Origin of the sequence: Streptomyces sp. Alt3 (genome assembly GCF_030719215.1) — a bacterium.
Classification (GTDB): domain Bacteria; phylum Actinomycetota; class Actinomycetes; order Streptomycetales; family Streptomycetaceae; genus Streptomyces; species Streptomyces glycanivorans.
This window is the reverse complement of record NZ_CP120983.1, coordinates 2,175,999-2,233,669: the sequence shown is the minus strand read 5'-3', so window position 1 is coordinate 2,233,669 and position 57,671 is coordinate 2,175,999. Positions and strand designations below refer to the sequence as shown.

Sequence of the window (57,671 nt, the reverse complement as noted above, 5' to 3'; positions counted from 1 at the left end):
CGATGATCGCCAACCTGCGCGACACGACGCTGGCCAACAAGGAGCAGGACTGGCTCAAGGGCAACCTCGCCAGGATCTCCGGCCTCATGCAGGGCCGCCGCGACCTGGACGACGTCGCCTCGCTGATCATGAGCGAGCTGACGCCGGTCGTCTCCGCGCAGCACGGCGCGTTCTTCCTGGCCATGGCCACGGGTGACACCGAGGAGGTCGGCGAGGGCGGCAAGGACAGCTCGTACGAGCTGCGCATGCGCGGCAGTTACGGCTACTCGGCGGGCTCCATGCCGACCTCGTTCCGGCCGGGTGAGACGCTCATCGGCACGGCTGCCGAGGAGAAGCGGACGATCCAGGTGGACAACGTACCGGCGGGGTACCTGAAGATCTCCTCCGGCCTCGGCGAGGCGCCGCCCGCGCACGTGATCGTGCTCCCGGTGCTCTTCGAGGGCCAGGTGCTCGGTGTGATCGAGCTGGCGTCGTTCCAGCCGTTCACGCACATCCAGCGGGACTTCCTCAACCAGCTGGCCGAGATGATCGCCACGAGCGTCAACACCATCAGCGTCAACACGAAGACCGAGAAACTCCTCGAACAGTCCCAGGAGCTCACCGAGCAGCTTCGCGACCGTTCGCAGGAGCTCGAGAACCGGCAGAAGGCGCTGCAGGCATCCAACGCCGAGCTCGAGGAGAAGGCCGAACTGCTGGCCCAGCAGAACCGCGACATCGAGGTGAAGAACACCGAGATCGAGGAGGCGCGGCAGGTCCTGGAGGAGCGCGCCGAGCAGCTCGCCGTCTCGATGCGATACAAGTCCGAGTTCCTCGCGAACATGTCGCACGAGCTGCGTACGCCGCTCAACTCGCTGCTCATCCTGGCCAAGCTGCTCGCGGACAACGCCGAGGGCAATCTCTCGCCGAAGCAGGTGGAGTTCGCCGAGACGATCCACGGGGCGGGCTCCGACCTGCTCCAGCTGATCAACGACATCCTCGACCTGTCCAAGGTCGAGGCGGGCAAGATGGACGTCAGTCCGACGCGGATCGCCCTGGTGCAGTTGGTGGACTACGTGGAGGCGACCTTCCGGCCGCTCACCGCGGAGAAGGGGCTCGACTTCTCCGTGCGGGTCTCCCCGGAGCTCCCCGCCACGCTGCACACGGACGAGCAGAGGCTGCTGCAGGTCCTGCGCAACCTCCTGTCCAACGCGGTCAAGTTCACCGACAGCGGCGCGGTGGAACTGGTCATCAGGCCGGCGGGCGCCGACGTGCCGAACGCCATCAGGGAGCACCTGCTGGAAGCCGGTTCGCTGCGTGACGCCGACGGAGACCTGATCGCCTTCTCGGTCACAGACACCGGTATCGGCATCGCGTCGAGCAAGATGCTGGTGATCTTCGAGGCGTTCAAGCAGGCGGACGGTACGACCAGCCGCAAGTACGGGGGGACGGGTCTGGGTCTCTCCATCAGCCGGGAGATCGCCCGTCTGCTGGGCGGCGAGATCCACGCGGCGAGTGAGCCCGGACGTGGTTCGACCTTCACCCTGTATCTGCCGCTGCACCCGAGCGAGCTGCCTCCGCAGGGTTACCCGCAGTTGGGGGCCGGGCCGGTCGAGGCCCACGAGGGCCCGGCCGAGGGCGCCCTGCACCTGGAGGCGTCACAGAGCACCGAACCGCCGCTGGGGGATCCGGCCAACTCGGCCGGGGTGTTCCGGCGCCGCCGCAAGGCCCTGGGTGGAGCGGCGCAGCGGCCCGCCCTGGCGAACGGCAGTTCCCGGGCGGAGGCCGCCGCGGCCCCGGAGGAGTGGGTGCAGAGCGATCAGGAACAGCCGGAGAACCGCCGGACGTTCCGTTTCCGCGGGGAGAAGGTGCTGATCGTCGACGACGACATCCGAAACGTCTTCGCCCTCACCAGCGTGCTGGAGCAGCACGGGTTGTCGGTGCTGTACGCGGAGAACGGGCGGGAAGGTATCGAAGTCCTTGAGCAGCACGATGATGTGACGATCGTTCTGATGGACATCATGATGCCCGAGATGGATGGCTATGCGACGACGACGGCGATCCGCAGGATGCCGCAGTTCGCGGGGCTGCCGATCGTCGCGCTGACCGCCAAGGCGATGAAGGGCGACCGCGAGAAGGCGATCGACTGCGGAGCTTCCGACTACGTGACGAAGCCGGTCGATTCCGATCATCTGCTGTCGGTGATGGAGAATTGGATGCGCGGAGAGTGACCGTGCGGGGAGCTGCTCGCCGGAATCCGCCGGCGGGCTGTGCCCTGGAGGGTGTGAGTGGGCGGATTCCGGGGAACCTTCTGGTCTTCGACCGCGTTTTCGCTATGTGCACAGTGACATCGCGGTGACAGGGTGTGGTGACGGGCGGGGTGCAGCTACCATGACCGGCACAAGGACGGACGGCGTAAGGGAGTCGTCCCCTGGGGCGGCACCCGGTGCGATTCCGGGGCGAGGAGGGCGGGCCATGGTGCAGAAGGCCAAGATCCTCCTGGTCGATGACCGGCCGGAGAATCTGCTGGCGCTGGAGGCCATCCTCTCTGCGCTCGATCAGACACTGGTCCGGGCATCGTCAGGGGAGGAGGCGCTCAAGGCGCTGCTCACAGACGATTTCGCGGTCATCCTGCTGGATGTCCAGATGCCCGGTATGGATGGGTTCGAGACGGCTGCGCACATCAAGCGGCGGGAGCGGACCCGGGACATCCCGATCATCTTCCTGACCGCGATCAACCACGGCCCGCATCACACCTTCCGGGGTTACGCGGCGGGAGCGGTGGACTACATCTCGAAGCCCTTCGATCCCTGGGTGCTGCGCGCCAAGGTCTCGGTCTTCGTCGAGCTGTACATGAAGAACTGCCAGCTGCGGGAACAGGCGGCGCTCCTGAGGCTTCAGCTCGAGGGCGGCCCTCATCAGGGCGTCGACGAGAAGGAGCCGGCCGGTCTGCTCGCCGAGCTCTCGGCGCGGCTCGCCGCGGTCGAGGAGCAGGCGGAGGCCCTCTCCAAGCAGTTGGACGACGAGTCCGCGGACGCGGCAGCCGTGGCCACCGCGGCGCATCTCGAGCGCAAGCTCACCGGACTGCGTCGAGCCCTCGACGCGCTGGAACCGGGCGCGGGCGGTTCCGCGGCCACGCTTCCCTCGCAGAGCTGACCTGCCCCGACTGAAGGGGCGTCAGTTCGGCGCCCGCACAAGGGCGACACGGACGGGTGAAGCAGTGGGCACACGTGTCCACCGGCGTAAGCACCGGTAACCTCAGTCACATGGCCTCACGTACGTCCGGCAAGGGTTCCCTGGGCACGGCGGGCACCGCGAAGGGTGCCGGCCGTACGCAAGGACCGGCGAAGAAAGCCGCGCCCGCCAAGAAGGCGGCTGCGAAGAAGGCAGCGCCCGGCAGGAAGGCGCCCGCGAGGAAGGCCGCGGCGAAGAAGCCCGCGCCGAAGCCCGCGCCGTCCCCCACTGGAGGCGTGTACAGGCTCGTGCGCGCGCTGTGGCTCGGCACCGCGCACGGAGTCGGGGCGGTGTTCCGCTCCATAGGGCGCGGTGCGAAGGGACTTGACCCGGCCCACCGCAAGGACGGACTCGCCCTGCTCCTCCTCGGCCTCGCACTCGTCGTGGCGGCGGGCACGTGGTCGCACCTCAAGGGCCCCGTCGGCGACCTCGTCGAGATGCTCGTGACCGGCGCGTTCGGCCGGCTCGATCTGCTGGTGCCGATACTGCTGGGCGCCGTGGCCGTGCGGCTGATCCTCTACCCGGAGAAGCCCGAGGCCAACGGCCGTATCGTCATCGGGCTCTCCGCGCTCGTCGTCGGAGTGCTCGGCCAGGTCCACATCGCCTGCGGGTCGCCGGGCCGCGAGGACGGCACCGGTGCCATGCACGACGCGGGCGGGCTCATCGGCTGGGGCGCCTCGCAGCCCCTCGTCTTCATGATGGGCGAGGTCCTCGCCGTACCGCTGCTCCTGCTGCTGACCGTGTTCGGACTCCTCGTCGTCACCGCGACCCCGGTCAACGCCATCCCCCGCCGGCTGCGGCAGCTGGGCGTCAGGCTCGGCATCCTCGACCCGGTGGAGGTACCGGGCGAGGAGGACGGGAGCGACGACGAGCGGTACGAGGAGCAGTGGCGTGAAGCGCTGCCCGAGCGTTCACGGCGTTCCCCGGGGCGCCGCTCGGAGGCGGACGGCGTACACGACCCCGATCAGGCCGAGGGAGAGGCGCTGGCCAAGCGCCGCCGCCCTCGCAGGCCGTCCGCACAGCCCGCGATGAACCGCTCCATGGACGCCGTCGACGTCGCGGCAGCCGCCGCTGCCGCACTCGACGGGGCCGTGCTCAACGGGATGCCCCCGTCGCCGGTCGTCGCGGATCTGACCCAGGGTGTCTCCACGGACCGGGACCGGGAACGGACCGGGACCCCGGTCCCCGGTGCGCGCTCGGCCGGGAAGGCGGTGTCCGGCGGCGGGGGAGCGGAGAAGGGCGCCTCGTCCTCCGGTGGCGTCCCCGATCTGACGAAGCCGGCACCCGAGCGGTCCGAGTCGCTCCCCACCCGTGCCGAGCAGCTCCAGCTCTCCGGCGACATCACCTACTCGCTCCCCTCGCTGGACCTGCTGGAGCGCGGTGGTCCCGGCAAGACGCGCAGTGCCGCCAACGACGCGGTCGTCGCCTCACTGACCACGGTCTTCACCGAGTTCAAGGTCGACGCGGCCGTCACCGGTTTCACCCGTGGCCCGACCGTCACCCGGTACGAGGTGGAGCTCGGGCCCGCCGTCAAGGTCGAGCGGATCACCGCCCTCACCAAGAACATCGCCTACGCGGTCGCCAGCCCGGACGTCCGGATCATCTCCCCGATCCCCGGCAAGTCCGCCGTCGGTATCGAGATCCCCAACTCCGACCGGGAGATGGTCAATCTCGGTGACGTCCTGCGCCTGGCCGACGCGGCCGAGGACGATCACCCCATGCTCGTCGCGCTCGGCAAGAACGTCGAGGGCGGCTACGAGATGGCCAACCTGGCGAACATGCCGCACGTCCTGGTCGCCGGTGCGACCGGCTCCGGCAAGTCCTCCTGCATCAACTGCCTGATCACCTCGGTCATGGTGCGGGCGACGCCGGAGGACGTGCGCATGGTGCTGGTCGACCCGAAGCGGGTCGAGCTCACCGCGTACGAGGGCATCCCGCACCTCATCACTCCCATCATCACCAACCCGAAGAAGGCCGCCGAGGCGCTCCAGTGGGTCGTGCGGGAGATGGACCTGCGCTACGACGACCTCGCGGCCTACGGCTTCCGGCACATCGACGACTTCAATCACGCGGTACGCACCGGCAAGGCCAAGGCCCCGGAGGGGAGCGAGCGGGAGCTGTCGCCCTACCCGTACCTCCTGGTGATCGTCGACGAGCTGGCGGACCTCATGATGGTGGCCCCGCGGGACGTCGAGGACTCCATCGTCCGGATCACCCAGCTGGCGCGCGCCGCCGGCATCCACCTGGTGCTAGCCACGCAGCGGCCCTCGGTCGACGTCGTCACGGGCCTGATCAAGGCCAATGTGCCGTCCCGGCTCGCCTTCGCCACCTCGTCGCTCGCCGACAGCCGGGTCATCCTCGACCAGCCAGGAGCCGAAAAGCTCATCGGAAAGGGTGACGGTCTGTTCCTGCCGATGGGGGCGAACAAGCCGACCCGCATGCAGGGGGCCTTCGTCACCGAGGACGAGGTCGCGGCCGTCGTCCAGCACTGCAAGGATCAGATGGCGCCGGTCTTCCGCGAGGACGTGGTCGTCGGCACCAAGCAGAAGAAGGAGATCGACGAGGACATCGGCGACGACCTCGATCTGCTCTGCCAGGCGGCCGAACTGGTCGTGTCCACGCAGTTCGGCTCGACGTCGATGCTGCAGCGCAAGCTGCGGGTCGGCTTCGCCAAGGCCGGTCGGCTGATGGACCTGATGGAGTCACGCAACATCGTGGGTCCCAGCGAGGGTTCCAAGGCCCGCGATGTCATGGTGAAGCCGGACGAACTCGACGGAGTGCTGGCCGTCATCCGTGGGGAAACCGCTTCGTAAGAGTTTTGTGGGCAACCGTTTCGCCCGGCCGTACGTCAAGTTGAAGAAAGGAGCAGCGGGATGATCCGTCCGGTGCTCCGTCCACCGTCCTGCCCGAGGGGCTGACCGGCGATCCCGATGGCGTACAAAGTCGTCGCTCCCGGTTGCCCCACCCTTTCGTACCACCCCTAGACTGAACATCCAGCAGGTGGCTCACGCTCGAAAGGCGCCCCCCGTGTCCATCGGCAACTCCCCCGAAGACGACCGGCCTTCGATCGGTCGCGCGCTTCAGCAGGCCCGCATCGCCGCGGGTCTGACGGTCGAGGAAGTCAGCAGCTCAACCCGGGTGCGCATCCCCATCGTGCACGCGATCGAGGAGGACGACTTCTCCCGCTCCGGCGGCGACGTCTACGCCCGCGGCCACATCCGCATGTTCGCCCGCGCCGTCCGGCTCGACCCCGATCCGCTGATCGCGGAGTTCGACGCCGAGCACGGTGGCCGTCCCGCTCCCACACCGGCGGCACCGCTGTTCGAGGCGGAGCGGATCCGCTCCGAACCCCGTCGGCCCAACTGGACCGCGGCCATGGTCGCCGCGATCGTCGCCGTGGTCGGATTCGTCGGCTTCACGCTCTTCAACGGTGAGGACGAGGGTTCTGGCTCGGCACAGGTGGCCGAAGGCTCGACCCCCGACAAGACCACGACCAAGCCCGCCACGACCAAGCCCGCCGACCCCAAGCCGGCGCCCTCCGAGAGCGTCATCGCCGCAGCTCCGCGGGACAAGGTGACGGTCAGGCTCAGCGCCACCGAGGGCAGGAGCTGGATCTCCGCCAAGGACCACAACGGGCGGCTGCTCTTCGACGGCCTGCTGAACAAGGGCGACTCCAAGACCTTCCAGGACAAGGAGCGGGTCGACCTCGTGCTCGGCGACGCCGGAGCGATCGATCTCTTCGTGAACGGCAAGAAGGTCGACGACGAGTTCGAATCCGGTCAGGTCGAACGGCTCTCGTACACCAAGGGTGACCCCGAGGTCGGCTGACCTCTCCGCCCATGCCTTCCCGACGGTGTGTGCCCGGCAGAAGCGCCGGACACGCACCGTTGTCGTTGTCCTGCCGTTTTCCCCGCTGCACCCGCCGTTCGGTCACTCCCCGTAGCGGTGAACCCTGCTAGGTAGGGCGAGTGCCGGGACAAAGTAGTCTTGAGCCCATGCCCGAACGCCGTACCGTCGCCCTTGTCACTCTTGGCTGCGCCCGTAACGAGGTGGACTCGGAGGAGCTCGCAGGCCGCTTGGCAGCGGACGGCTGGGACCTCGTCGAGAACGCCACGGACGCTGATGTCGCCGTAGTCAACACCTGTGGGTTCGTCGAAGCCGCCAAGAAGGACTCGGTCGACGCCCTGCTCGAAGCCAACGATCTGAAGGATCACGGCAGAACCCAGGCCGTCGTGGCCGTCGGCTGCATGGCCGAGCGCTACGGCAAGGATCTCGCCGAGGCGCTGCCGGAAGCGGACGGTGTCCTCGGATTCGACGACTACGCCGACATCTCCGACCGCCTGCAGACCATCCTCAACGGGGGCATCCACGCCTCCCACACCCCGCGCGACCGGCGCAAGCTGCTCCCGATCAGCCCGGCCGAGCGGCAGAACGCCGCAGTCGCGCTGCCGGGGCACGCCCAGGAGATCACGCCGGCCCCCGCGGACCTTCCGGAAGGGATCGCGCCGGTCTCCGGGCCGCGCGCGCCGCTGCGCCGCAGGCTGGGGACCAGCCCGGTCGCCTCGGTGAAGCTCGCCTCCGGCTGCGACCGTCGCTGCTCCTTCTGCGCCATCCCCTCCTTCCGTGGTTCCTTCGTCTCCCGCCGCCCCTCGGACGTCCTGGGGGAGACGCGCTGGCTCGCCGAGCAGGGCGTCAAGGAGGTCATGCTCGTCTCCGAGAACAACACCTCGTACGGCAAGGACCTCGGGGACATCAGGCTCCTGGAGACCCTGCTGCCCGAGCTCGCCGACGTCGACGGGATCGAGCGGATCCGCGTCAGCTACCTCCAGCCCGCCGAGATGCGGCCCGGGCTGATCGACGTCCTCACCTCGACGCCCAAGGTCGCCCCCTACTTCGACCTCTCCTTCCAGCACTCCGCTCCCAAGGTGCTGCGGTCGATGCGCAGGTTCGGGGACACGGACCGCTTCCTCGAGCTCCTGGACACCATTCGGTCGAAGGCTCCGCAGGCCGGTGCGCGGTCGAACTTCATCGTGGGATTCCCCGGTGAGACGGAAGCCGACGTGGCGGAGCTGGAACGCTTCCTCACCGGCGCGCGCCTGGACGCCATCGGGGTCTTCGGTTACTCCGACGAGGACGGCACGGAGGCGGTCGGTTACGAGAACAAGCTGGACGCCGACGTCATCGCGGAGCGCCTCGCGCACATCTCCCAGCTGGCCGAGGAACTGACCTCGCAGCGCGCGGAGGAGCGGGTCGGCGAGACCCTCCAGGTCCTCGTCGAGTCCGTCGAGGACGAGGAGGACGGACCCGTGGCGGTGGGCCGAGCCGCCCATCAGGCTCCCGAAACGGACGGCCAGGTCGTCTTCACCACACGCGAAGGGCTCGTGCCGGGCCTTATGGTCGAAGCGAAGGCAGTGGGCACCGAGGGAGTGGACCTCGTGGCCGAACACCACGAGCTTGCGGAGGCAGCCAGATGACGGGAGCCCCGGCATCCGCGGCGGGCGGCTCCGGCGCGACGCCGGCGCACCGCGGCGGCAAGCTGGGCGCGGCGGCCGTCAACCAGGCCGGCCTGTGGAACATCGCGAACATCCTCACGATGGTGCGACTGCTGCTCGTCCCGGGCTTCGTCATGCTGCTCCTGCACGACGGCGGCTACGACCCGGTATGGCGGTCGTTCGCCTGGGCGGCCTTCGCCGTCGCGATGATCACCGATGTGTTCGACGGCCATCTGGCACGTACGTACAACCTGGTCACCGATTTCGGGAAGATCGCGGACCCGATAGCGGACAAGGCGATCATGGGCGCGGCCCTGATCTGTCTCTCCTCGCTGGGGGATCTGCCCTGGTGGATCACCGGCGTGATCCTCTTCCGTGAGCTCGGCATCACGCTCATGCGCTTCTGGGTCATCCGGCACTCGGTGATCCCGGCCAGCCGCGGCGGCAAGGTCAAGACACTGGCCCAGGGCATCGCCGTGGGCATGTACGTCCTGGCGCTGACGGGCCCCCTGGCAACCTTGCGCTTCTGGGTGATGATGGCCGCGGTCGTGCTGACGGTCGTCACCGGTCTCGACTACGTACGCCAGGCCGTCGTCCTGCGCCGGCGCGGTCTTGCGGCGGAGCGGGCCGCGGCCATGGAAGCCGTCGCGATGGCCGCGGACGTGGAGGGCGCCACCGGTGGGCAGTGCGCCACGGACGAGGTACACGGTGCGGCCGAGGGCGTCGTGGAGCCGGTCGTCGAGCCGGCCGCGGAGTCTCTCGGGGAACAGCTCGGGGAACCCGTCGGGGAGCGCGTGGCGGGTGGCCGGGGCACCACGGAGGCGGAGCGGTGACGTCCGCGGCGGCCCGGGTGCTGCGGCAGCTCCAGGAGCGAGGTGAGACGCTCGCGGTCGCCGAGTCCCTCACCGGTGGCCTGGTGGCCGCCGAGCTCACCGACGTACCAGGGGCCTCGCAGTGTTTCCGCGGGTCGGTCACGGCCTATGCCACACCCCTGAAGCGGGACGTGCTGGGCGTCGACGGCGCACTTCTGGACGAGCGCGGAGCGGTGGACCCCTCCGTCGCCGAGGCGATGGCCTCGGGCGTGCGCCGGGTCCTCGACGCGGACTGGGGCGTCTCGACCACCGGAGTCGCGGGCCCGGAGCCCCAGGACGGCAAGGCCGTCGGAACCGTCTTCGTCGCCGTTTCCGGGCCGCGTGGGGTACGGAAAGTCGCCGAGCTGAGGTTGAACGGCGGGCGGGCGGACATCCGTAAGGAGAGCGTACGGAGCCTGCTCGAGCTGCTCTCCGGCGAACTCGGCGAATATGCGAGGGCACAGGATACGGAACAGAACGGGGGGAATTGATGTTTGCAGCCCTGAGTGAACACGACATCGCTCCCCGCACGGCCGCAGCGCAAGGCGGTACGGTGGGGCGTGAAGGATGCGGCTACGCGGTCCGAGGAGGGAGCCACCGATGATTCTGCTCCGTCGCCTGCTTGGTGACGTGCTGCGTCGGCAGCGCCAGCGCCAAGGCCGTACTCTGCGCGAAGTCTCCTCGTCCGCCCGAGTCTCGCTCGGCTATCTCTCCGAGGTGGAGCGGGGGCAGAAGGAGGCATCCTCCGAACTGCTCTCCGCCATTTGCGACGCGCTGGACGTACGGATGTCCGAGCTCATGCGTGAAGTGAGCGATGAACTGTCGCTGGCAGAGCTGGCCGAGTCGGCAGCAGCCAGTGATGCGGTGCCTGTACCAGTACGCCCGATGCTCAACTCCGTCTCCGTTGCGTCGGTCGCCGGCGTACCGACCGGACGGGTGACCATCAAGGCGCCCGCGGAAGCGGTGGATGTCGTCGCCGCCTGACCGCACGGTTCGTGGTGAACGAAAGCCCCGGCCGGCCCTCGTGGGCCGGCCGGGGCTTTCGCGTGCCGGGTGAATGCCTGCCGATTCGCGGGGCAGGCGCCTGGTGAGGCCGGAGGTCAGCTCTCCGGAACAGCCACTCGAATGACTGTTTTGTCCCATGTGTGACATTGTGGACAGGTGGTCAATCGAACAGCTATCTGAACGGAGAAGTGCATGTCTGTCGTGAAGAGCGCCCTGTCCGACGGCGACCGCAAGGTCGTGGGAGACGCGCTGCAAGGCGCGCTGGTCGACCTGGTCGACCTTTCCCTGGTGGCCAAGCAGGTCCACTGGAACGTGGTCGGCCCGCGCTTCCGCTCCGTGCACCTCCAGCTCGACGAGGTCGTCGACACGGCGCGTCAGCATTCGGACACCGTCGCCGAGAGGGCTTCCGCAGTCGGCGTCAACCCGGACGGCCGGTCCCGCACGCTCGCGAAGACCACGGCCATCGATTCCGTGCCCGACGGCTGGATCAAGGACGTCGACGCGGTGCGTGTACTCGTCGACGCCCTCCGCGTGGTCATCGACCGCATGCGGGAACGGATCGAGGCGACCGACGAACCGGATCCCGTCAGCCAGGACATCCTGATCACGATCACCGCGGATCTCGAGAAGCACGCCTGGATGTTCCAGGCCGAGAGTGCCTGAAACCGTAGTCGAGAGGAAGGAATCGCCGTGACGGACAAGAAGGCCATGGACAAGCTCAAGGGCAAGGCCAAGGAAGCGACCGGGAAGGTCACCGGCGACCGCCGCAAGGAGGCCGAGGGCAAGACCGATCAGGCCAAGGCCAAGGCGGAGGGCGCCATGGGAGCCACCGGCGACCGTGCCAAGGGCATGAAGGACTCGCTCACCGACGACGACAGGTGAAGAGACCCCCACCTGATGGTGCTCGGTGTGCCCCCGCGGACTTCGTTCCCGGGGGCACCGGCATGTCCGGGGGCGGACAGGTCGGGGGGATGTGGTGGCGGAGGGCGCTGAGGACGGACTGCGGGCCGGGACCGCGCCGTGGGATGCAGTCGGCGCCGACCCGGGGGAAACTGCGGAAGAGGTCCGGGGCTTGCCTACGCCTTGCGGCAGCCCCAGGACAGGGAGAGGGCGCACTGGCGCCCGGCTCGCGCCGAGGGCGCACCGATGCGCCCTCCCGGCAGGAGATCGTGCCGTACTAGCGTCAGCCGGAGGAGGCAGCCATGGTGCGGCGATGGGTACCGGCGCTCGTCCTCGGAGGCGTGTGGTGGTGGGCCGTCCTGCGGCTGCTGCTGAAGCCGGAACACGCGGGACTTGTCGAGGGCGCGGTGGCGGCCGGGGGGTGGGGGCTGAGCCTTCTGCCGGTGCATGTGGCGGCTGCTGTACGGCCGGAGCGGCCCGCCGAGGAGCCCGGGGCGGAGCGGACCGACATATCCACCTAGCTCCTCGACGTGAAGCGGCCGGTGCCGACGGAGGCCCGCACGGATACCGGTCAGGTGCTGACGGGGACGCGTGCGGATGCCGACGGCCGATGTGCGGATGCGCAAGGGGTGCGTACGCGCACTCAGTCTGTGGGGCCGGTCTGACAGTGCGGGCACCAGTAGGTGGGGCGGTCGTCGCGAACGGTCTTGCGGATGGGGGTACGGCACCTCAGACAGGGGCGGCCGGCCCTTCCGTAGACGAAGAGACGCTCCTGAGGGAGCCTGCGGGACATGACGGGGGTGGCCCCGGTCGTGGTCCGCACGGGACGGTCACGATTGGCTTCCAGGAGCTGCTTCGCCGTGCTGACCAGACGGGTGGCGATGGGGAGGGGGAGCTCGCCCACCGGGAGCCAGGGCGTCGCGCGCGCCATGAAGCAGAGCTCGCACATGTAGACGTTGCCGACACCTGCCAGATTCCGCTGGTCCAGAAGGGCGTCCCCGACGCGGCGGCCCGGGTCGGCCAGCAGATTGCGCAGAGCGGTGTCGGGATCCCAGTCAGGTCCCAGCAGATCGGGGCCCAGGTGGCCCACCACCTGCTCTTCGTCCTCCGTGCGCAGGAGTTCCAGGACGGGTAGCCGATAGCCGACGGCGGTGTGCTCCGCGGTGGCGAGCACGGCGCGGATCTGGTGGGAGGGGCCGCCTCGCCAGCGCTCGCCGTGGTCGAACACCCGCCAGGCGCCTTCCATACGCAGATGGCTGTGGAGCGTGAGACCGCCTTCGAACCGGGTCAGCAGATGCTTGCCGCGTGCCGTGACGTCCAGCACCGTCCGGCCGGTCAGGTCGGCTGTCGCGAACCGTGGGACCCGTAGGTCGGAGACGGTCAGCACCCCGCCCGCGAGCGCGGAGTCGAGACGCTTGGCGGTCTGGAGGACCGTGTCACCTTCGGGCATGCATCCATCATGCGCGGTCATGGCAGCCGTGCGCGGTCTCGGCGGTCACGGCGGTCTCGGCGGTCACAAGGGTGACGGCGGTGACGGCGGTCGTGGCGGTCTCGGAAGCCTGGGCGGCGCGCCGGCTCCGTCTCCGTGCCGGAGCCGTCCTCATGCGCGCAGCCGCAGACCTCGCGGCGTGGCCAGGAAGCCGGCGGCCTCCAGGGTCCTGCCCAGCGGGGACGTGAGGGAGGAGGCGCCGTTGGTGCGCTCCACCGTGACCGTGCCGAGCGTTCCCGTGCGCGCTGCCGACGCGAGTGCCTCGGCGGCCGCGTGGAGTGCGGGGTCGGCCGGATCGGTCGGCCAGGCGAGAAGGGATTTGCCGCCGCGCTCCATGTAGAGCGTCAGCTCGCCGTCCACCAGGACCACCAGGGCTCCCGCCTTGCGGCCGGGCTTGTGTCCCGCGCCGTCCGGCGATTCGGGCCAGGGCAGAGCCGCACCGTACGCGTTGGCGGGATCGGCCGCCGCGAGGACCAGGGCGCGTGGAGCCGAACCGGGGTCGGCCCGGTCACGGGCGGTGGAGGCTGCCCTGAGACGGTCCACGGCGCCGTCCATGGCGAACTGCGCGGCGCCCAGCCCCTCGACGACGTATCCACGGCGGGCCTGTCCGCTGTCCTCGAAAGCCGCGAGGACGCGGTAGATCGCCGAGAACCCGCCCTCGACGCCCTCGGCCTGTACCGCGCCCCGGGTCACCACGCCGTGGCGGTCGAGGAGCGTGCGGGCCAGGGCGTGCGCGCGATGGGTGGGCTCGGGCTCGGCGGGGGGAAGCAGCGACCACCGTCCCGACACGGTCGGCGGGCCGGTGCGGGATGCCGGACGGGCAGCCGCGGTCAGCGAGCCGTAACGGCCGCGCGGGACGTTGCGTCTCGCGCGGTGCGCCGTGGATCCGGCGGTACGTCCGGAGCCCAGGAGTGAACGCAGGGGGGCGAGCGTGTCGTTGGTGAGGCGGCCGGACCAGACAAGGTCCCAGAGGGCGTCGGCCAGCTGGGGTTCGGTGCAGTCCGGATGGGTGGTGGCCCGGACCTGGTCGGCGATCTGACGGAAGAAGAGCCCGTACCCGCCGGAGAGTGCGGTCAGGACCGACTCGTGCAGCGCGGTCTCCTCCAGCGGGTGGGGCGGCGGGAGCAGCAGCGGCGCGCTGTCCGCCAGGTAGACGGAGAGCCACCCGTCCTTTCCCGGGAGGGCCCCCGCCCCGGCCCAGACGACCTCACCTGTGGTCGTGAGCTCGTCGAGCATGGCGGGGGTGTATCCCGCGACACGGCTCGGCAGGATCAGCTTCTCCAGGGCGGACGCGGGAACAGGAGCGCCCTGCAACTGCTCCACGGCGCGCGCCAGTCCGTCGATCCCGCGCAGGCTGTTGTCGCCGAGGTGCTGCCACTGGGGGAGGAAGCCGGCCAGCGCGGCGGGCGGAACGGGCTCCAGCTCCTGACGCAGCGCGGCGAGCGAACGGCGGCGCAGCCGTCGCAGGACCGTGGCGTCGCACCACTCCTGGCCGATGCCCGCAGGATGGAACTCCCCCTGGACCACGCGGCCCGACGCGGCGAGCCGCTGAAGTGCCCCGTCGGTGACGGCGGTGCCGAGGCCGAAGCGGTTCGCGGCCTGCGTGCTGGTGAAAGGGCCGTGTGTACGGGCGTAACGGGCGAGGAGATCGCCGAGGGGGTCCTTCACCGGCTCGGTGAACGCTTCGGGGACGCCCACCGGAAGCGCGGTGCCGAGTGCGTCCCGCAGCCGGCCCGCGTCCTCCACGGCTGCCCAGTGGGCGGCTCCTGCGATGCGGACCTGGACGGCGCGCCGGGAGGTCTCCAGCTCCGGGGCCCAGGTGCCGTCGGCTCCGCGCTCCGCCAGCTCTTCGCCGGTCAGGGGGCCGAGCACGCGCAGCAGATCGGCGACGCCCTCGACGTCCTTGATCTTCCTGTCGTCGGTCAGCCACTGGAGCTCGCGCTCCAGCTCGCCGAGTACATCGGCGTCGAGCAGCTCGCGCAGCTCCGCCTGGCCGAGCAGCTCCGCCAGGAGATGGGAGTCGAGCGAGAGAGCTGCCGCCCGTCTCTCCGCGAGAGGCGAGTCGCCCTCGTACAGGAACTGCGCGACGTACCCGAAAAGGAGTGAGCGGGCGAAAGGTGACGGCTCCTGCGTCGTCACCTCGACCAGGCGGACCCGGCGGGCCTCCAGGTCGCCCATCAGCTCCGTGAGGCCGGGCACGTCGAAGACGTCCTGGAGGCATTCGCGGACCGCTTCGAGGACGATCGGGAACGAGCCGAACTCGGATGCCACCTGGAGCAGCTGGGAGGCGCGCTGACGCTGCTGCCACAACGGGGTCCGCTTCCCCGGGCTCCTCCGGGGCAACAACAGGGCGCGTGCGGCGCACTCGCGGAAGCGGGAGGCGAACAGGGCTGATCCGCCGACCTGTTCGGTGACGACCTGACTGATCTCTCCCTTGTCGAACACGACATCGGTGGCCGCGACGGGAGGCTGATCGCTGTCGTACCCCGCTGCGGGGAACCCCGGGCCGGTGGCGCCCCGTCCCGGTTCCCCGCCGGCACCGGACGCGTCGGCCTGGACCGGGTCGAAGTCGAGGAGGTCGAGCCCCATCAGATCGGCGTCGGGCAGCCGCAGCACGATGCCGTCGTCGGCGTGCATGACCTGGGCGTCCATCCCGTACCGCTCTCCGAGGCGGGCGGACAGGGCGAGTGCCCACGGGGCGTGCACCTGGGCCCCGAACGGTGAATGAACGACGATCCGCCAGTCGCCCAGCTCGTCCCGGAACCTCTCGACCAGTACGGTCCGGTCGTCCGGGACGTGGCCGCAGGCCCGGCGCTGCTCGTCGAGGTAGGAAAGGATGTTGTCCGCGGCCCAGGCGTCGAGCCCTGCAGTGAGCAGCCGAAGCCTGGCGTCCTCGGGGGACAGCCCACCGAGCTCGCGGAGGAACGCCCCCAGCGCGCGGCCCAGCTCCAGGGGCCGGCCCAGCTGGTCGCCCTTCCAGAACGGCAGGCGGCCCGGGACTCCGGGGGCGGGCGAGACGAGGACCCGGTCCCTCGTGATGTCCTCGATCCGCCAGGACGTGGTGCCCAGGGTGAAGACGTCGCCGACCCTGGACTCGTAGACCATCTCCTCGTCCAGCTCACCGACGCGTCCCCCTCCCTTCTTCGGGTCCGCGCCTGCCAGGAAGACGCCGAAGAGCCCTCGGTCGGGGATGGTGCCGCCCGAGGTGACGGCGAGCCGCTGAGCACCGGGGCGGCCCGTGACCGTACCGGTGACGCGGTCCCACACCACACGGGGCCGCAACTCCGCGAAGGCGTCGGACGGATAGCGCCCGGCGAGCATGTCGAGCACCGCCGTGAACGCGGACTCCGGGAGCGAGGCGAAGGGAGCCGCCCGGCGGGCCAGGGCCAGCAGGTCGTCGGCCTGCCAGCTGTCCAGAGCGACCGTGGCGACGATCTGCTGGGCGAGAACGTCCAAGGGGTTGGACGGAATCCGCAGGGCCTCGATGGCGCCCTCACGCATTCGCTCGGTGACTACGGCCGCCTGCACCAGGTCGCCCCGGTACTTGGGGAAGACCACGCCGGTGGAGACGGCGCCGACCTGGTGTCCGGCACGCCCCACCCGCTGCAGGCCGGATGCCACGGACGGCGGCGACTCGACCTGGATCACCAGGTCGACCGCGCCCATGTCGATCCCCAGTTCCAGACTGGACGTGGCGACCACGGCGGGCAGCCGGCCCGCCTTGAGGTCCTCCTCGACCTGGGAGCGCTGTTCCTTGGACACCGAACCGTGATGCGCGCGGGCGAGGACGGGCGGCGCCCCTTTCGCCGCCCCGGACTGCGCCATGATCTCGGCGGGGGAGTGGGCCTCGGGCAGTGCCCCGCCGGCCCCTGACTCCTCATCGAGAGCGGAGCCGGTAGCCCGCTCGTAGGCGATCTCGTTCAGTCGGTTGCACAGCCGCTCCGCCAGCCGCCGGGAGTTGGCGAAGACGATCGTGGAGCGGTGGGACTGGACGAGATCGGCGATCCGCTCCTCGACGTGCGGCCAGATCGACGGCTTCTCCGCCTGACCGCCCTCGTCACCCGTGGCGGGGGAGCCGCCCAGCTCGCCGAGATCCTCCACCGGAACCACTACGGAGAGGTCGAACTCCTTGGCGGACGGAGGCTGGACGATCTCCACCCGGCGCTGCGGCGACAGGAACCGCGCGACCTCGTCGACCGGGCGGACCGTGGCCGACAGTCCGATACGGCGCGCGGGGCGCGGCAACAACTCGTCCAGACGCTCCAGCGACACGGCGAGGTGGGCGCCGCGCTTGGTGCCCGCGACGGCGTGCACCTCGTCCACGATCACCGTCTCCACCCCGGCCAGCGCGTCCCGGGCCGAGGAGGTGAGCATCAGGAACAGCGACTCGGGCGTGGTGATCAGGATGTCCGGAGGCTTCGTCGCCATCGAACGCCGCTCGGCCGGAGGGGTGTCGCCGGAACGGATGCCCACCCGGACCTCGGGCTCCGGCAGGCCCAGGCGTGCCGATTCCTGACGGATACCGGTCAGCGGCGACCGCAGATTGCGCTCCACGTCGACCGCGAGGGCCTTCATCGGTGACACGTACAGCACGCGGCAGCGCTTCTTCGCCTCTGCGGGGGGCGGGACGGCGGCCAGCCGGTCGAGGGAGGCCAGGAACGCGGCCAGCGTCTTGCCCGATCCGGTCGGTGCCACGACCAGCACGTCCGAACCCTCGCCGATGGCCCGCCAGGCTCCCTCCTGCGCAGGGGTGGGCGCGTCGAAGGCGCCCGCGAACCAGCTGCGGGTCGCGGGCGAGAACGAATCGAGTGCGGAACCGGCCATGCCCCCCATCGTGCACCCCACCACCGACAACGGCCGGTGGACAGGCCTGCCGCGCACCTCTCCGGGCTTCGGCCACCTGCCCGGAACTGCGAGAATGCACATATGGCGGAGGTGGACACGACACAGGAGTGGGCGAGGCACTGGCAGTACACGGAGCTGCCCCAGCTCGATCTGCTGCGCGCCCGCTATGTCCGCCACACCTTCCCGCGCCACAGCCACGAGGGCTACGTGTTCGGCTCGGTCTCCAGCGGTGTCGAGGACGTCGGCCTTCCGGGCGGCACCGTGCACGCAGGCCCCGGCACCGTGGTCATGATCAATCCGGAGGTGCCGCACACCGCCCGTGCCGGAGTTCCCGAGGGCTGGGTGTACGCCACGCTCTACCCGTCCGCCCAGGTGATCGACGGCATAGCCGCCGAGCTTAAGAACCCGCGCGGCACGGTCGGCTTCGCCGAGACCTGCGTCAGGGACCCGTACGCCGCCCGGCTGATCACCGACGTCCACCGCGCGGCCGAGGAGGGCAACGCCCTGGCCGCCGACAGCGTCCTTCGCGTTCTGGTCGCCCGGCTGCTGAACCACCACGGCGGCGTGCTGACGACCAGGGTCTCGCACAGTGCCGGTGCCCGTGACGCCGCCCGGGCGCGGGCGGTGCTGGAGGAGCGGATGCAGCGCCCGCCCACCCTGGGAGCACTCGCCGCAGAGCTGGGGACCAGCCCGTTCGCCCTGCTGCGCGCCTTCAGGAAGGAGTACGGGATGCCTCCGCACACCTGGCTCACCGACGCCCGGGTGCGCCGTGCGAGGCGCATGCTCGACGCGGGGACCGCGCCCGCCGCCGCGGCCGCCGTCGTCGGCTTCACCGACCAGCCCCACCTCAACCGTCACTTCACCCGGATCGTCGGGGTGCCTCCGGGCGCCTACCAGCGCGAGCGTGCAAGAACGTACAAGACCGGCGGGGTCACCTCCCCGTAGCGTTCCGGGCGTGGCAGAACAGACAGCACCCCCTCAGCGCAACGGCGGCCCTGATACGCCGGGCGCCGGTACCGAGAAGCCGGACGCCGCCGTCGTCCGGGACGCACTCGGCGTGGGCGTAGCCGTGGGCCTCTCAGGGTTCGCCTTCGGCGTGACCTCGGCAGGTTCCGGACTCACCCTGCTCCAGACCTGCGCGCTGAGCCTCCTCGTCTTCACCGGCGCCTCCCAGTTCGCCCTCGTGGGCGCCCTCGCAGCCGGCGGCAACCCCTACACCGCAGCGGCCGGAGCGTTCTTCCTGGGCATCCGCAACGCCTTCTACGGGCTCAGGCTGTCGCAGCTCCTCGCCCTGCCACGCGCACTGCGCCCGCTCGCAGCCCAGTGGGTCATCGACGAGACGACCGCCGTCACCCTGCCCCAGCCCACCAGGCGCGCCGCGCGCATCGGGTTCACCGTCACCGGTCTCACCCTCTACGCCCTGTGGAACCTCACCACGCTCGTCGGCGCGCTCGGGGCCGAGGCGCTCGGCGACACCGACGCCTGGGGGCTGGACGCGGCCAGCCCCGCCGTGTTCCTCGCCCTGCTCGCGCCGATGCTGAAGAGCACCACGGAGCGCGTCACGGCGGGGCTCGCGGTCCTGCTGGTGCTCGGCCTCCTGCCGGTGCTCCCGGCGGGCGCGCCCGTGCTCGTGTCCGCGCTGGCGGCGCCTGTCGTCCTCGTCCTCAAGGGCCGCCGAGGGAGCGGCACGGAGAAAACAGTCACCGAAGGCACGACACACACGAAGGGCAGCCGATGAACATCTGGATCGCCATCGGGCTGACCGCCGTCGGGTGCTACCTCGCCAAGCTCCTGGGGCTCCTGGTACCCGCCGGAGTCCTGGAACGCCCCCTTGTGCAACGGCTGGCGGCGCTCCTGCCGGTGGCCCTGCTCGCGGCCCTCACCGCCCAGCAGACCTTCGGCGACGGTCAGCACCTGGCACTGGACGCCAGAGCGGCAGGCCTCGCCGCGGCCGCGCTCGCCCTCGTCCTGCGGGCTCCCTTCCTGGTCGTCGTGGGGGCCGCGGTGGTGGTCACCGCCGTCGTGCGCGCCCTGGTCTGAAGCGGGACGTCTCAGACCAGGGCGCGACCGTGGTCCCGGAGGGTCCGCAGGGCTTTGAGCGTCACGATCGGGCGGCCCTCCAGGGCCGTACCGGGCGCCCACCGGCGCCAGTTGACCGGCCAGCCACCGTCCTCCTGCTGTTCGGACTCCAGGTGGTCCAGGGACCTCTTCAGCTCGGCGTCACTGAACCAGCGCCGGGCGAGCGACCCGGGTGTGCGGGCGTAGTCGTAGGGGAAATGGTGTTCCCTCGGGGCGTAACCGGGTGCCACCGGATACTCCGCGCGGCGCTGCGGGTCGAGCACCACCAGCCGCTGCTCCCGCACCAGCTGCCCCAGTCGGTCGGCGGCCGCCTCGGCACGCGGGCGGTCGGGGACGCCGTCGAGGAAGGCGACGGCCGCCTCGATCTCGTACGGATGAGAGTGCTGCAGGGCGTCGACGGCGGCCCAGCAGAAGTCTGTGGCCCGGAAGAGCCAGGCATGCCACACCTGATTGCGGTGCAGGAACCCGACCACGGGCCCTGTCGCGAGGAGTTCGGCGGGCGGGTGGTCGACGACGGGGATGAAGGGCGCCGCGGGATACCCACGCTGGGAGGGAAGCAGCGCGGGCAGCGCGCCCTCCTTGGTCGACACGTCCGTCAGATAGCGGCAGATCCGCTCCACCCGCAGACCGCCGCAGCGGTCGATCGAGTCCAGGACGCTCAGCGCGTGAGCGGTGTGCAGCGGCTGGCTCACAGGTCCGCGAAGATCGGGTTCGAGCGCGTGACCGTAGCCGCCGTCCTCGTTCCGATAGGCGGTGAGCGCGGTCTCGACGACGTCCGCGCCCCCTCCCAGGAAGAGATGGGCGAACCGCCGCTGCTCGAGGACGCGTGCGGTGAGCCAGATGAACTGCTCGGCTCGGGCGAGGGGATGTGCTCCGGTTCCAGCCATGGACCGACCGTAGAGGGGAAAGCGCCGCCGGCAGGGGCTCCCGGCCCGGCTGCACTCTCAGGAGCGGGATACTGGGGGCATGCGGTTGACGATTTTCTGGGAACGGATGGCGGATCACTTCGGCGAGACGTACGCCGACTCCTTCGCGCGTGATCACGTCATGGCGGAGCTCGGCGGCCGTACGGTGCACGAGGCCCTCGCCGCAGGCTGGGAGGCCAAGGACGTCTGGCGCGGGGTCTGCTCGGCGGTCGGCGTGCCTCCCGACAAGCGCTGAGCGGCGGGATACAGCACACACCGGTACGCCCGTCTCGCCTGTTCGTCCCGGCCGAGGAGGTCACCGGCGACGGGCATTCCGGGCCGGGCGGCCGGCTGTCACCGCGGTGAGCGAGACTTGTCCCGTGGCACCGACAGACGAGACCGCCCAGAGCCAGCCGCCCGCTTCGCCGCCCGTCCCGCCGGCCGCACCACCCAATCCGCCGCCCGGCACCGATCCCGTCCGCATGCCCGGCTGGCTGCCGCGCGCGATGGTCCTCGCCCTGACGCTCTACGGGTGCTTCCAGCTGGGCAGCTGGGCCTTCTACCAGCTCATCGGGCTGCTGACCAACATCCTCATCGCCTTCTTCCTCGCGCTGGCCATGGAGCCTGCCGTCAGCCGCATGGCAGAACGCGGGATACGCCGGGGGTTCGCGACCTTCCTGGTCTTCATCGCCGTGCTGATCGCCGGCGTCGGTTTCGTCGTCCTGCTCGGTTCGATGCTCGCCGGGCAGATCGTCGACATGGTCGAGGAGTTCCCCAAGTACCTCGACTCGGTGATCAACTGGGTCAACCAGACCTTCCACACGGAGCTCTCCCGGGTCGAGGTGCAGGACAGCCTGCTGCACTCCGACTGGCTCCAGAGATATGTGCAGAACAGCGCGACCGGCGTGCTCGACGTGTCCACCACAGTGCTGGGCGGGCTGTTCCGTCTGCTGATGATCTTCCTGTTCTCCTTCTACTTCGCCGCCGACGGGCCGCGGCTGCGGCGCGCGCTGTGCTCAGTGCTGCCGCCTTCCCGGCAGGCCGAGGTGCTGCGCGCCTGGGAGATCGCGGTCGACAAGACCGGCGGTTACATCTACTCGCGTGGGCTGATGGCACTGATCTCCGGCGTGGCGCACTACGTCCTGCTGGTGGTCCTCGGTGTGCCCTACGCGCCCGCGCTCGCGGTGTGGGTCGGCCTCGTCTCGCAGTTCATCCCCACGATCGGCACGTATCTGGCCGGCGCTCTCCCCATGCTGATCGCCTTCACCGTCGATCCCTGGTACGCGCTGTGGGTGCTCGGTTTCGTCGTGGTCTACCAGCAGTTCGAGAACTACGCGCTGCAGCCGAAACTCACGTCCAAGACGGTCGACATCCACCCCGCGGTCGCCTTCGGCTCGGTGGTCGCGGGCACCGCGCTGATGGGCGCCGTCGGTGCCCTGATCGCCATCCCGGCCGTCGCGACGCTCCAGGCGTTCCTGGGCGCGTACGTGAAGCGGTACGACGTCACGGACGACCCGAGGGTGCAGGGCGGCCATCGCTGGCGCCGTGGCGAGCCGGTGCTGTCCAGGATCCGACACGCGGTACGGGGCCATGGGCCGGGGGATGACTCGCGATAGCGGGGGCAGGGGGCCGGGAGTGCTTCGCGGTAGCGGGGGCAGGGGCGTGTCCACGGCATCACCTCCGCTTCCGCGCCGTGCATTCCTTTGATATGTCCGTAAATCGCATGAAACTAGAATGAACTCCGACGTGGTTCGTCGGCTTCATCGGCCGTGACCGTTGCGACCGCCGTGGTGGCGGCCCCGGCCCGCACGGGCCCGGCGTGGTGCGCTTGACACTGAAATCGAACATCCATTCTCATGGAAATCCGGCCGGGTTTTGCCGGGCCCGACCGTGGAGTTGTCCACAGGCCGGGAGGACGTCGAGGCCCATTGTCAGTGGCAGGGGTTAGCGTCTGTGACGTGAAGCGATCGACTCAAGCAAATCGGGTGGAACCCATGGCAGGAACCGACCGCGAGAAGGCGCTGGACGCCGCACTCGCACAGATTGAACGGCAATTCGGCAAGGGTGCGGTGATGCGCCTCGGTGAGCGGCCGAACGAGCCCATCGAGGTGATCCCCACCGGCTCCACCGCGCTCGACGTCGCGCTCGGCGTCGGCGGTCTGCCGCGCGGCCGCGTGGTGGAGGTGTACGGCCCGGAGTCCTCCGGTAAGACGACGCTGACGCTGCACGCCGTGGCGAACGCGCAGCGACTCGGCGGTTCCGTGGCGTTCATCGACGCGGAGCACGCTCTGGACCCGGAGTACGCGAAGAAGCTCGGCGTCGACATCGACAGCCTCATCCTCTCGCAGCCCGACAACGGCGAGCAGGCGCTGGAGATCGTGGACATGCTGGTCCGCTCCGGTGCGCTGGACCTGATCGTCATCGACTCCGTGGCGGCCCTGGTGCCCCGTGCTGAGATCGAGGGCGAGATGGGTGACTCGCACGTGGGTCTGCAGGCCCGCCTGATGAGTCAGGCGCTCCGTAAGATCACCAGCGCGCTCAACCAGTCCAAGACCACCGCGATCTTCATCAACCAGCTGCGCGAGAAGATCGGTGTGATGTTCGGCTCCCCGGAGACCACGACCGGTGGCCGGGCTCTGAAGTTCTACGCCTCGGTGCGTCTCGACATCCGTCGGATCGAGACGCTGAAGGACGGCACGGACGCCGTGGGTAACCGCACCCGCGTCAAGGTCGTCAAGAACAAGGTGGCGCCCCCGTTCAAGCAGGCCGAATTCGACATCCTCTACGGCCAGGGCATCAGCCGTGAGGGCGGTCTGATCGACATGGGCGTGGAGCACGGCTTCGTCCGCAAGGCCGGCGCCTGGTACACGTACGAGGGCGACCAGCTCGGCCAGGGCAAGGAGAACGCCCGCAACTTCCTCAAGGACAACCCCGACCTCGCCAACGAGATCGAGAAGAAGATCCTGGAGAAGCTCGGAGTCGGCGTTCGTCCCGAGGAGCCGGCGGCGGAGCCCGCAGCCGACGCCGCGGTCACGGCGGGTGCTCCGGCCGATGCCGCTGCCAAGTCGGTGCCGGCTCCCGCGACCAAGGCCAAGACCGCCAAGACCGCAGCGGCCAAGAGCTAGTCCGTGACGCGTCGCACGGAGTGGCCGGGCACCGACGCCGGTGCGGCACCCGGCCCCGAGTACGCCGCAGAACCGTCCGGGGAGTTCCCGGAGCCCGGCCGGGGGGCCGGGTTCGGCGAGGGGGCGGGCCGTCGTTCCCGCTCCCGCTCCAGAGGCAGCGGTTCCCCTTCCTCGTCGAGGGCCGAGAAGGGGGAACCGCGGGACCCGGTCGAGCAGGCGCGCAACATCTGTCTCCGGCTGCTGACCGGGACCCCGCGAACCCGTAAGCAACTGGCCGATGCACTGCGTAAGAAGGAGATCCCCGACGAGGCCGCGGAGGAGGTGCTCTCGCGGTTCGAGGACGTGGGACTGATCGACGACGCCGCGTTCGCGGACGCCTGGGTCGAGTCCCGGCACCACGGCAGGGGACTGGCCCGCCGCGCCCTCGTACGGGAACTGCGGACCAAGGGGGTCGACCCGACGGTGATCGACGAAGCGGTCGGGCAACTCGACCCCGAGCAGGAGGAGGAGACCGCCCGGGAGCTCGTCGCGCGAAAGCTCCGCTCCACCCGGGGGCTGGACCGCGACAAGCGGCTGCGTCGGCTCGCGGGCATGCTCGCGCGGAAGGGGTACAACGAGGGGATGGCCCTGCGTGTGGTGCGGCAGGCGATCGAGGCGGAGGGGGAGGACACGGAAGGGCTGGACGAGCCCTTCTGACGGGTGACCGAGGGGGAACCGGGGGAAGGGCGGGGCATCAGGCGGTGGGGACACCGTTCGGTGCTCGGTGCTCGGTGCTCGGTGCTCGGCGTGACGGGGCCGGGGCCTGGAGGGGCGGGACACGCACCGGGACGGCGGTCGGGCGCCCGACCGTATGCAGGGCGCTGCGGCGGTGACGGAGGGGGCCACCGCCGACAGGGTGCGCAGGCTGCCGAAGGGGGCGTGAGGCATCGGCGGATCCGATCTGATCGGTCTCCGGATCGGACGGTCCTGCTTGGGTCCCGGCCTCAGTGGCCTGCCGAGGAAGCCCGGCGGATCGTGGCGTCGATCAGGGCCAGTGCGTCCCCGGCGGTGCGGCCGGGGTGGCGGTTCCAGGGGCCGATCAGGCCCGTCCAGCCCTGTGCGCGCAGCTCGGTGATGAGCCAGGCACCGGCCCTGTCGACGGTGTCGAGCGACCCGTACCCGAGGCGATGCGCGGTCAGCATGGCTCCGCAGACACAACGCGCCCCTCGGGCGTTGCGCAGACGGTAGGGGGTGTTCTGCCAGCCCCACTCGGTGAGGACGCGCCGCGCGTAGCCGAGGTGTGTCGACGGACGTACATCGGACTGCCCGATGCGCCGCCAGGCGTGCAGACGCTCGGGCACCACGGCGCCCAGGCGTCCGGGGAGCGGGCGCTCGTGGGGCTGCCTTGCCGGCAGGGCTCGCAGAGAGTCCTCGATGAGCCGGTCGACGGGCACGGACAGCAGCTCCCGCCAGTCGTCCGGGTGCATGGGCGGCACGGTGGGCAGTGCCTCACCGGCGGGTACGGGCGGCGGGGGAGCGGGTTCGTGGGCGGTGCGTTCCCAGCCGGTGACGATGCGTTGCCACGCGTCCGTGTCATGGAGACGGGAGGACTGCGCGTCGAGCTGTTCCGGGGTGAGCTGAGCGGTTTCCATCGGCGCGGCATCTCCGTACATTCCGGTCCTCGGGGATGAGGTGAATGTCCGTCGCGCGCGGCGATCGCTCCACCGGAGTGGAGCGATCGGGTGGTGGGTCGGAGAGCCGTTCGGCCCTGTCCGCTGCCGGTCCCGTGCCGGAGATGCCGTGCAGGCCGGAGACAGGCCGAAGGGCTCGAAGAAGGCGAAGAGCTGATTCGCAGCCGGTCGGTACCGCTGCGCGGGGCCGGTCTGCCGGCACGGGGCCGACTACGGGAGCCCACGAGGCGATGCGTCCTGGCCGGAGTGGCCTCGTGTGCGCCAGAACCGCGTCATGCGCACCCGAGGCCGACGGCACGGTATCCGTCGAGTCAGGTGTCGTCGGTCAGAGAGAGACCGGAAGCCCTGCCGCGCGCCACGCCTGGAAGCCGCCGGTCAGGTCCGTGGCCCGGTGCAGCCCCAGTCGGTGCAGGGAGACGACCGCGAGGCTCGACGCGTAGCCCTCGTTGCAGATCACAACGACCCGTAGATCGTGGCCGGTCGCCTGTGGGGCTCGGTGGCTGCCCTGCGGATCGAGCCGCCATTCCAGCTCGTTGCGCTCGACGACCAGTGCGCCGGGGATCAGCCCGTCCTTCTCCCGCAGCGCCGCGTAGCGGATGTCGACCAGCAGCGCGCCTTCGGCCGCTGCGGTCGCGGCCTCCTCGGGGCCGATCCGCTCGTAACCGGACCGCACCTGTTCGAGGAGCTCGTCGATCCCCACCGGGGCCTGCCCTGCCTCGCTTCCGTCGCTCACTGCCAGTCCTCCGGGCGTTCCGTCTGCTCCAGGCGCAGCACCGCGCCCGAGCGGCTGTAGCGGCGGATCTGCGGAAGGGGCGGGTAGTAGGCATGCACGGACACGGCGTGTTCGTGTCCGGACTCGTTGAGCACCTCGTGGACGTGGTGCCGGCCGAAGGCCCTGCCCTGGCCGGTCGCCAGAAGCCGGGTCCGGTCGACTCCCTCGCTCAGTTCGAGGGTCTTCCAGCCGTCGGTGGGCAGCCGTGCGGCGAGCGAGTGCTCCCTGAGGGCGCCCGCGGCGATGGTGAACGCTCCCGTCGACTCGGCGTGGTCGTGCCAGCCGGTGCCCGTGCCGGGCGGCCAGCTGATCAGCCACGCCTCGCTGCCGCCGGGGCCGTCGAGCCTCAGCCAGGTCCGCCCCTCGGGGTCGAGGGGGAGCGAGGCGACGAGCGCGGCATCCTCCGCGGTGCGGCGGACGAAGTCGAGCAGCTCCGCGACGGTCGGGGCAGGGGCCTCCGTGCCGGCAGTGCCCCGGACGGACACGTCCGCGTCGACGGCGGGCGGTGAGTCGGCGGGCGGTGAGTCGACCACCGGCGCAGGCGCGGAAGCGGACGTGGGAAGGGAGGAAGAGGATGCAGACACAGGGGCCGTCCTGAGAAGTTCGCGCGGAAGCACGGCCGGGCGCGGAACAGCACGGCGTGCCGGAGAGAGGCGATTCAGCAGGACGGGCGACACACGCAGCCCGCATAGCGGACGAGGTCCATATGGACCCTCCGCCACAGGCGCACATCGGTGTCGGTCATGTTCTGGAGTACACCATGTGTGCCTGTGACGGTCAATTGACGTCCGCAGTGCGGTCGGAGCGCGTTCGGGTGTGCGCGGGGTCGTCCGGCACCGTGTCCGGTCCGCCCCCGCGCGCGGCGTCAGCAGCCGCGTACAGCTCGGCCGGCCGTACCCCGCTGAAGGCCGCGACGAGGTGCCCGTCCGGCCTGACCAGCAGCACTGTGTGGGCCGTCGCGCCCGGGTAGCTCTCGGTCACCAGCAGCTCGGCCTTCACCGGGAGGCCACCGACCGCGTGGACCAGCCTGGGCATGACTCCCGCGGTCAGCCAGTGCCGCCTGTCCCACACCCCCGTGCCCGGTGCGACGAGGATGACCAGCAGATGTCCCAGCCCGAGGCGGTCACGCAGCCGCACGGCCTTCCCGTCGGGCGCGGTGACCCGCACATCGGCGACCGGTGCCCCAGGGGCGGTCCCCACCGGTGTGTGACCGTCGGCGCGTTGAGGCGAAAGGGGGGAGTGCGTGTACGACGGGGGCGCGCCCAGAGGTCCGCACCCCAGGTGGCCGTCGGCCAGCAGCGTGTCGTGTCCGCGCGAGGCGCCGGGGACGAGTGTCCGCAGGCCCGCACCGCCCCGCAGTATCGGCAGGGACTGGTCGGCGGCGCGCAGTCGGGAGGCGACGGCGGCCCTGCGTTCGGCCTGGTAGCTGTCGAGGAGGAGCTCGGAGGCGTCCTGGTGCCAGGCCTGAGCCAGCTTCCAGGCCAGGTTCTCGGCGTCCCGCAGCCCCTCGTCGAGCCCCTGGGTGCCGAGCGCGCCCAGCAGGTGCGCCGCGTCCCCGGCGAGAAAGGCCCGTTCGGACCGCCACCGCCTGGCCAGCCGGTGGTGCAGCGTGTACACGCCCGTGTCCAGCAGTTCGTAGGCCGGTGTCTCGCCGCACCAGCCCTGGAGGGTGTCGCGGATCCTGGTGATCAGGGCGTCGGGGGTGACGAGCTCACCGCGTGGCGGAAGGAGCCAGTCCAGCCGCCAGACCCCGTGGGGCAGAGGGCGGGCGGTGACCTCCGTACCGCCCGAGCGCCAGGGCGGGGAGCGGTGCAGGACGGCCTCGCCCGGCCAGGGCAGTTCGGCGCGGAGAGCGGCGACCGCGTGCCGTTCGACCGCCGTGCGGCCGGGGAACCTGATCTCCAGGAGCTTGCGCACCGTGGACCGTGCGCCGTCGCAGCCGACCACGTAACTCCCGCGCCACCAGGTCGATCCGGGTCCGCGGGTGTGGACCGTGACGCCGTGTGCGTCCTGCTCCAGTGTGTCGATGCGGCTGAACGGCACCATCTCGACCAGATCGTGCGCGGCGACGGCTGCCCCCAGTCCTCCGGTGAGCGCGTGCTGGGGCAGGTGGACGGGCGACGGCAGCGGAACCGTGCCTTCGTCGTCGCCCAGGGGCACCGCCCGTACCAGCTGCTTACGCCGTACCGAGCGCCAGCCCGACCATCGCAGTCCCTCGTGGTGGAGCGCCGGGCAGCCGAGGCGCTCCACCAGGTCGGCTGTGTCCTCGCGCAGCACGACGGTGCGTGCAGGACGCGGTTCGTCCTTGCCGGGGCCCTCGTCGAGCAGCACGGAGGGTACGCCCTGAGCCGCGAGGGCGAGCGACAACGCCAGCCCGACCGGGCCCGCGCCGACGACGATCACCGGGTCCACGGTGTGATCCCTCCGGCGCTGGTCGTCGGGGTCGAGAGGGGGAGGAGGGTGGCAGCCGGAATCGTTCGAGGCGGGATCACAGAACGTATGCAACCTACTGGCGGTGCGCGCGTCAAGTGACCCGGGAACGTGGCGGGGGGCGCGGCGAACACGCCGCGCCCCCCGTGGGACTTCTGCCTACAGGCCGTCAGGTCGCGCGGCCGTCCTCGGTCACGAGATTCGGTGTGCCGATGGTCTTGATGCCTCCGTCGGGGCCGGCACCGACCACCGCGCCCGTGCTCTTCTTGCCACGCCGCAGCCGGCGCTCGAGCCAGCTCGCGAACGACGTCAGCGCGAAGTTCAGCGCGATGTAGATCAGCGCGATGATCGTGAAGCAGGCGATGGTGTTCGCGCCGTAGTTCGCGCTCATCGGGCGGACCGAGGCCAGCAGCTCCGGGAAGGTGAGCACCGCGCCGCCGAGTGCGGTGTCCTTCACGATGACGACGATCTGGCTGACGATCGCGGGCAGCATCGCGGTGACCGACTGCGGCAGCAGCACGTACCCCATCGTCTGGCCCTTGCGCATCCCGATCGCCTTCGCGGCGTCGGTCTGTCCGTACGGGAGGGAGAGGATCCCGGCCCGCACGATCTCGGCGAGCACCGAGGCGTTGTACAGCACCAGGCCCGTGACGACGGCGTACAGCAGCCGGTCTTCGGTGGCGAGGTCGGTGAACTCCGCGTACGCGGCGTTCGCCGTGATCATCAGGATCAGTACGGGGATGGCGCGGAAGAACTCCACGACGACGCCGGACGGCATGCGCACCCAGCGATGGTCGGAGAGGCGGCCGATCCCGAAGAGGGCACCGAGCGGCAGTGCGATCAGCAGGGCGAAGAACGCGGCCTTGAGCGTGTTCTGAAGCCCGGGCCAGATATACGTCTGCCACGGCTGGGGGCTCGTGAAGAACGGCTCCCACTTGACCCAGTCGAGCTGGTGCTTCTCGTCGAGGCTGGTGTATACCCACCAGGCCACTGCGGCGAGGACCACCACGAAGGCGACGGTGTACAGGATGTTGCGCTGCTTGGCGCGGGGGCCCTGTGCGTCGAAGAGGACGGACGTCGTCATCGCTTCACCGCCACCTTCTTGCTCACCCAGCCGAGCAGGAGCCCGGTCGGGAGGGTGAGGCAGACGAATCCGAACGCGAAGACGGCGGATATGAGGATCAGTTGGGCTTCTGCTTCGATCATGTCCTTCATCAGGTACGCCGCTTCGACCACGCCGATCGCCGCTGCGACGGTGGTGTTCTTGGTCAGCGCGATCAGCACGTTGGCCAGCGGGTTCACGACCGAGCGGAAGGCCTGCGGGAGGATGACCAGCCGCAGCACCTGGGTGAAGCTCAGCCCGAGCGCGCGAGCCGCCTCGGCCTGGCCGGCCGGCACCGTGTTGATGCCCGACCGCAGCGCCTCGCACACGAAGGCCGCGGTGTAGAGGGCCAGCGCGAGTACGGCGAGTCGGAAGTTGATGACCTCGAAGTCGCCGCCGCCTCCGAGTTCGACCTGCAGGGTCTGGAAGAGACCGAGCGAGGCGAAGACGATGATCACGGTCAGCGGGATGTTGCGGACGATGTTCACATAGGCGGTACCGAAACCGCGCATCAGGGGGACCGGGCCGACCCGCATGCCGGCCAGAAGTGTTCCCCATATGAGGGAACCGAGGGCGGAGTAGACGGTGAGCTTCACCGTCACCCAGAAGGCCCCCAGTAGGTCGTAACCTTCAAGAAAGTCGAACACGATCTCCCGTGCTTCCACGTGTGGGGAGGGCTCGGTGCGCCGCCTCGGCGGCGGCGCACCTCGTCAGCCCGTCTTCGGACCGCCTGGCGGCGGGAGACCTACTTGACGACGTCGCCGATCTTCGGCGCGGGGTCGTTCTTGTAGTTGGCCGGGCCGAAGTTGGTCTCGACCGCCTTGTCCCAGGAGCCGTCCGAGACCATCTTGGTCAGCGCGGCGTCGATCTTCTTCTTGAGGTCGGCGTCGCCCTTCTTGAGGCCGATGCCGTAGTTCTCGTTGGTCATCTTGAAGCCGGCCAGCTTGAACTTGCCCTTGTGGACGTCCTGCGCGGCGTAACCGGCGAGGATCGAGTCGTCCGTCGTCAGGGCGTCGATGGCCTCGTTCTCCAGGCCGGTGAGGCACTCGGAGTAGCCGCCGTAGTTCTGCAGCTGGGCCTTCGGGGCCAGCTTGTCCTTGACGTTCTTCGCGGAGGTCGAACCGGTGACGGAACAGAGCCGCTTGTTGTTCAGGTCCTCGGGCGAGTTGATGGTCTTCTCGTCGGCGCGGACGAGGACGTCCTGGTGCGCGAGGAGGTACGGGCCCGCGAAGTCGACCTTCTGCAGGCGCTCGTCGTTGATGGAGTACGTGGCGGCGATGAACTTCACGTCGCCGCGCTCGATCGCGGTCTCGCGGTCGGCGCTCTTCGTCTCGACGAAGTTGATGTTCTTGGCGTCGTAGCCGAGTTCCTTGGCGACGTACGTGGCGACGTCGACGTCGAAGCCGGTGAACTTGCCGTCGGGCGTCTTCAGACCGAGACCGGGCTGGTCGATCTTGATGCCGATCGTGATCTTGTCGCCGCCGCCGGAGCCCGCGGCGTCGTCCTTGTCGTCGGAGCCGCAGGCGGTGGCGGTGAGGGCGAGCGCGAGCACGGCGGCCGAGGCGGCGGTGACCTTGCGAAGCTGCATGATGGGATTCCCTGGGTTGACGCGATGTGAATGTTCAGCCGGCGCTGGACCAGCCGTGCGGGATCAGTGGTGAAGGATCTTCGACAGGAAGTCCTTGGCCCGGTCACTGCGCGGGTTGCTGAAGAACTGGTCCGGCGTGGCCTCTTCGACGATCTTTCCGTCGGCCATGAAGACGACCCGGTTGGCGGCCGAGCGGGCGAAGCCCATCTCGTGGGTGACGACGACCATGGTCATCCCCTCCCGGGCCAACTGCTGCATGACCTCCAGGACCTCGTTGATCATCTCCGGGTCGAGCGCCGACGTGGGCTCGTCGAAGAGCATGACCTTGGGGTCCATGGCCAGCGCGCGGGCGATCGCGACGCGCTGCTGCTGGCCGCCGGAGAGCTGGGCGGGGTACTTGTCCGCCTGCACTCCGACCCCCACGCGGTCGAGCAGTGCCCGGGCCTTCTCCTCGGCGAGCTTCTTTTCCGTCCTGCGGACCTTGATCTGGCCCAGCATCACGTTCTCGAGCACCGTCTTGTGCGCGAAGAGATTGAACGACTGGAAGACCATGCCGACATCGGCACGCAGCCTGGCGAGCTCCTTGCCCTCCTGGGGCAGCGGCTTGCCGTCGATCGAGATCGCGCCCGAGTCGATCGTCTCCAAGCGGTTGATCGTGCGGCACAGCGTGGACTTCCCGGACCCTGAGGGTCCGATGACTACGACGACCTCGCCACTGGCGATGGTCAGGTCGATGTCCTGGAGCACATGCAGCGCGCCGAAGTGCTTGTTGACGTTGCTCAGTACGACAAGGTCGTCCCCCGCAGGTGCGGCATCCTCGGCGGCCTTGGTCACTGACACTCCGCTCATCGGCTTCTTGCTCCGTCCTCCTCGGTTAGGGAAGGACCCTAGTGACGCAGTGCGACCATCGTCATTACATCTGAGCGGAAATTGAGCATAACGATCCGGCCTCAGCCGGACACTCCGTGTGAACGGGACACCACGGCGCGCTCGGCGGCGTACCGGGTGGGTAACGGAAACCCACTGGTAACGGGGATGGTCTTGACTGGCACACCCCTCATCGGAGTGGATGCCCTACTACGGGGACGTGTGAATCGTCTCCGTACGCGAAGGGTCGTGCGGGGGAACACCGACGGACCATCACGGACAGTGCCAACCGTCCCGGAAGAACATGAATCCTCCCGGACGGTACGAACGGAGAGGAGGGGTCATGAGGCTGTTGCTCGTCGAGGACGACGACCACGTCGCGGCGGCCCTGTCCGCCGTTCTCGCGCGCCACGGCTTCCAGGTCGTGCACGCCCGTAGCGGTGAGGAGGCGCTGAAGGCGCTGCTGCCCGCCGACAAGGAGCCCTTCGGTGTCGTGCTCCTGGACCTCGGGCTGCCCGACCAGGACGGCTACGAGGTGTGCGGGAAGATCCGCAAGCGTTCCGCGATCCCGGTGATCATGGTGACCGCGCGTTCCGACGTACGTTCCCGGATCCACGGTCTCAACCTCGGTGCCGACGACTACGTCGTGAAGCCGTACGACACCGGTGAACTCCTCGCCCGCATCCACGCCGTCGCCCGGCGCAGGACGGCCGGCGAGGACACCGGCCCGACGCCGCTCGCGGCCCTGCGGATCGGGCAGGTCCACATCGAACTGCCCACGCGCAGGGTCAGCGTCGACGGCCAGGAGGTCCAGCTCACCCGCAAGGAGTTCGACCTGCTCGCGCTTCTGGCCCAGCGTCCCGGCGTGGTCTTCCGCCGGGAGCAGATCATCAGCGAGGTGTGGCGGACCAGCTGGGAGGGAACGGGACGCACCCTGGAGGTGCACGTCGCGTCGCTGCGCTCCAAGCTGCGGCTCCCGGCACTGGTCGAGACCGTACGAGGTGTCGGCTACCGGCTCGTCCCGCCGCCGGGCTGAGGACGTCACGCCCTGTGCGCACCCGCCTGCTTCCCCTGCTCATCGTCCTCATGGCCGCCGTGCTGCTCGCCCTGGGGTTCCCGCTCGCCGTACGGGTGGCCGCCGCCGAACAGCAGCGGGTCGTCATCGACCGTATCGACGACACGGCTCGCTTCGCCGCGCTCGCCCAGTTCGTCAGCGAGCCCGTCGAGGGCTCGGACGAGCGGCGGCGGATCCTGCAGACCGAACTCGAGGCCTACGACTCGGTGTACGGGATCAGAGCCGGCGTCTTCTACCGGGACGACAGGGCCCTCGCCAAGGCACCGGACGGCTGGACCCTGCCGGACGAGGGAGAGGGGCGTGACGCCTTCCGCGAAGCCCTGCTCGGCCGGCGGTCCCACGACCCCGCGCAGGTCTGGCCGTGGCAGAACGGCCGGCTCGCCGTCGCCTCACCGGTGGTCCGGGACGGCGACGTCGTCGCTGTCGTCGTGACCGACTCGCCCACCGGCGAGATGCGCTCCAGGACCCTGCGCGGCTGGCTCCTCATCGCCCTGGGCGAGGCCGCGGCCATGCTGGTGGCCGTGGGCGCCGCCGTCCGGCTCACCGGCTGGGTGCTGCTGCCGGTACGGACCCTGGACGCGGCCACCCACGACATAGCCAGCGGCAGGATGCGCTCCCGCGTCGCCGCGTCCGGAGGCCCGCCGGAACTCAGGCGTCTGGCCAAGTCGTTCAACGAGATGGCCGACAACGTCGAGGACGTGCTGGAACAGCAGCGTGCCTTCGTCGCCGACGCCTCCCACCAACTGCGCAACCCCCTGGCCGCGCTGTTGCTGCGGATCGAGCTCCTCGCGCTCGAACTCCCCGAGGGCAACGAGGAGATCGCCTCCGTGCGGACGGAGGGCAAGCGCCTGGCGAACGTCCTGGACGACCTGCTGGACCTCGCGCTGGCCGAGCACGCGGACGCCGACCTCCGGCTCACGGACATCGGTGCCCTCACCGGTGAACGCGTGGCGGCATGGCGTCCCCTCGCCGAGGAGAAGGGTGTCGGCCTGACGCTGGACGGCGCACCCGCGGTCACCGGCTGGGCCGACCCGATAGCTCTCTCCAGCGCGTTGGACGCCGTCATCGACAACGCGCTGAAGTTCACGCCCGAGGGCGAGGAGGTCCGGGTCACGACGGGCACCGACGGGACCGGTGCGACGGTCGTCGTCGCCGACCGGGGACCCGGGCTCACCGAGCAGGAACTGGAGCGCGTCGGCGACCGGTTCTGGCGCAGCGGGCGGCACCAGAACATCAAGGGTTCCGGTCTCGGGCTCTCCATCTCGCGCGCCCTGCTCACGGCGGGCGGCGGAACCATCCGCTACGGCACGCACGAGCCGCACGGTCTGCTGGTGACGGTCACGGTGCCGCGCGAGGCCCCGCACGCCTGAGCGCCCGCAGCCCGGGTCCCGCGCCACCGAGGCCCCGCACGCCTGAGCGCCCGCAGCCCGGGTCCCGTACGCCTGAGGTGCCGCGGACGGTCTCAGGGCTTGGCCGAGCGGTAGTAGCGCCTGGCCCCTTCGTGCAGCTCCAGCGGATCGGTGTAGATCGCCGTGCGCAGGTCCACGAGCTGCGCGGCATGCACCTCGCGCCCGATCCGGTCCCGGCTGTCGATCACGGTGCGGGTGAATGCCTCCGTCATCCGCGGATCGGTGCGGTCCGTGGTGATCAGCAGGTTGGCGACCGCCACGGTCTGGACGGCCCCGCCCCGCTGCGCGTGGTCGTAGGCGTCGGCCGGCATCACCGCGGACCTGTAGTGCCGGGTGGACCCGCCCGCCGCCTGGAGCTTGCTGATCAGGGACGACTCCAACGGCACCAGCCTGACGTCGAGCTTCTGCGAGAGCTCCTCCACCGCACCGGTCGGCAGCCCGCCGGACCAGAAGAACGCGTCGAGCTCCCCGTCGACCAGCCGCTGCGGCATCGTGTCGATCCCGGCCTCGACCGGTGTGATGTCCCGCGAGGGATCGACACCCGCCGCGGTCATGAGCCGGTCCGCGACGAGGAGCACCCCCGAGCCCTTCTGTCCTACGCCGACCCGCTTGCCCCGCAGGTCCGACACCTTCCGGACGTCCGAGCCCCTCGGCACGACGAGCTGGACGTAGTCGTCGTACAGCCGCACGCACCCGCGCAGGCGTTCGCCGCCCGGCTTGCCGCTCTGCAGATAGGTGGCCACCGCGTCGACGGTGGCGATGGTGAAGTCGGCCTTGCCCGTGGCGACCCGTTCGATGTTCTGCTGCGAGCCCTCACTGTTCTGCAGCCGTATCGACACCTTGGGCATGTCCTTGGCCAGCGCGCCCTCGAGCCGCTGTCCGTAGCGCTGGTAGACCCCGCTGCGCACGCCGGTGGAGAAGGTGAGGGAACCGCTCGGCTGCGTGTCCCCGAGCGGGAGCACCCACCACAGCAGCAGTCCGAACACGGCCACGGCGGCGGCGCCCCCCTGGAGGGTGCGGCGCCGGCCGAATCTGGACAGTGCGTGCAGCATGGCGCGATCCTGCCAGGCGGTGCCCCGTCCTGGCCAGGCCGGACCGGGGCACGGGCTCCGGCGGCGGGAGAGGCGCGGTCACCGCCTACCCTTGTCCCATGACCAGCGGCAACCGGAGCGAAGCAGTGGACGTCCAGAAGAGCTACGAGGTACGCACCTACGGGTGCCAGATGAACGTCCACGACTCCGAACGCTTGTCGGGGCTGCTGGAGGGCGCCGGCTACGTGCGCGCCCCCGAGGGCTCGGACGGTGACGCCGACGTCGTCGTCTTCAACACCTGCGCGGTGCGCGAGAACGCCGACAACAAGCTCTACGGAAACCTCGGCCGCCTCGCCCCGATGAAGACGAAGCGCCCCGGGATGCAGATCGCCGTCGGCGGCTGTCTGGCGCAGAAGGACCGCGACACCATCGTGCGGCGTGCCCCCTGGGTCGACGTCGTCTTCGGCACGCACAACATCGGCAAGCTGCCGGTCCTGCTGGAGCGCGCCCGCGTCCAGGAGGAGGCGCAGGTCGAGATCGCCGAGTCCCTGGAGGCGTTCCCCTCGACCCTGCCCACCCGCCGCGAGTCCGCCTACGCGGCGTGGGTGTCGATCTCCGTGGGCTGCAACAACACCTGCACCTTCTGCATCGTCCCCGCGCTGCGGGGCAAGGAGAAGGACCGTCGCACCGGCGACATCCTGGCCGAGATCGAGGCCCTCGTCGCCGAAGGCGTCAGCGAGATCACGCTGCTCGGTCAGAACGTGAACGCCTACGGTTCCGACATCGGTGACCGTGAGGCCTTCTCCAAGCTGCTGCGGGCCTGCGGCGCCATCGAGGGGCTGGAGCGCGTCCGCTTCACCTCGCCCCACCCGCGCGACTTCACCGACGACGTGATCGCTGCGATGGCCGAGACGCCGAACGTGATGCCCCAGCTGCACATGCCGATGCAGTCGGGCTCGGACACGATCCTCAAGGCGATGCGCCGCTCGTACCGCCAGGAGCGCTTCCTCGGGATCATCGAGAAGGTGCGCGCCGCCATGCCGGACGCCGCCATCTCCACCGACATCATCGTCGGCTTCCCCGGGGAGACCGAGGAGGACTTCGAGCAGACGATGCACGCCGTGCGCGAGGCCCGCTTCGCGAACGCCTTCACCTTCCAGTACTCCAAGCGCCCCGGGACACCCGCCGCCGACATGGAGGGGCAGATCCCCAAGGAGGTCGTGCAGGAGCGCTACATGCGCCTGTCCGCCCTCCAGGAGGAGATCTCCTGGAACGAGAACAAGAAGCAGGTCGGCCGAACCCTGGACGTCATGGTCGCGGAGGGCGAGGGCCGCAAGGACGGCGCCACGCACCGGCTCTCCGGCCGCGCTCCCGACAACCGGCTCGTCCACTTCACCAAGCCGTCCGAGGACGTACGCCCCGGCGATGTCGTCACGGTCGAGATCAGCTACGCGGCCCCGCACCACCTGCTCGCCGAGGGCACGCCCCTGGGAGTCCGGCGTACGCGGTCCGGAGACGCCTGGGAGAAGCGCAACGCGGCTCCTGCCGCCCGGCCCGCAGGCGTGATGCTGGGTCTGCCCGGCATCGGCGCGCCCGCCCCGCTGCCCGCGGCCGCCACCCCGGGGTGCGGCTGCGACTGAGTACGCTGACCGGCATGCTTGTCGCCGCCGCTGTCTGTCCCTGTCCGCCGCTCCTGGTGCCCGAGGTGGCCACGGGAGCCGGGCCCGAGCTCGACGCCGCGAGAAGCGCGTGTCTCGACGCACTGGGCGTGCTTGCCGCCGCACGGCCTGACGTGCTGATCGTGGCCGGCCCCGCGGGGCCGGACGGCCGAGGCCCCTTCCCCCCGGGTTCGGTCGGCTCCTTCGCCGGATTCGGCGTGGACCTGACCGTGCGGCTGGGCGAGTCGCCCGCCGGGTCCCCGGCGCCGGAACGCCCTCTCCCGGCGTCCCTCGCCGTCGGTGCCTGGCTGCTGGGCCTGGCCCGGTGGGACTGTGCTCCGGCCGAAGGGCTCGGAGTGGGGGAGGCACTCGCCGCCGACCGCTGCCTGAGCGCCGGCGCGGACCTGGCCGCCAGGGCGGAACGCGTCGCTCTGCTGGTCATGGGCGACGGCAGTGCCTGCCGGACGGTCAAGGCGCCCGGCTACCTGGACGAGCGGGCGGCGGACTTCGACGCGGCGGCCGCATCGGCGCTGGGCACCGCCGACCTCGCCGCGCTGGCCGCTCTGGACGAATCGCTGGCGTACGAACTGAAGGCGGCGGGCCGGGCGCCCTGGCAGGTGCTCGCAGGCGCTGCCCGGGGCGCCGGCCTCGGCGGGCAGCTGCTTTACGAGGGCGCCCCTTACGGCGTGGGATACGCCGTCGCCGCCTGGTCCTGACGGATCAGGCTCTTCCCCGGAACGGCCGAGGGCCGTGGAGCGGCTTCGCTCCACGGCCCTCGCCACCACCGGTTGCCGGGGTCAGGAAGCGGGCGGCGGAGGCGGCGTGCCGCCCTCGTTCTTGTTGCCCAGGCGGTCGACCGCGTCCTTGGCCTTCTGCGTGCCGGACACGATCTTGTCGCTGTACTTGCCCTTGGTCCGCTCGTCGACCGTGCGGGCGGCCTTGTCGAGGCCCTGGTCGATCTTGTCCCCGTGTTGCTGCGCGAGGTCGCCGACCTTTTCCTTGGCCGGGGCCAGCTTGGCCTTCAGGTTGTCCAGGAAACCCATGGGGCCACCTTCCGTGCTGGGGGACTGTGGTCACATTTTACTCGGCTGTGAGCGAAGTCGCGTCACTCGCCGTGTCCGTCCGCACCGGGCGGAGTGAGAGGTTCCGTTCCGGGCGCGACGGGCACCCGGTCCTTCCGGTCCGGACGCGTCCCGAAGTTTGGGACACTGTCCCGGTGAGAACATCAGCTCCCACCCCCCGCGTCATCACCGTCGTCGGTCCCACCGCGGCCGGAAAATCCGACCTGGGAGTGTTCCTCGCCCAACAGCTCGGGGGTGAAGTGGTCAACGCCGACTCCATGCAGCTCTACCGCGGCATGGACATCGGCACGGCGAAGCTGACCCTTGCCGAGCGTGGCGGCGTCCCTCACCACCTGATGGACATCTGGGACGTCACCGAGGCCGCGAGCGTCGCCGAGTACCAGCGGCTCGCGCGCACCGAGATCGACCGGCTGCTGTCCGAGGGGCGGACCCCCGTCCTGGTGGGCGGCTCGGGCCTCTACGTGAAGGGCGCCATCGACGCCCTCGAATTCCCCGGGACGGACCCCGGCGTACGCGCCAGGCTCGAACAGGAGCTGGCGGAGCACGGCTCCGGCGCCCTGCACGCCCGGCTCGCCGCCGCGGATCCCGGCGCGGCGCAGGCCATCCTGGCGAGCAACGGACGCCGCATCGTCCGCGCCCTGGAGGTCATCGAGATCACGGGCAAGCCCTTCACCGCCAATCTCCCCGGCGACGAGGCGGTCTACGACGCCCTCCAGATCGGTGTGGACGTCGAACGCCCCGAACTCGACGAACGGATCCGCACCCGCGTGGACCGGATGTGGGACGCCGGACTCGTGGACGAGGTGCGCGAGCTGGAGGCCGGGGGGCTGCGCGAGGGGCGCACCGCCTCGCGTGCGCTCGGCTACCAGCAGGTCCTCGCGGCGCTCGCGGGGGAGTGCACCGAGGACGAGGCGCGCGCCGAGACGGTACGCGCGACCAAACGCTTCGCGCGCCGTCAGGACTCGTGGTTCCGGCGCGACCCGCGCGTCGAGTGGCTCAGTGGTGCCGAGGAACAGCGCGGAGAACTCCCGGACCGGGCGCTGGCGTTGGTCGAACGAGCGGTTACAGCCTGATCACGTGATGGCATCGGGAAGCTCCGCCCGTCATTTCGGCGGCCCGGGCCGTGCCATCATCGAGCATCGATCGACCAGTGGAGTCCGAGTTGGGAGGGCGCGTGGCGATGGAGGCCGGCCCTCGCGACACAGACCGAGACGCACCGCACACGCGTCATGAAGCAGGACGTCTGAGCCCTGACGGGCCCGACGACCTCGACGTCGTCCCCGAGGTCGAGGTCGAGCTCCGCCCCGCCCGCCGCATGCGCATCTGGCAGCTCGCCCCGATCGTGCTGCTGGCGGCGGTCGGCTCCCTGATGTTCGCCTTCCCGCTCGCCTTCGAGTTCGGCGGGGGCGGAGCCGTGGTGGCGATGCTGGGGCTCCTGATCAGCTGCTGCGCCGCCGGCTGGGGCATGATGGCGGCCCGCCGTGTCGGTCACACCTGGCCCGGCCTGCCGGCCAGAGGGGCGAACGAACGCCCCGACTGGCGCGTGATCGCGCTGTACGTCGCCGTGTGCGGGGTGCTGGTCGCCCTGGCCGTCTGGCGCGTGGCCCGCCTCCGCTGAGAGCCCGGCGGCCTGCTGGGAGCCGGGCGCCCGGCGACGCGGCCCCCGGACCGGCGAACCGTCGCCACGGCCTCGTACAGTTGGTCCGTGAGCACTTCGCAGATCGCCTTCCTCAAGGGACACGGCACCGAGAACGACTTCGTGATCGTCCCGGACCCGGACAACGCCCTCGACCTGCCGGTTCCCGTCGTCGCCCGGCTCTGCGACCGGCGTGCGGGCATCGGCGGTGACGGACTCCTGCACGTCGTACGCTCCGCCGCGCACCCCGACGCCCGGGACATGGCGGACGAGGCCGAGTGGTTCATGGACTACCGCAACGCCGACGGCTCGGTCGCCGAGATGTGCGGCAACGGGGTCCGCGTCTTCGCCCGCTACCTGCAGCGCGCCGGGTTCGCGGCCGAGGGCGACCTGGCCGTCGCGACCCGGGGCGGGGTCAAGCGGGTGCACATCGCCAAGGACGGCGACGTCACGGTCTCCATGGGGCGGGCTGCGCTCCCCGACACCGGAGTCACGGTCACCGTGGACGGCCGGAGCTGGGACGCCCGGAACGTCAACATGGGCAATCCGCACGCCGTCGCGTTCGTCGAGGACCTGGACCACGCCGGGGACCTGTTCTCCGTACCGCCGTTCAGCCCGCAGTCGGTCTACCCGGACGGCGTCAACATCGAGTTCGTCGCGGACCGCGGACCGCGGCACGTCGCGATGCGGGTTCACGAGCGCGGCTCCGGCGAGACCCGCTCCTGCGGCACCGGCGCCTGCGCCGTCGCCGTCGCGGCCGCACGCAGGGACGGTGTGGACCCCGCGCAGACCGGAGCACCCGCGACGTACACGGTGGACCTCCCCGGAGGCACCCTGGTGATCACCGAACACCCCGACGGCGGGATCGACATGACCGGTCCCGCGGTCATCGTCGCCGAGGGCGTGATCGACTCCGCGTGGGTCGAAACGATGATCGGTTAGAGCTTCGCTCGAATGGGTGATCCGTTTCACGCCGGGCGAGAGCTGGACTGCGCCACGTGGTGGGGTCGATAGCATCAAGCACCGGCCCGGGGGTGTACCCGCATCCCTTCCCTGCCGGTCGACGTCGCCGGAGGTGCCCCATGAGCGCAGAGGCCGCCAATCCAGGTGCTCCCCTTCGCAAGCGCGGTCGCGCACGGATCGACCTGCGCCGGCTGGGCCGTGTCGCCCTGCTCGGGCCGGTCTCCCGTGACCGGCTCCCCGACGCCATCGGGCACGTGGCCGAGGCGCACCGCGCGCACCATCCGGACGCCGACCTGGCCATTCTGAGCAGGGCCTACGTACTCGCGGAGTCCTCGCACCGCGGTCAGATGCGCAAGAGCGGTGAGCCGTACATCACCCACCCCCTCGCGGTCACCCTGATCCTCGCCGAGCTCGGTGCCGAGACGACGACCCTGACCGCCTCGCTGCTCCACGACACGGTCGAGGACACCGAGGTGACCCTCGATCAGGTGCGGGAGGAGTTCGGCGACGAGGTCTGTTATCTGGTCGACGGCGTCACCAAGCTGGAGAAGGTCGACTACGGGGCCGCCGCCGAGCCCGAGACCTTCCGCAAGATGCTCGTCGCCACCGGGAACGACGTCCGCGTGATGTCGATCAAACTGGCGGACCGGCTGCACAACATGCGCACCCTCGGCGTCATGCGGCCCGAGAAACAGGCCAGGATCGCCAAGGTCACCCGGGACGTACTCATCCCGCTCGCCGAACGCCTCGGTGTGCAGGCACTCAAGACGGAACTCGAGGATCTCGTCTTCGCGATCCTGCACCCGGAGGAGTGCGAGCGCACCCACGCCCTGGTCTCCGCCTGGGAAGGCGCGCAGGACCCGCTCACGGAGATCGCGGACAGCGTCAGGACCACCCTGCGGGAAGCCGGCATCAACGCCGAAGTGCTCATCAGGCCACGCCACTTCGTCTCCGTGCACCGCGTCAGGATCAAACGCGGCGAGATGCGTGGCACCGACTTCGGACGTCTGCTGGTGCTGGTGGGGGAGGACGCCGACTGCTACGCCGTCCTGGGCGAACTGCACACCTGTTTCACGCCGGTGATCTCCGAGTTCAAGGACTTCATCGCGGCCCCCAAGTTCAACCTCTACCAGTCGCTGCACACCGCTGTGGTCGGCTCCGAGGGCGCGGTCGCCGAAGTCCTCATCCGTACGCACCGGATGCACAAGGTCGCCGAGGCCGGCGTCGTCGCACTCGGCAACCCCTACACCCAGGACGGCTCCGCCGCCGCACAGCAGCTGGAACCCGCGGACGGCGAACGCGCCGACCCCACCAGGCCGGGCTGGCTGTCCCGCCTCCTGGACTGGCAGGAGTCGGCCACCGACTCCGACACCTTCTGGGCCACGCTCCGCGCCGACCTCGCGCAGGACCGGGAGATCACCGTCTTCCGCACCGACGGCGGGACGCTCGGACTCCCGGCCGGCGCCAGCTGCGTCGACGCCGCTTACGCGCAGTACGGGGAAGAGGCCCACGCCAGCATCGGGGCCCGGGTCAACGGCCGGCTCGCCACGCTCAGCACCACACTGAACGACGGCGACACCGTGCAGCTGCTGCTCGCCCAGGACGCCTCGTCCGGTCCGTCCCCGGAGTGGCTCGACCACGCGCGCACCCCCACCGCGCGGATCGCGATCACCAGGTGGCTCGACGCCCATCCCGACGGCGCCCAGGGGCCCCAGAAGAGCCGGCCCGACACTCCGAGACCGCAGGCGCAGCCGGCCGACGAAGCCGCCGGCAGCCGGAGCCGGGCCGCCGACCGGGTGGCGGGCGTGGTCGTCGACATGCCGGGGGCACCGGTCCGGCTCGCCGGATGCTGCACCCCCGTCCCGCCCGACACCATCATCGGGTTCACCGTGCGCGGCGGGGCGGTCACGGTGCACCGCGAGGAGTGCCCGGCGGTGGCCCGTATGCGGGGCACGGGCCGGGCGGCCGTCGGGGCACGCTGGGACGACCCGGGCGACCTGAGCGGCACCACCGACTACAAGGTCACCCTCGTCGCGGAGTCCTTCGGCCGTCCCCGGCTCCTCGCCGACCTCACCGAGGCCATCGCGACCGCCGACGCGGCCATCGTCTCCGCGACGGTCGAGCCGCCCAGCGAACAGCGCGTCCGGCACACCTACACGCTGCAGCTGCCGGACGCGGCCGGCCTGCCGGGCCTCATGCGGGCGATGCGCGACGTCCCCGGCGTGTACGACGTGAGCCGCGCCCAGCAGACCGCCGCCACGGGCTGACCGCAGCCCTCCAGAGCCTCTCGTTGCCGCTGCCGGGCGACCCCGTTCGGGTGGTGCGGCGCGCGCCACTCCCGTGCGGACGGCGCGCGCTGGTAGCCGTAGTCCATGCCGCTCACCTCCCGCCGACTGCGCGCAGCCCTGCTCGCCACCGCGTCGGTCACCCTCGTCGCCGCCACCCTGCCCGCACCCGAACCGCTCGGTATCGGCGACCGGCTGTTCCCCCACCTGGGCAACCCCGGTTACGACGTCCTCTCGTACGACATCTCACTCACCTACAGGGGCAGCAACACCAAGCCCCTCGACGCCGTCACCACCATCGACGCGCGGACCACCGCCCCCCTGGACCGGATCAACCTCGACTTCGCGCGCGGCACCGTCCGGTCCGTCGAAGTCAACGGCCACGGCTCGGAGTTCGCCACCGCGGGTGAGGACCTGGTCGTCGACGTGCCCTCGCGGCTCCCGGCGGGCACGCCCGTGCGGATCACCGTGCGGCACACGAGCGACCCCTCGGGGGACAAGGCCAACGGGGGCTGGGTCCCGACCGCCGACGGCCTCGCGATGGCGAACCAGGCCGACGCCGCACACCGTGTCTTCCCCGGCAACGACCACCCCGCCGACAAGGCGTACTTCACCTTCCGGGTGACCGCGCCGAAGGAGTACACGGTCGTCGCCGGCGGTCTGCCCACCGGGAGGCGGGAACACTCCGGCTCGACCACCTGGACCTACCGCACCGAGCACCCGATGGCGACGGAACTGGCCCAGGTGTCCATCGGCCGCTCAGCCGTCCTGCGCCGCACCGGACCGCGCGGGCTGCCGGTACGCGACGTGGTGCCCGCCGCCGACCGGCAGAAGCTGGAGCCCTGGCTGAAGAAGACCCCGGCGCAGCTCGCCTGGATGGAGGAGCAGGTCGGCCCGTACCCCTTCGAGACGTACGGGCTGCTGGTCGCCGACACCGAGACGGGGTTCGAGCTGGAGACCCAGACGCTCTCGCTCTTCGAACGCTCCCTGTTCACCGAGGCGGGATATCCCGAGTGGTACGTCGACTCGGTCATGGTGCACGAGCTCGCCCACCAGTGGTTCGGCAACAGCGTCTCCCCGCGGTCATGGTCCGATCTGTGGCTCAACGAGGGACACGCCACCTGGTACGAGGCCCGCTACGCCGAGGAACACGCGCAGAAGCCGATGGAACGGCGGATGCGTGAGGCCTACAGCCGTTCCGACGCCTGGCGTGCCGCGGGCGGCCCGCCCGCCCGCCCCGACGTCCCCACCCCCGACCACAAGATCAGCCTGTTCAGGCCGGTCGTGTACGACGGGAGCGCGCTCATCCTGTACGCCCTGCGCGAGGAGATCGGCGAGGCCGCGTTCGACCGCCTGGAGCGCACCTGGGTCAGGGTCCACCGGAACGCGTCGGCGACCACGCGGCAGTTCACGGAGTTGGCGTCGGGCATCGCCGGGAGGGACCTGACGGCGTTCTTCGACGGGTGGCTGTACGGGAGGAGGACCCCGCCGATGCCCGGGCACCCCGACTGGCGCAGCGAGACGCCCCGGAGCGCCGGAGGCGGCCGGATCCCCGCGCCGGCCGAGCACGGTCAGGGCCCCGGACGGGCACCGAAACCCGAGTGACGAGCCGGGCGGGGACATGCCACTATCGACGCGTCGGCACAGCGGCCGACCGGTGGGTAACCCCGAGGGGAATCTTCCGGCGGGGTCACGCGTTGTGACTGACGTAGCGGACTTCTATCGACGTAAGGATCCAATGACCTCCTCTTCCTCCCTTCCCCAGGACGCGCAGAACGCGCAGAGCGCCGCGGATGCGAACTCCGAGAGCTTCACCGAGAGCCTTCGGGCCGACGCCCTGATGGAAGAGGACGTCGCCTGGAGCCACGAGATCGACGGAGAGCGGGACGGAGACCAGCTCGACCGTTCCGAACGTGCGGCGCTGCGCCGTGTCGCGGGACTCTCCACCGAGCTCGAGGACGTCACCGAGGTCGAGTACCGACAGCTGCGCCTGGAGCGCGTGGTCCTCGTCGGTGTCTGGACATCGGGGACCGTCCGTGACGCGGAGATCTCCCTCGCGGAGCTCGCGGCCCTCGCCGAGACGGCGGGCGCCCAGGTGCTCGACGCCGTGTTCCAGAGGCGCGACAAGCCCGACCCGGCCACCTACATCGGCTCGGGCAAGGCGCTGGAGCTGCGCGACATCGTTCTCGAGTCCGGGGCCGACACCGTCGTCTGCGACGGTGAGCTCAGCCCCGGCCAGCTGATCCACCTGGAAGACGTCGTCAAGGTCAAGGTGGTCGACAGGACCGCGCTGATCCTCGACATCTTCGCCCAGCACGCCAAGTCCCGCGAGGGCAAGGCCCAGGTGTCGCTGGCACAGATGCAGTACATGCTCCCGCGCCTGCGAGGGTGGGGTCAGTCGCTGTCCCGTCAGATGGGCGGCGGCGGTTCCAGCGGCGGTGGCGGCATGGCCACCCGTGGTCCCGGTGAGACCAAGATCGAGACGGACCGGCGACGGATCCGCGAGAAGATGGCGAAGATGCGCCGGGAGATCGCGGAGATGAAGACCGGCCGCGAGATCAAGCGCCAGGAACGAAAGCGCAACAAGGTGCCTTCGGTGGCCATCGCCGGATACACCAACGCGGGGAAGTCCTCGCTGCTCAACCGGCTCACGGGCGCGGGTGTCCTCGTCGAGAACTCCCTGTTCGCGACCCTCGACCCGACCGTGCGCCGGGCCGAGACGCCGAGCGGGCGGCTCTACACCCTCGCCGACACCGTCGGCTTCGTACGTCACCTTCCCCACCACCTGGTCGAGGCGTTCCGCTCCACCATGGAGGAGGTCGGCGACTCCGACCTCATCCTGCACGTGGTGGACGGCGCACACCCGGTGCCGGAGGAGCAGCTCGCAGCCGTGCGTCAGGTGATCCGGGAGGTCGGCGCGGTCGACGTACCCGAGATCGTCGTGATCAACAAGGCGGACGCGGCGGACCCGCTCGTGCTGCAGCGCCTGCTGCGCACGGAGAAGCACGCGATCGCGGTGTCGGCACGTACGGGCGCAGGTATCGACGAGCTGCTCGCACTGATCGACGCCGAGCTTCCGCGCCCGTCCGTCGAGATCGAGGCACTCGTGCCGTACACCCAGGGCGCGCTCGTCTCCCGGGTGCACGCCGAAGGTGAGGTCCTCTCCGAGGAGCACACCCCGGAGGGCACGATCCTCAGGGCACGGGTCCACGAGGAACTGAGCGCCGACCTCGGGATGTTCGCACCGGTCGCCCACTGACACGACCGATGCGGGAAGGCCGGGCATCCCCCTCGGGGGAGCCCGGCCTTCCCGCATCGTCCAGCTGTTGGGCCGTGGGCCCCCAGGTAAGAACGGCTCGTGCCGTACGGAGGGCCCCCGGCCGCGGTCCTACTGCCCCGCGTGCTTCTTGCTCACGGCCTCGTAGATGCCCTTGGCCTCCGTGCCCAGGCGCGGGCCGGCCAGCCAGCCAGCCGTCACCGGGCCGATGGAGGTGTTGGAGACCAGGGCGGGCTTTCCGTCCTGCCCCTCCGCGACCCAGCCGCCACCGGAGGAACCACCGGTCATCGTGCAGCCGACGCGGTACATCGTCGGCTGGCCCTCGAAGACCGCCAGGCGGCCCGGCCGGTCGGTGCACTGCAGCGCCTTCTGGCCGTCGTACGGCGGGGCCGCCGGGTAGCCGGTCGCCGTCATGCTGTCGATCTCCGGGACGGCAGGAGCGTTGAAGTCGACCGGGAGGGCCGAACCGACGGTCTCCTCCAGGGACTTGCCCGTCGAGCCCTTCTCCGGAGCGACCTGCAGCACGGCGAAGTCGTACGGAGCGCCCTGCCCGCCGGTCGCGGCACCCTGGCTGATCCACTGATCGGAGGTCTGCGCCCACTGGCCCCACCACACGCCGTACGGAGCGATCTCCTCCTTGGACGCGTTCTCCAGCTCGGCCGTCGACAGGCCGCTGTCGTTGTACGAGGGCACGAAGGCGATGTTGCGGTACCAGCCGCCGTTCTTGCCCGCGTGCACACAGTGCCCGGCCGTCCAGACCATGTTGGACTTGCCCGGACGGGCCGGGTCCTGCACCACGGTCGCCGAGCAGACCATCGAACCCTCGGGTCCGTCGAACAGGAGCTTGCCGGACGCAGGCGCGCTGTCGTGGTACGGAGTCTTCAGGCCCGCCGCCTGGACCGGTTCGGGGGTCGGGTCCGTCACACCCTCGTCGCCGGAGATGTCGTTGTCGACGGGGTTCTCCGGGGGCTTGTCGGCCTCGCGCATCCGGTCAGGGTCCCAGAGGTCCTCGATGATCGGGTTGACGTAGTCCTTGGCCTCACGCAGCCAGGTGTCCTTGTCCCAGTTCTTCCACTCGCCCTTCCGCCACTCGTCGAGGTCGATCCCGTGCTCCTTGAGCCGGTCCTTGAGATCGTCCGGGATGGTGACCTTGCCGTCGGAGGACTGGCCGGTGGAGCTGCTCGGCTCACCGATCGCGCCGTCCTCCTCCGGCCCGCAGGCGGTGGCGGTGAGCGTCAGGACAGCGGCTAGTGCGGCTGCGGCGAACACCCGGGGGGTGCGACTGGCGCTCCCCCCGCGGCGTGCGGTGTCGGTCGGGCGCATGGGTCGCATCTGGTGATCCCCCTGGGACTTCGTCACTCACGTCGGTACTGCACTGCGGACTCGGGCCGCGCGGTACGGAGTCGCCTCGACCGCGCACACCCCCGGAGCGGCGGCTCCGACCCGGGTGCGGCCCCTACTATGCCGGTGCCGATGGGGACGGCGTGCGGCAGGGCCACGGTTCCGCCTGCGCAAGGATCTTCCGATTTACCCGTGATCTCCCGCGTTCCGCGTCGTTGGTACGTACGGGGGACACCCGGGCGGCGTTCATCGGCGCGGTCCGCCTTCGCGGGACCGTACGAATGGCAACCCAACTGTTACAGCAGGAGGACCGAACAGCCGTGGCCGTGACCGAACCAGCTCCGGTGGAACTCCCCGCTGCGCACGAAGGGATCCTGCGCCGTCAGGCCCTTCGTGAATCGGCCGCGCGCACCTACGCGCGGTCCCTGCCGATCGTGCCGGTACGCGCGCGCGGCATGACCATCGAGGGCGCGGACGGCCGGCGCTACCTCGACTGTCTGTCAGGAGCGGGGACCCTGGCCCTCGGTCACAACCACCCCGTCGTGCTCGAGGCCGTCAGGAAGGTCATCGACTCCGGTGCACCCCTGCACGTGCTGGACCTGGCCACCCCCGTCAAGGACGCCTTCACCACCGAGCTGTTCTCCACACTGCCCCGGGAGTTCGCCGACAACGCCAGGATCCAGTTCTGCGGCCCGGCGGGCACGGACGCCGTCGAGGCGGCGTTCAAGCTCGTCCGGGCAGCGAGCGGACGCAGTGAACTCCTCGCCTTCACCGGCGCGTACCACGGGATGACCGCGGGGGCCCTGGCCGCGTCGGGCGGCGCCACGGACGTGCGGGTGACGAGGCTGCCCTTCCCGCACAGCTACCGCTGTCCCTTCGGCGAGGGCGGGGAGCGGGGCGCGGACATCGCCGCGCGCTGGACGGAATACCTCCTGGACGACCCCAAGGGCGGTGTGCCGGCACCGGCCGCCATGATCCTCGAACCGGTCCAGGGCGAGGGCGGGGTGAATCCCGCCCCGGACGGCTGGATGCGCCGGATGCGGGAGATCACCCGGGAGCGTTCCATCGCCCTGATCGCGGACGAGGTGCAGACCGGGGTCGGCAGGACCGGCGCCTTCTGGGCGGTCGAACACAGCGGTATCGTGCCCGACGTGATGGTGCTCTCGAAAGCCATCGGCGGCTCGCTGCCCCTCGCCGTGATCGTCTACCGCTCGGAGCTCGACCTCTGGCAGCCCGGGGCCCACGCGGGCACCTTCCGGGGCAATCAGCTCGCCATGGCGGCCGGTGCCGCGACTCTCGCGTACGTGCGGGAGAACCGGCTCGCCGAACGGGCGGGAACGCTGGGCGCTCGCATGCTCGCCAGGCTCCAGGCCCTGAGTGCGGACCACCCGAGCATCGGCGACGTCCGTGGCCGCGGTCTGATGATCGGCATCGAGCTCGTCGACCCCGAGGCCGGGCCGCCGACCGTCACCGCGGAGAACGGCTCCGCCCCGCCGCCCGATCCCGCACTCGCCGCAGCAGTGCAGCAGGAGTGTCTGCACAGGGGCCTCATCGTCGAACTCGGCGGTCGCCACGGTGCCGTTGTCCGACTGCTCCCTCCGCTCACCCTCACCGACGAACAGGCGACGGCGGTCGTCGACCGCCTCGCCGACGCGCTGAGAGCGGCCGAGCGCTCGCCGAACCGCCGGGCCGCTGCCGGTCCGACCCGCTGATCCCGGACCCCCACAAGGAAGACCGCTGTGAACCCCACCCCTGCGCCCGAGGCCGACGGCCCCCTCACCAGCCAGCAACGAGGACACGACCTGTCGGAGGGACCGCTCGCCGTCGAGTCGACGACCGTGCCGCGCCAGAAGGCCGGTCCGCACATGGCCCCGCGTGCCGGGGCGGCCGCCCCCACAGGCGCCCCGGCCGACCACCTCTGCCCGGCCGAGCCGGATCCGCTCGACCATCCGGACCCGCTGCGGGCCGCCGACTCGGCCGGGACGGAGAACCTGCTGCGCTGCTGGACCAGGGAGAACGACCTGCCCCGTCCGCAGGGAGACACCCTGCGCATTCCCCTTCCCGCGAGCGGCACCGCGCTGATCGTGCCGGTCGCGCACTGGTCCGCCACCGGCTGGCACCGCTTCGGGACCCCGGCCCTGGAGAACGCGCCCGCGGGCGCCCCGGGCGTCGACGCCGTCACCGTGGCCGCGCTCCTGAGCCGTGAGAGCGAGCAGAACTCCGCAGTCGATCTGGTGGCCAGGGTCGCCGACTCCGTACGGCACACGGCAGCCTTCATCGCGGAGCGGCGTCGCGCACCCGCCGAGTCCTCCGAGGCCGACCTCTTCCTCACCGCCGAGCAGTCCCTGGTCCTCGGCCACCCCCTGCACCCCACGCCCAAGAGCCGTGAGGGCCTGTCCGAGGCCGAAACACTCCTCTACTCACCCGAGTTGCGCGGTTCCTTCCCGCTCCACTGGATGGCCGTGGACCGCTCCGTGCTGGCCACGGAGTCGACATGGACGAAGGCCGGAAGGCCGGTCCCGGCGGAGGCACTCCTCGCCCCCCACGCAGAGGGCCTGAGCCTCCCCGAAGGGAGCACCGCCCTCCCGCTCCACCCCTGGCAGGCCGCGGAGGTCCTGCGCCGCCCCGACGTCGTCGCGCTGTGCGAGAAGGGCCTGCTGCACGACCTCGGCCCGCACGGGGAGCGCTGGCATCCCACCTCCTCCGTCCGAACCGTGCACCGCCCCGGCTCCGACCTCATGCTGAAGCTGTCCCTGGGCGTGCGCATCACCAACTCCCGCCGGGAGAACCTCCGCAAGGAACTGCACCGCGGAGCCGAGGTGCACCGGCTGCTGCGCACCGGTCTGGCAGACCGGTGGCAGGAGGCGCACCCGGGCTTCGACATCGTCCGGGACCCGGCGTGGCTGGCGGTCGACCACCCGGACGGCGGCCCCGTCCAAGGCCTCGACGTGATGCTCCGCCACAATCCGTTCGGCCCGGCCGACGACGCCGTGTGCATCGCCGGACTGACCGCCCCCCGCCCGTGGCCCGGCCGGCCGGGGACGCACTCGCGGCTCGCCGACACGATCCTCTCGCTGGCCGCCCGCACGGGCAGGACGACCGGAGCGGTGTGCGCCGAGTGGTTCCTGCGCTACCTCGACCGCGTCGTCCTCCCCGTCCTCTGGCTCGACGCGCACGCGGGCGTCGCCCTGGAGGCCCACCAGCAGAACACGCTCGTCATCCTCGACGCGGACGGCTGGCCCGTCGGCGGCATGTACCGCGACAACCAGGGCTACTACTTCCGGGAGTCCCACCGGTCCGCGCTCGAACGCCGGCTTCCGGGCATCGGCACCGTCAGCGACACCTTCGTCCCGGACGACGTGACGGACGAACGGCTCGCGTACTACCTAGGCATCAACAACGTGTTCGGGCTGATCGGAGCGTTCGGTGCCCAGGGGCTCGCCGACGAACAGCTCCTCCTCGCCGCGTTCCGCCGCTTCCTCGAAGGCGCCGCCCGGCTGGGCTCCCCCCTGCCCGCCTACCTTCTGGAAACCGGGCAACTGCGCTGCAAGGCCAACCTGCTGACCCGTATGCACGGCCTCGACGAGCTGGTCGGGCCGGTCGACACGCAGTCCGTGTACGTCACCATCGCCAACCCGCTCCGCAGCGACGAGGCCTGACCGTCTGAACCACGAGAGGAGAGCGTCACGGTGCATCACGCCGATGCCCACACCGACACCGGTGGCGATCAGCCCGACGCCACCGGCACCGAGGACACCCTGGAGCTGCGGCTCACCGAGGAGCTCCTCGCCCTGCTCGGTGACCCTCCTGCGGCGGCAGCCACAGGGGCCGACGCCTCCGCTCTCGTCGGCGACCCCGGAGGGTGGAGTCCCGTCACCACCTCCGCCGGGGTGTTCCAGCTCGTCACGGTGCAGCCGGAACGCGATCTGGCGGTGATCACCCGCTGGATGAACGACCCGGCTGTCGCCGCCTTCTGGGAACTGGCCGGACCTGACTCGGTCACGGCCGCCCACGTCGGCCGGCAGCTCACGGGGGACGGCCGCAGCGTCCCCTGCTTGGGCGTCCTCGACGGCAGGCCCATGAGCTACTGGGAGGTCTACCGCGCGGATCTGGACCCACTGGCCCGTCACTACCCGGCACGCCCCCACGACATGGGGCTCCATCTCCTCATCGGCGGTGTGCGCAACCGCGGACGGGGCATCGGGAGCCTGCTGCTGAGGGCCGTCGCCGATCTCGTACTCGACAACCGGCCGCTCTGCGCACGTGTCGTCGCGGAGCCGGACCTGCGCAACGACCCTTCCGTGTCCGCCTTCCTGAGCGCCGGCTTCCGCTTCTCCGCGGAAGTGGACCTTCCCGACAAGCGAGCCGCTCTGATGGTTCGTGACCGAGCCCACCGCGAACACCTGTGAACAACTCGCCGAACCGTAAAGCCCGCTCGAACCCCATCGGTCCCACCCGGAGGAGTCCCCGTGCCTGCATATCCCGCGAGTCACCATCAGACGGAGCCGCATACGCCGACCGACGCACCGGAACTCAACCGAACCGTCTGGGACCGGGCGTCGGCGAGACTCCTCGCCAAGATGCTCGGTGAGTTCGCCTACGAAGAGGTCATCGAGCCCCTGCCCCGGACCGGCGACGGCGCGGGGCCGAGCGGAGACTACGCCGTGCGGCTCGACGACGGAGCGACCCTGGTCTTCCGTGCCAGGCGCGGTGTCTACGGCGGCTGGCGCGTCGACCCCGCGACGATTCGCGAGGTCACCGGCGAGGGCCTCGGAGACCGGGCAGAGGACGGGGCCCCCTTCCGGGACCCGCTGCGATTCCTCGCCCGCGGCCGCGGTCTCCTGGGCCTCGACGGCGCGACGCTCGCCCACCTCATCCGTGAGCTGACCGCCACACTTGCCGCGGACGCCCGGCTGGAGCACACCGCGCTCGGTGCGGCGCAGCTCGCCGAGCTTCCCTACGCCGAACTCGAAGGGCACCAGACGGGACACCCCTGGCTCGTGGCGAACAAGGGACGCATCGGGTTCTCCTCCTCCGACGCCGCCCGCTTCACTCCGGAAGCACGGTCCGCCACCGTGCTGCCCTGGATCGCCGTCAGCACCCGCATAGCGGGCTACCGGGGAGTGGGCCGTGTCACCACCCCCGAAGACCTGTACGGCCAGGAACTCGACCCGGACGTCCGCGAGTCCTTCGCCACGATTTTGCGCGGACGTGGACTGGACCCCGTCGACTACCTGTTCCTCCCCGTGCATCCGTGGCAGTGGGACGAATGGGTCGTCCCACTCTTCGCCCCCGCGATCGCCGACGGCGACGTGGTGCACTTGCACGCCGACGCCGACCTCCGGCTGCCACAGCAGTCCATCCGCACCTTCACCAATGTGGGGCGCCCCGACCGGCACACGGTCAAGCTGCCCCTGTCGATCCTCAACACCCTGGTCTGGCGCGGCCTGCCGACCGAACGCACGCTCGCCGCCCCCGCAGTCACCGCCTGGGTCCAGGGATTGTGCGAGAGCGATCCCTTCCTCCGGGACACCTGCGGTGTCATCCTCCTCGGAGAGGTCGCCTCGGTCGCCGTCGAGCATCCGCTGTACGACCACCTCCCCGAGTCGCCCTACCAGTTCAAGGAGATCCTCGGGGCGATCTGGCGGGAGCCCCTTCAGCCGCGGCTCGCGCCGGGCGAACGTGCCCGCACGCTGGCCTCGCTGCTGCACACGGACCCCGACGGCCGCTCCTTCACCGCCGAGCTGGTCACCCGCTCGGGACTGGACCCGGAGGCCTGGCTGACCCGGCTCTTCGCCGCGCTGCTGCCGCCGCTCCTGCACTTCCTGTACCGCTACGGCACGGTCTTCTCCCCCCACGGTGAGAACGCCATCGTCGTCTTCGACGACAACGACGTGCCGGTACGCCTCGCGATCAAGGACTTCGTCGACGACGTCAACGTGAGCGCCCGGGCGCTGCCCGAGCACGACACGATGCCGGCGGACGTCCGTGCCGTCCTGCTCACCGAGGATCCCTCCTTCCTCACCCAGTTCATCCACTCCGGGCTCTTCGTGGGCGTCTTCCGCTACCTGTCCCCGCTCTGCGAGGAACAACTGGGCGTACCCGAGGGTGAATTCTGGTCACTCGTCCGTGCCGAGGTCCTGAGGCACCACGCCCGGTTCCCGGACCTCAAGGAGCGGTTCGAGATCTTCGACATGCTGACGCCGACGATCGACCGGCTGTGTCTCAACCGGAACCGTCTGCATCTGGACGGCTACCGGGACCGGCCGGAACGTCCGCACGCCGCCGTCCACGGCACCGTTCCCAACCCGCTCCACCCCTCCGCATGAGTCCGGGGCCGGCCGGTGTTGTCAGTGGGGCGCCGTAGGGTGGACGCGCTATGACGAAGCCATCTCTTCCCGAGCTCCTCCACGCCGCCGTCACCGCTGTCGGCGGCACGGAACGGACCGGCCAGGTCACCATGGCCGAGGCCGTCGCCGAGGCAGTCGACGACAACGCCCATCTGCTCGTCCAGGCCGGTACCGGGACGGGCAAGTCGCTCGGCTACCTGGTGCCGGCGCTGGCCCACGGCGAGCGGGTGGTGGTGGCCACGGCGACGCTGGCCCTCCAGCGCCAGCTGGTGGAGCGCGACCTTCCGCGTACGGTCGACGCCCTGCATCCGCTGCTGCGCCGTCGGCCGCAGTTCGCGATGCTCAAGGGCCGGTCGAACTACCTCTGCCTGCACCGGCTCCACGAGGGGGCGCCGCAGGACGAGGAGGAGGGGCTGTTCGACCAGTTCGAGGCGGCGGCTCCGTCGAGCAAGCTGGGCCAGGACCTGCTGCGCCTGCGCGACTGGTCGGACGAGACGGAGACCGGCGACCGGGACGACATGACGCCGGGTGTGTCGGACCGCGCCTGGTCCCAGATCTCGGTCTCCTCGCGTGAGTGCCTCGGCGCCACCAAGTGCGCGTACGGTGCCGAATGCTTCGCGGAGGCGGCCCGTGAGCGGGCCAAGACCGCCGATGTCGTCGTGACCAACCACGCCCTGCTCGCGATCGACGCGATCGAGGGGGCCCCCGTGCTCCCCAAGCACGAGGTACTGATCGTCGACGAGGCCCACGAGCTGGTCTCCCGGGTCACCGGGGTGGCCACCGGTGAGCTCAACCCCGGCCAGGTGAACCGGGCGGTGCGCCGGGCGGCGAAGCTGGTCAACGAGAAGGCGGCCGACTCCCTGATGACGGCGTCGGAGGGATTCGAGCGGGTCATGGAGCTGGCGCTCCCGGGGCGCCTCGAAGAGGTGCCGGAGGATCTCGGTTACGCGCTGATGGCCCTGCGTGACGCCGCGCGCACGGTGATCACCGCGCTCGGTGGCACACGCGACAAGTCCGTCCAGGACGAGGACGCGGTGCGCAAGCAGGCCATGGCGTCGGTCGAGTCCATCCACAGCGTCGCGGAGCGCATCACACAGGGCTCCGAGTACGACGTCGTCTGGTACGAGCGCCACGACCGCTTCGGCGCGTCGGTCCGGGTCGCGCCGCTGTCCGTGTCCGGGCTGCTGCGGGAGAAGCTCTTCGCCGACCGCTCGGTGGTGCTGACCTCGGCCACGCTCAAGCTCGGCGGCGATTTCAACGGGGTGGGAGCGTCACTGGGACTGGCTCCCGAAGGCACGGCGGGCGAAGACATCCCGCAGTGGAAGGGCCTCGACGTCGGCTCGCCCTTCGACTACCCGAGACAGGGCATCCTGTACGTCGCCCGCCACCTGGCCACGCCTGGGCGGGAGGGTTCCCGCACCGACATGCTCGACGAGCTCGCCGAGCTGGTGGAGGCGGCGGGCGGTCGCACACTGGGGCTGTTCTCGTCGATGCGTGCGGCCCAGGCCGCAGCGGAGGAACTACGCGGCCGACAGGACAAGCCGATCCTGCTGCAGGGCGAGGAGACGCTGGGCGAGCTGATCAAGAATTTCGCGGCGGACCCCGAGACGTGCCTCTTCGGGACGCTGTCCCTCTGGCAGGGTGTCGACGTCCCAGGTCCGAGCTGCCAGCTCGTCGTCATGGACCGGATCCCGTTCCCCCGGCCCGACGACCCGCTGATGAGCGCCCGGCAGAAGGCGGTCGAGGAAGCCGGCGGCAACGGGTTCATGGCGGTGGCGGCGACCCATGCCGCGCTGCTGATGGCGCAGGGCGCCGGGCGGCTCGTCCGGGCCATGGGCGACAAGGGTGTGGTCGCAGTGCTCGACCCCCGGCTGGCCAACGCCCGGTACGGGAGCTACCTCCGTGCCTCGCTGCCCGACTTCTGGTACACCACGGACCGTAACCAGGCGAGGCGCTCACTCGCTGCCATCGACGCGGCGGCCAGGACCACGGAGTGAACCGGGGGCCGGCGGATCGCACGAAGGCCGGTGCCTCCGCACTGCGCGACATGGTCCTACGGCAGGGCAGAAGGGGCTGTGGGACCAGGCCGTGTACATGTGGCCCCATGGGACCTCACGGCTCCGATGAGGGGCTGTGGACGCATCAGGGCCCCGGGACCGGCGCAGGGGTCCCGGGGCCCAGTCCGGACCGGCGTAGCTCAGACCCGCCGCAGCACTGCGACGACCTTGCCCAGGATCGTCGCCTCGTCACCGGGGATCGGCTGGTAGGCGGCGTTGTGCGGGAGCAGCCACACATGGCCGTCCTCGCGCTTGAAGCGCTTGACCGTGGCCTCCCCGTCCAACATGGCGGCGACGATGTCGCCGTTCTCCGCGACGGGCTGGCGGCGGACCGTGACCCAGTCGCCGTCCATGATCGCTGCCTCGATCATCGAATCACCGACGACCTTCAGCACGAAGAGCTCGCCGTCACCGACGAGCTGGCGGGGGAGCGGGAAGACGTCCTCGACGGACTCCTCGGCGAGGATCGGTCCACCGGCGGCGATCCGGCCGACCAGTGGCACGTACGAGGCCGCGGGCTTCCCGGTGGTGTCGGTCTGCTGCGTGCTCGGCTGGTCCGAGCCCCGGACCTCGTAGGCACGTGGCCGGTGAGGGTCGCGGCGCAGAAAACCCTTGCGCTCCAGAGCCATCAGCTGGTGGGCCACGGACGAGGTGCTGGACAGCCCCACCGCCTGGCCGATCTCGCGCATCGACGGCGGGTATCCCCGCCGCTGGACGGAATCCCGGATCACCTCGATCACGCGCCGCTGCCGGTCGGTGAGCCCCGAGCTGTCCGCCCGAATTCCTGGGGGGCGTCCGGGCAAGGAGCGCGCGGGTCGTGCGGGCTCTGGCCCCTCCGCGTTCATGACTGAGTCATTCATGGCATGCACCGGCTCAAGTCGGCTCTGGGAGCGGTGGTCATGGGCGGTGATGGTGGCACTGTCTGCGGTGGTGGTCACGTCGGCCCCTCTCGAATGGTCTCCCTAGCTAGCCAACGGTAGTAGCTTTCGAAAGGTTGCGCCAAACACACGTTCGAGTGAAAAACGAATAAAGGGCTGTCGCGGGCTTACCGAGAGGTGTATGAGCTGGCCCTGTGGGCCGGAATCAATGGGTGGCTCCCGGGGTTCACGCTAACCTCCGGCGGGTCCGCCCCCGCGTGCGGGGTGCGTGTCCCGGGCGCGCCACGGCATGCCTTCCC

The 57,671-nt window shown here is 70.5% G+C and carries 49 protein-coding genes (1 of these 49 only partly in view); 33 read left to right on the top strand and 16 right to left on the bottom strand.

Features of this window, described 5'->3' with window-relative positions; genetic code table 11:
- The 11 genes from P8A20_RS09365 to P8A20_RS09315 all read left to right on the top strand — a co-directional run.
- Nucleotides 1-2,207, top strand: the 3' portion of a protein-coding gene (locus P8A20_RS09365) for a HAMP domain-containing protein (RefSeq protein WP_147959794.1). 3,220 nt of this gene lie to the left of the window's left edge; only the last 2,207 of its 5,427 coding nucleotides appear in the window; the start codon falls outside the window, past its left edge; the stop codon is at nt 2,205-2,207.
- Nucleotides 2,208-2,451: 244 nt separating this feature from the next.
- Nucleotides 2,452-3,132: a response regulator gene (locus P8A20_RS09360; protein WP_147959795.1), complete on the top strand. Its 681-nt coding sequence runs from the start codon at nt 2,452-2,454 to the stop codon at nt 3,130-3,132.
- 110 nt (nt 3,133-3,242) lie between these two features.
- Entirely contained in the window at nt 3,243-6,023 is a 2,781-nt protein-coding gene (locus P8A20_RS09355; protein ID WP_187282155.1) for a DNA translocase FtsK, read from the top strand.
- 214 nt (nt 6,024-6,237) lie between these two features.
- The gene (locus P8A20_RS09350; RefSeq protein ID WP_306103321.1) at nt 6,238-7,038 is read left to right on the top strand and encodes a helix-turn-helix domain-containing protein; all 801 of its coding nucleotides are present in this window, start codon (nt 6,238-6,240) and stop codon (nt 7,036-7,038) included.
- 167 nt (nt 7,039-7,205) lie between these two features.
- Nucleotides 7,206-8,684: a 30S ribosomal protein S12 methylthiotransferase RimO gene (gene rimO / locus P8A20_RS09345; RefSeq protein ID WP_306103320.1), complete on the top strand. Its 1,479-nt coding sequence runs from the start codon at nt 7,206-7,208 to the stop codon at nt 8,682-8,684.
- Entirely contained in the window at nt 8,681-9,535 is an 855-nt protein-coding gene (pgsA, locus tag P8A20_RS09340; protein ID WP_147959799.1) for a CDP-diacylglycerol--glycerol-3-phosphate 3-phosphatidyltransferase, read from the top strand. The genes rimO and pgsA overlap by 4 nt, the downstream gene beginning before the upstream one ends.
- Nucleotides 9,532-10,044: a CinA family protein gene (locus P8A20_RS09335; protein WP_147959800.1), complete on the top strand. Its 513-nt coding sequence runs from the start codon at nt 9,532-9,534 to the stop codon at nt 10,042-10,044. Before pgsA ends, P8A20_RS09335 begins: the two co-directional genes overlap by 4 nt.
- 109 nt (nt 10,045-10,153) lie before the next feature.
- Nucleotides 10,154-10,537: a helix-turn-helix domain-containing protein gene (locus P8A20_RS09330; protein ID WP_014153702.1), complete on the top strand. Its 384-nt coding sequence runs from the start codon at nt 10,154-10,156 to the stop codon at nt 10,535-10,537.
- A gap of 213 nt (nt 10,538-10,750) precedes the next feature.
- On the top strand, nt 10,751-11,221 hold the full coding sequence (locus P8A20_RS09325) for a Dps family protein (RefSeq protein ID WP_147959801.1): 471 nt from the start codon (nt 10,751-10,753) through the stop codon (nt 11,219-11,221).
- A 27-nt stretch (nt 11,222-11,248) separates the two neighbouring features.
- Nucleotides 11,249-11,440 carry a CsbD family protein gene (locus P8A20_RS09320; protein ID WP_306103319.1) on the top strand — a complete coding sequence of 64 codons (192 nt, stop codon included), beginning with the start codon at nt 11,249-11,251 and terminating at the stop codon, nt 11,438-11,440.
- A 320-nt stretch (nt 11,441-11,760) separates the two neighbouring features.
- A complete protein-coding gene (locus P8A20_RS09315) occupies nt 11,761-11,979 on the top strand; it encodes a hypothetical protein (RefSeq protein WP_147959803.1) in 219 nt (72 codons plus the stop codon).
- Nucleotides 11,980-12,101: 122 nt separating this feature from the next.
- Here the strand turns inward: P8A20_RS09315 and P8A20_RS09310 are convergent, their stop codons facing one another.
- Complete coding sequence (locus P8A20_RS09310; RefSeq protein WP_147959804.1) at nt 12,102-12,908, bottom strand: Fpg/Nei family DNA glycosylase; 807 nt, start codon at nt 12,906-12,908, stop codon at nt 12,102-12,104.
- A gap of 150 nt (nt 12,909-13,058) precedes the next feature.
- Entirely contained in the window at nt 13,059-17,771 is a 4,713-nt protein-coding gene (locus tag P8A20_RS09305) for an Lhr family helicase (RefSeq protein WP_306103318.1), read from the bottom strand.
- A 102-nt stretch (nt 17,772-17,873) separates the two neighbouring features.
- On the opposite strand from P8A20_RS09305, the gene P8A20_RS09300 reads away from it, so the two are divergent.
- From P8A20_RS09300 to P8A20_RS09290, 3 genes are read left to right on the top strand one after another with little or no spacing between them, the layout of a single operon-like run.
- The gene (locus P8A20_RS09300; RefSeq protein WP_147959805.1) at nt 17,874-18,737 is read left to right on the top strand and encodes an AraC family transcriptional regulator; all 864 of its coding nucleotides are present in this window, start codon (nt 17,874-17,876) and stop codon (nt 18,735-18,737) included.
- 10 nt (nt 18,738-18,747) lie between these two features.
- Entirely contained in the window at nt 18,748-19,530 is a 783-nt protein-coding gene (locus tag P8A20_RS09295; protein ID WP_147959806.1) for an AzlC family ABC transporter permease, read from the top strand.
- Entirely contained in the window at nt 19,527-19,832 is a 306-nt protein-coding gene (locus tag P8A20_RS09290; protein ID WP_147959807.1) for an AzlD domain-containing protein, read from the top strand. Before P8A20_RS09295 ends, P8A20_RS09290 begins: the two co-directional genes overlap by 4 nt.
- Before the next feature lie 11 nt (nt 19,833-19,843).
- Here P8A20_RS09290 and P8A20_RS09285 read toward each other — a convergent pair whose 3' ends face one another.
- Nucleotides 19,844-20,758, bottom strand: a complete 915-nt coding sequence (locus P8A20_RS09285) for a hypothetical protein (protein WP_147959808.1) — start codon at nt 20,756-20,758, stop codon at nt 19,844-19,846.
- 79 nt (nt 20,759-20,837) lie between these two features.
- Here P8A20_RS09285 and P8A20_RS09280 point away from each other — a divergent pair, with 79 nt between their 5' ends.
- The 4 genes from P8A20_RS09280 (at nt 20,838) to recX (ending at nt 24,597) form a co-directional block, all read left to right on the top strand.
- Nucleotides 20,838-21,032: a DUF3046 domain-containing protein gene (locus P8A20_RS09280; protein ID WP_099176446.1), complete on the top strand. Its 195-nt coding sequence runs from the start codon at nt 20,838-20,840 to the stop codon at nt 21,030-21,032.
- 226 nt (nt 21,033-21,258) lie between these two features.
- Entirely contained in the window at nt 21,259-22,392 is a 1,134-nt protein-coding gene (locus tag P8A20_RS09275) for an AI-2E family transporter (RefSeq protein ID WP_306105135.1), read from the top strand.
- Nucleotides 22,393-22,770: 378 nt separating this feature from the next.
- On the top strand, nt 22,771-23,901 hold the full coding sequence (gene recA, locus P8A20_RS09270) for a recombinase RecA (RefSeq protein WP_147959809.1): 1,131 nt from the start codon (nt 22,771-22,773) through the stop codon (nt 23,899-23,901).
- Between the two features lie 3 nt (nt 23,902-23,904).
- On the top strand, nt 23,905-24,597 hold the full coding sequence (recX, locus tag P8A20_RS09265; RefSeq protein ID WP_306103317.1) for a recombination regulator RecX: 693 nt from the start codon (nt 23,905-23,907) through the stop codon (nt 24,595-24,597).
- A 287-nt stretch (nt 24,598-24,884) separates the two neighbouring features.
- On the opposite strand, the gene P8A20_RS09260 is transcribed toward recX, so the two are convergent.
- The 9 genes from P8A20_RS09260 to P8A20_RS09225 form a co-directional block, all read right to left on the bottom strand.
- Nucleotides 24,885-25,532: a DUF6197 family protein gene (locus tag P8A20_RS09260; RefSeq protein WP_147959810.1), complete on the bottom strand. Its 648-nt coding sequence runs from the start codon at nt 25,530-25,532 to the stop codon at nt 24,885-24,887.
- A gap of 364 nt (nt 25,533-25,896) precedes the next feature.
- The gene (locus tag P8A20_RS09255) at nt 25,897-26,304 is read right to left on the bottom strand and encodes a rhodanese-like domain-containing protein (protein WP_147959811.1); all 408 of its coding nucleotides are present in this window, start codon (nt 26,302-26,304) and stop codon (nt 25,897-25,899) included.
- On the bottom strand, nt 26,301-26,927 hold the full coding sequence (locus P8A20_RS09250; RefSeq protein WP_147959812.1) for a cupin domain-containing protein: 627 nt from the start codon (nt 26,925-26,927) through the stop codon (nt 26,301-26,303). Before P8A20_RS09250 ends, P8A20_RS09255 begins: the two co-directional genes overlap by 4 nt.
- A gap of 74 nt (nt 26,928-27,001) precedes the next feature.
- The gene (locus tag P8A20_RS38690; protein WP_311605579.1) at nt 27,002-27,088 is read right to left on the bottom strand and encodes a putative leader peptide; all 87 of its coding nucleotides are present in this window, start codon (nt 27,086-27,088) and stop codon (nt 27,002-27,004) included.
- A gap of 32 nt (nt 27,089-27,120) precedes the next feature.
- Nucleotides 27,121-28,755 carry an FAD-dependent monooxygenase gene (locus P8A20_RS09245; protein ID WP_306103316.1) on the bottom strand — a complete coding sequence of 545 codons (1,635 nt, stop codon included), beginning with the start codon at nt 28,753-28,755 and terminating at the stop codon, nt 27,121-27,123.
- A 187-nt stretch (nt 28,756-28,942) separates the two neighbouring features.
- On the bottom strand, nt 28,943-29,857 hold the full coding sequence (locus P8A20_RS09240) for an amino acid ABC transporter permease (protein WP_306103315.1): 915 nt from the start codon (nt 29,855-29,857) through the stop codon (nt 28,943-28,945).
- Nucleotides 29,854-30,522 carry an amino acid ABC transporter permease gene (locus P8A20_RS09235; protein WP_147959815.1) on the bottom strand — a complete coding sequence of 223 codons (669 nt, stop codon included), beginning with the start codon at nt 30,520-30,522 and terminating at the stop codon, nt 29,854-29,856. Before P8A20_RS09235 ends, P8A20_RS09240 begins: the two co-directional genes overlap by 4 nt.
- Before the next feature lie 98 nt (nt 30,523-30,620).
- Complete coding sequence (locus P8A20_RS09230; protein ID WP_147959816.1) at nt 30,621-31,463, bottom strand: glutamate ABC transporter substrate-binding protein; 843 nt, start codon at nt 31,461-31,463, stop codon at nt 30,621-30,623.
- Between the two features lie 63 nt (nt 31,464-31,526).
- Nucleotides 31,527-32,312 (bottom strand): amino acid ABC transporter ATP-binding protein, encoded by a 786-nt coding sequence (locus tag P8A20_RS09225; protein ID WP_147959817.1) that lies wholly within the window; start codon nt 32,310-32,312, stop codon nt 31,527-31,529.
- Between the two features lie 361 nt (nt 32,313-32,673).
- On the opposite strand from P8A20_RS09225, the gene P8A20_RS09220 reads away from it, so the two are divergent.
- Nucleotides 32,674-33,366 carry a response regulator transcription factor gene (locus P8A20_RS09220; protein ID WP_147959818.1) on the top strand — a complete coding sequence of 231 codons (693 nt, stop codon included), beginning with the start codon at nt 32,674-32,676 and terminating at the stop codon, nt 33,364-33,366.
- Nucleotides 33,367-33,380: 14 nt separating this feature from the next.
- Nucleotides 33,381-34,775 carry a sensor histidine kinase gene (locus tag P8A20_RS09215; RefSeq protein ID WP_147959819.1) on the top strand — a complete coding sequence of 465 codons (1,395 nt, stop codon included), beginning with the start codon at nt 33,381-33,383 and terminating at the stop codon, nt 34,773-34,775.
- A 92-nt stretch (nt 34,776-34,867) separates the two neighbouring features.
- Here the strand turns inward: P8A20_RS09215 and P8A20_RS09210 are convergent, their stop codons facing one another.
- On the bottom strand, nt 34,868-35,866 hold the full coding sequence (locus P8A20_RS09210; protein WP_306103314.1) for a TAXI family TRAP transporter solute-binding subunit: 999 nt from the start codon (nt 35,864-35,866) through the stop codon (nt 34,868-34,870).
- Between the two features lie 98 nt (nt 35,867-35,964).
- On the opposite strand from P8A20_RS09210, the gene miaB reads away from it, so the two are divergent.
- Nucleotides 35,965-37,485 (top strand): tRNA (N6-isopentenyl adenosine(37)-C2)-methylthiotransferase MiaB, encoded by a 1,521-nt coding sequence (gene miaB, locus P8A20_RS09205; RefSeq protein WP_187282156.1) that lies wholly within the window; start codon nt 35,965-35,967, stop codon nt 37,483-37,485.
- A 14-nt stretch (nt 37,486-37,499) separates the two neighbouring features.
- Nucleotides 37,500-38,219, top strand: coding sequence for a class III extradiol ring-cleavage dioxygenase family protein (locus P8A20_RS09200; RefSeq protein ID WP_147959821.1), 720 nt, complete (start codon nt 37,500-37,502; stop codon nt 38,217-38,219).
- 81 nt (nt 38,220-38,300) lie between these two features.
- Here the strand turns inward: P8A20_RS09200 and P8A20_RS09195 are convergent, their stop codons facing one another.
- Entirely contained in the window at nt 38,301-38,546 is a 246-nt protein-coding gene (locus P8A20_RS09195; RefSeq protein WP_147959822.1) for an antitoxin, read from the bottom strand.
- Nucleotides 38,547-38,719: 173 nt separating this feature from the next.
- Here P8A20_RS09195 and miaA point away from each other — a divergent pair, with 173 nt between their 5' ends.
- The 6 genes from miaA (at nt 38,720) to hflX (ending at nt 46,728) form a co-directional block, all read left to right on the top strand.
- Nucleotides 38,720-39,658 (top strand): tRNA (adenosine(37)-N6)-dimethylallyltransferase MiaA, encoded by a 939-nt coding sequence (miaA, locus tag P8A20_RS09190; RefSeq protein ID WP_306103313.1) that lies wholly within the window; start codon nt 38,720-38,722, stop codon nt 39,656-39,658.
- Between the two features lie 107 nt (nt 39,659-39,765).
- Nucleotides 39,766-40,203 carry a hypothetical protein gene (locus P8A20_RS09185; protein WP_147960478.1) on the top strand — a complete coding sequence of 146 codons (438 nt, stop codon included), beginning with the start codon at nt 39,766-39,768 and terminating at the stop codon, nt 40,201-40,203.
- A gap of 87 nt (nt 40,204-40,290) precedes the next feature.
- A complete protein-coding gene (dapF, locus tag P8A20_RS09180) occupies nt 40,291-41,163 on the top strand; it encodes a diaminopimelate epimerase (protein ID WP_306103312.1) in 873 nt (290 codons plus the stop codon).
- Between the two features lie 140 nt (nt 41,164-41,303).
- Nucleotides 41,304-43,451 carry a RelA/SpoT family protein gene (locus tag P8A20_RS09175; RefSeq protein ID WP_306103311.1) on the top strand — a complete coding sequence of 716 codons (2,148 nt, stop codon included), beginning with the start codon at nt 41,304-41,306 and terminating at the stop codon, nt 43,449-43,451.
- Nucleotides 43,452-43,556: 105 nt separating this feature from the next.
- Nucleotides 43,557-45,074 carry a M1 family metallopeptidase gene (locus tag P8A20_RS09170; protein WP_306103310.1) on the top strand — a complete coding sequence of 506 codons (1,518 nt, stop codon included), beginning with the start codon at nt 43,557-43,559 and terminating at the stop codon, nt 45,072-45,074.
- Between the two features lie 133 nt (nt 45,075-45,207).
- Nucleotides 45,208-46,728 carry a GTPase HflX gene (gene hflX / locus P8A20_RS09165; RefSeq protein ID WP_147959827.1) on the top strand — a complete coding sequence of 507 codons (1,521 nt, stop codon included), beginning with the start codon at nt 45,208-45,210 and terminating at the stop codon, nt 46,726-46,728.
- A 129-nt stretch (nt 46,729-46,857) separates the two neighbouring features.
- Here hflX and P8A20_RS09160 read toward each other — a convergent pair whose 3' ends face one another.
- Nucleotides 46,858-48,069 (bottom strand): trypsin-like serine peptidase, encoded by a 1,212-nt coding sequence (locus P8A20_RS09160; protein ID WP_147959828.1) that lies wholly within the window; start codon nt 48,067-48,069, stop codon nt 46,858-46,860.
- Nucleotides 48,070-48,407: 338 nt separating this feature from the next.
- Between P8A20_RS09160 and P8A20_RS09155 the strand changes: the two genes are divergently transcribed.
- From P8A20_RS09155 to P8A20_RS09135, 5 genes are read left to right on the top strand one after another with little or no spacing between them, the layout of a single operon-like run.
- Nucleotides 48,408-49,799 carry a diaminobutyrate--2-oxoglutarate transaminase family protein gene (locus P8A20_RS09155; protein WP_147959829.1) on the top strand — a complete coding sequence of 464 codons (1,392 nt, stop codon included), beginning with the start codon at nt 48,408-48,410 and terminating at the stop codon, nt 49,797-49,799.
- A 27-nt stretch (nt 49,800-49,826) separates the two neighbouring features.
- A complete protein-coding gene (locus P8A20_RS09150) occupies nt 49,827-51,746 on the top strand; it encodes an IucA/IucC family protein (protein WP_147959830.1) in 1,920 nt (639 codons plus the stop codon).
- A 30-nt stretch (nt 51,747-51,776) separates the two neighbouring features.
- Nucleotides 51,777-52,496 (top strand): GNAT family N-acetyltransferase, encoded by a 720-nt coding sequence (locus P8A20_RS09145; RefSeq protein ID WP_306103309.1) that lies wholly within the window; start codon nt 51,777-51,779, stop codon nt 52,494-52,496.
- A gap of 60 nt (nt 52,497-52,556) precedes the next feature.
- A complete protein-coding gene (locus tag P8A20_RS09140) occupies nt 52,557-54,416 on the top strand; it encodes an IucA/IucC family protein (protein ID WP_306103308.1) in 1,860 nt (619 codons plus the stop codon).
- A gap of 50 nt (nt 54,417-54,466) precedes the next feature.
- Entirely contained in the window at nt 54,467-56,434 is a 1,968-nt protein-coding gene (locus P8A20_RS09135) for an ATP-dependent DNA helicase (protein WP_147959832.1), read from the top strand.
- A gap of 200 nt (nt 56,435-56,634) precedes the next feature.
- On the opposite strand, the gene lexA is transcribed toward P8A20_RS09135, so the two are convergent.
- The gene (gene lexA, locus P8A20_RS09130; RefSeq protein WP_014153661.1) at nt 56,635-57,432 is read right to left on the bottom strand and encodes a transcriptional repressor LexA; all 798 of its coding nucleotides are present in this window, start codon (nt 57,430-57,432) and stop codon (nt 56,635-56,637) included.
- Between the last annotated feature and the right edge of the window lie 239 nt (nt 57,433-57,671).

Coding starts and splice junctions, on each gene's coding strand:
- P8A20_RS09310 (WP_147959804.1), bottom strand. CDS start 12,908: ATGCCCGAAGGTGACACGGTCCTCCAGACCGCCAAGCGTCTCGACTCC.
- P8A20_RS09280 (WP_099176446.1), top strand. CDS start 20,838: ATGCGGTTGACGATTTTCTGGGAACGGATGGCGGATCACTTCGGCGAG.
- P8A20_RS09210 (WP_306103314.1), bottom strand. CDS start 35,866: ATGCTGCACGCACTGTCCAGATTCGGCCGGCGCCGCACCCTCCAGGGG.
- recA (WP_147959809.1), top strand. CDS start 22,771: ATGGCAGGAACCGACCGCGAGAAGGCGCTGGACGCCGCACTCGCACAG.
- P8A20_RS09220 (WP_147959818.1), top strand. CDS start 32,674: ATGAGGCTGTTGCTCGTCGAGGACGACGACCACGTCGCGGCGGCCCTG.
- miaB (WP_187282156.1), top strand. CDS start 35,965: ATGACCAGCGGCAACCGGAGCGAAGCAGTGGACGTCCAGAAGAGCTAC.
- P8A20_RS09325 (WP_147959801.1), top strand. CDS start 10,751: ATGTCTGTCGTGAAGAGCGCCCTGTCCGACGGCGACCGCAAGGTCGTG.
- P8A20_RS09355 (WP_187282155.1), top strand. CDS start 3,243: ATGGCCTCACGTACGTCCGGCAAGGGTTCCCTGGGCACGGCGGGCACC.
- P8A20_RS09290 (WP_147959807.1), top strand. CDS start 19,527: ATGAACATCTGGATCGCCATCGGGCTGACCGCCGTCGGGTGCTACCTC.
- P8A20_RS09300 (WP_147959805.1), top strand. CDS start 17,874: ATGGCGGAGGTGGACACGACACAGGAGTGGGCGAGGCACTGGCAGTAC.
- hflX (WP_147959827.1), top strand. CDS start 45,208: ATGACCTCCTCTTCCTCCCTTCCCCAGGACGCGCAGAACGCGCAGAGC.
- P8A20_RS09230 (WP_147959816.1), bottom strand. CDS start 31,463: ATGCAGCTTCGCAAGGTCACCGCCGCCTCGGCCGCCGTGCTCGCGCTC.
- P8A20_RS09360 (WP_147959795.1), top strand. CDS start 2,452: ATGGTGCAGAAGGCCAAGATCCTCCTGGTCGATGACCGGCCGGAGAAT.
- P8A20_RS09315 (WP_147959803.1), top strand. CDS start 11,761: ATGGTGCGGCGATGGGTACCGGCGCTCGTCCTCGGAGGCGTGTGGTGG.
- P8A20_RS09330 (WP_014153702.1), top strand. CDS start 10,154: ATGATTCTGCTCCGTCGCCTGCTTGGTGACGTGCTGCGTCGGCAGCGC.
- P8A20_RS09160 (WP_147959828.1), bottom strand. CDS start 48,069: ATGCGCCCGACCGACACCGCACGCCGCGGGGGGAGCGCCAGTCGCACC.
- P8A20_RS38690 (WP_311605579.1), bottom strand. CDS start 27,088: ATGACCGACACCGATGTGCGCCTGTGGCGGAGGGTCCATATGGACCTC.
- pgsA (WP_147959799.1), top strand. CDS start 8,681: ATGACGGGAGCCCCGGCATCCGCGGCGGGCGGCTCCGGCGCGACGCCG.
- rimO (WP_306103320.1), top strand. CDS start 7,206: ATGCCCGAACGCCGTACCGTCGCCCTTGTCACTCTTGGCTGCGCCCGT.
- P8A20_RS09285 (WP_147959808.1), bottom strand. CDS start 20,758: ATGGCTGGAACCGGAGCACATCCCCTCGCCCGAGCCGAGCAGTTCATC.
- P8A20_RS09305 (WP_306103318.1), bottom strand. CDS start 17,771: ATGGCCGGTTCCGCACTCGATTCGTTCTCGCCCGCGACCCGCAGCTGG.
- P8A20_RS09185 (WP_147960478.1), top strand. CDS start 39,766: ATGGAGGCCGGCCCTCGCGACACAGACCGAGACGCACCGCACACGCGT.
- P8A20_RS09135 (WP_147959832.1), top strand. CDS start 54,467: ATGACGAAGCCATCTCTTCCCGAGCTCCTCCACGCCGCCGTCACCGCT.
- P8A20_RS09260 (WP_147959810.1), bottom strand. CDS start 25,532: ATGGAAACCGCTCAGCTCACCCCGGAACAGCTCGACGCGCAGTCCTCC.
- P8A20_RS09195 (WP_147959822.1), bottom strand. CDS start 38,546: ATGGGTTTCCTGGACAACCTGAAGGCCAAGCTGGCCCCGGCCAAGGAA.
- P8A20_RS09175 (WP_306103311.1), top strand. CDS start 41,304: ATGAGCGCAGAGGCCGCCAATCCAGGTGCTCCCCTTCGCAAGCGCGGT.
- P8A20_RS09225 (WP_147959817.1), bottom strand. CDS start 32,312: ATGAGCGGAGTGTCAGTGACCAAGGCCGCCGAGGATGCCGCACCTGCG.
- P8A20_RS09200 (WP_147959821.1), top strand. CDS start 37,500: ATGCTTGTCGCCGCCGCTGTCTGTCCCTGTCCGCCGCTCCTGGTGCCC.
- P8A20_RS09240 (WP_306103315.1), bottom strand. CDS start 29,857: ATGACGACGTCCGTCCTCTTCGACGCACAGGGCCCCCGCGCCAAGCAG.
- P8A20_RS09275 (WP_306105135.1), top strand. CDS start 21,259: ATGCCCGGCTGGCTGCCGCGCGCGATGGTCCTCGCCCTGACGCTCTAC.
- P8A20_RS09170 (WP_306103310.1), top strand. CDS start 43,557: ATGCCGCTCACCTCCCGCCGACTGCGCGCAGCCCTGCTCGCCACCGCG.